Raw genomic sequence first — 50,582 nt, 5'->3', positions numbered from 1 at the left:
GCTCCCTCGCTCCCCTCTTTCCCTAGCCCCTAGCCCCTAGCCCCTTCTCATACGTGCTCGTCGAGCATTGCTGCTAACTTTTGCTTAGTAATAGCTCCCTCATAGACTGCAACCACCTCAGAGCCTTTAAAGAGCCTAAGAGCTGGCACTCCTTCAACCTTGTACTGCTTAACGGCAATGGGATTGGGGTCTATTTCCATCTTAACGACCTTGAGGCGATCGCTATACTCCGACGCTACCCACTCCACAGCAGGTGCAACCAACTTGCAAGGGCCGCACCAAGCAGCCCAAAAATATGCTAGAACAGGTTGCTCTGCTTTCAAAACTTCAGTTTCAAATTGCTCGTCGCTAATGACTAAAACGCTGCTGCTCATGGCTCTCCAATCTGACAGTACCGCTGGAAACACACTGATCTCGGACTGTATATTATATCACTTATGTCTCGATTCCCCAGTTTTTCCCGCCAATCCATAGTCAGCAGCAAAACTTAACACAAACTGAAGTAAACCCCAACGTTAACGAGATCCCCGCCTCTGATAGACTTTAACACTGGGAGTGCTAGAGAATACAGGCACGGACGACTTAATTGGGAGGATATACTTCGTGGATAATGTAATCGGTTTAGAGATTATTGAGGTAGTTGAGCTGGCTGCGATCGCGTCATCTCGCTTGATGGGTAAAGGCGACAAGAATGAAGCCGACCAAGTAGCGGTGACAGCCATGCGCGATCGCATGAACAAAATTCATATGCGCGGCCGCATCGTCATCGGCGAAGGCGAACGCGACGATGCTCCCATGCTTTATATCGGCGAACAAGTCGGCATTTGCACCCAGGAAAATGCCAAAGATTTTTGTAACCCCGATGAACTGATGGAAATTGACATCGCCGTTGACCCCTGCGAAGGCACTAACCTAGTGGCCTACGGTCAAAACGGGTCAATGGCAGTGCTGGCAATCTCCGAAAAAGGTGGTTTGTTTGCAGCGCCAGATTTCTACATGAAAAAGCTAGCAGCTCCAGCAGTTGCCCGCAATCATGTAGATATTAATAAGTCAGCTACCGAAAACCTGAAAATTATTTCAGATTGCATGAATCGCGCCATCTCCGACTTGGTGGTGGTGGTAATGGATCGCCCTCGGCACAAAGACTTAATCAATGAAATTCGCGAAGCAGGTGCAAGAGTGCGCTTGATCAGCGACGGCGACGTTTCTGCCGCAATTTCTTGTGCATTTTCCGGTACAAACATCCACGCACTGATGGGAATCGGTGCTGCACCTGAAGGCGTGATCTCAGCAGCGGCGATGCGCTGTTTGGGCGGTCACTTCCAAGGTCAGCTTATCTACGATCCAGACGTTGTAAAAACTGGCTTGATCGGTGAAAGTAAAGAGGGTAATCTTAAGCGGCTGAAAGAAATGGGTATCACAGACCCAGACAAGGTTTACAATGCCGAAGAGTTAGCATCTGGCGAAACAGTCTTGTTTGCAGCCTGCGGCATCACTCCTGGTACACTGATGGAAGGTGTACGCTTCTTTGCAGGCGGCGCACGCACCCAAAGCTTGGTAATTTCTTCTCAGTCAAAAACAGCTCGGTTTGTGGATACAATCCATATGTTTGATGAACCGAAGGCACTGCAATTGAAGTAATTGTTAGTTGTTAGTTGTCAGTTGTTAGTGGTTAATTGTTAATGGTTAGTTGTTAATAGTTGGTTGTTGATGTTTAGTTGTTGGTTGTTAGTTGTTGATGGTACGCTAGTAGTTGTTGGCTATTGCTGACCATCAATAATTAACAGTTAGCAATCATCAATAATTATTAATCAACAACATTCATCAATAATTAGCAGTCAACTAACAACCACGACTAACGACTAACAACTAACAACTAACAACCAACCATTAACAAATTAGCAATTAACCATTAGCAATTAACCATTAGCAAATGAATATTGCAGTCATAGGTCTTAGCCATAAAACAGCGCCAGTAGAAGTTCGGGAAAAACTGAGCATTCCTGAAACAAAAATAGAAAGCGCGATCGCACAACTTTGCGGTTATCCTCATGTTGAAGAAGTTGCCATTCTCAGCACTTGCAATCGGTTAGAGATTTATATAGTCACCAGCGACACAGAACCGGGAATTAGAGAAGTTACTCAATTTCTATCTGAGTCGAGCAAATTGCCTCTGGTTTCTTTACGACCTCACTTGTTCATGTTGCTGCACGAAGATGCAGTTATGCACTTGATGCGAGTTGCCGCAGGACTCGATAGTTTAGTGCTGGGAGAAGGGCAAATTTTAGCTCAGGTGAAACAAACTCATAAACTCGCACAGCAGTATAAAGGAATTGGTCGCATTCTAGAACGTTTGTTCAAGCAGGCGCTCACAGCAGGAAAGCGAGTTCGCACAGAAACTAGCATTGGTACTGGTGCTGTTTCTATTAGTTCTGCGGCGGCGGAACTAGCTCAAATGAAGGGCCAAAATTTAGCATCAAGTAAGATAGCGATTCTCGGTGCTGGCAAAATGTCCCGGCTTTTGGTGCAGCATTTGCTCTCAAAAGGTGCTAGCGAAATTTCGATTATCAACCGTTCTGTGCGGCGCTCGGAAGAGTTGGCGAGTCAATTTAAAGAAGCACCATTGCACCTTTATCCGCTGTCGGAAATGATGCAAGTTATTGCTGCGTCGGATTTGGTTTTTACCAGTACGGCCTCAACAGACCCGCTGTTAAATAAAGCTAAATTGGAAGCAGTTTTAGGTCTGAGTCAGTCTTTAATGTTGGTGGATATTTCTGTTCCGCGTAATGTTGATGCTGATGTTAATGACTTGCCGAACGTGAGAGCTTTTAATGTAGATGACCTGAAAGCTGTTGTAGCTCAAAATCATGAAACTCGCCGCAAGATGGCTCAGGAAGCTGAGGGTTTATTAGAAGAGGAAATAGCAGCGTTTGATGTCTGGTGGCGGAGTTTGGAGACGGTTCCAACTATTAGCTGCTTGCGGGATAAGATTGAATCGATTCGCGAACAAGAGTTAGAAAAGGCTTTATCTCGTTTGGGTTCTGAGTTTGCAGAAAAACATCAAGAAGTGATTGAGGCTTTGACTAGGGGGATTGTAAATAAGATTTTACACGATCCGATGGTGCAGTTGCGAGCACAGCAAGATATTGAGGTGCGCCGCCAAGCGATGCAGACTTTGCAAACGCTTTTCAATCTTGATGTGGGTAAGCAGTTCAGTTGAATTTAGGGTGGGCGCTTTTGCGCCCACTTTACTGTTGTATGTTTTAATCCCTGATAGGGATTTAGGTTAATTGTAACGATAACTACTGAAAGGTTCTATTCCAAATAGAGCTATGTTTCAATCCCTGATAGGGATTTAGGTTAATTGTAACCCTCGGACTGGACTAATTTTTATCGGGATACGGGTTTCAATCCCTGATAGGGATTTAGGTTAATTGTAACTGAAAGTAATGTTACTCGGCAGTTAGTTATTAGTTGGGGGTTAGTTTCAATCCCTGATAGGGATTTAGGTTAATTGTAACAGAAGATTTACAAGAAGCCCAAAAAACGCTTCTTTCTGGTTTCAATCCCTGATAGGGATTTAGGTTAATTGTAACGCGCGATCGCAGCATTGCTTCAGGCAGGGTTTCTTTTTCCCGTTTCAATCCCTGATAGGGATTTAGGTTAATTGTAACTTTTAAATGAAGAAGGGGAACCCGTCAAGGGTGCTGTTTCAATCCCTGATAGGGATTTAGGTTAATTGTAACGAAACTTGGATTGGCTATCAGTAAAGTAAGCGCTACGAGTTTCAATCCCTGATAGGGATTTAGGTTAATTGTAACGGTTTGTGTCTTGGTTTATCTTTCTTTTCTGTCTTTAAGTTTCAATCCCTGATAGGGATTTAGGTTAATTGTAACGCAAAATCTTTATTTTGCGTCGTGATGGCTACATGACCTGTTTCAATCCCTGATAGGGATTTAGGTTAATTGTAACGTAGAGGAAATTTACCAAGTAGAAGTCGATATGTTTCAATCCCTGATAGGGATTTAGGTTAATTGTAACGTACGCACCTACTCAAGATTGGATGGGGGAAGAGGAGTTAGAGTTTCAATCCCTGATAGGGATTTAGGTTAATTGTAACATTGATTGCCTAATAAAATGCCATTCATCGCGCAAGTTTCAATCCCTGATAGGGATTTAGGTTAATTGTAACAATGGGATAACCTTTCTTCCCCAATCAGCCTCAAGTTTCAATCCCTGATAGGGATTTAGGTTAATTGTAACGTTACCTTGGCTTTTCCTAAAGAAGATGGATATCATGTTTCAATCCCTGATAGGGATTTAGGTTAATTGTAACACTTATTCTTCAGGTGGGTATGCTCCCCCTGCAACGTTTCAATCCCTGATAGGGATTTAGGTTAATTGTAACGCTAGATATTTTCCTCAAAATGAGGGCAAATCCAACAGCAGGGTTTCAATCCCTGATAGGGATTTAGGTTAATTGTAACCGCTTGGTGTTGAAACCCTTACTATATTTAGTTTTCAAGGTACAGTTGCGCGTGACATTTCTAAAAGTACCATTCCAGACCTCAGCTTGTCAATAGGCAAATTACAAATTTTCCCTCAAACCCTTTAACATCAAGCATTTCCAAACTTGCGGGAATCAAAATTCACGCCAACAACCCTCAAATCCTTACCCATCAAGGCATCCAGCCGAAAAAAATCCAACCCTGATTTTTACACCCACCCTCTCCCGCAAAAAAGTCCGATCGCATTGCTAATTACCAATCGCCAACCAATCAGCAATTGTAGCAACCGCCACAACGGTTAGGACACTCGCTCATGGCCCAAACTATTGACTCTCTTCCCCTCTTCCTCTCTTCCCCTAGCCCCTAGCCCCTAGCCCCTAACCGCTGAAAGCGGTTGCTGTAGCAATCAACCAAACTAAGGCAAAGGTGCAACATCATCCCCAGGCGCGATCGCACCTGCCTCTGGCTTAGCTTGCTGTTCGAGTAACAGCCGTTGTTTTTCCCGAAACTCCGCCGCCGCATCATTTAAATTCTGCTGCTGTTCCGAGCTAAACTCATCCATATTACGGAGAGTGCCTAACCTGGATCTGTGAATTAAATCAAAAATTCCCATTCCATTGCCACGCCCGGAAAAAGGATCTGTACTATCCTGAGTTTGAAAGTCTTGTAGCGGTTGAGCGCTATTTTGAGCACCGCTATTTTGAGCATGACTTGGCTGAGGTAGAAAAACAACAGCCACTCCGATTGCACTCACGGCAGCCACGATCGCGCTGATACCAGACTTAGAGGTTTTGATTTGCATAATTTTCCGCTAAACGCTCCCTTAATCATGGTATCAAACTAATAATTTATTTGCTCTCGATTCACTGTCCATTTAAGATCGGGCGATTGAAATCGCGGCTACACGAACAAAGTCCGCCTACGCGGACTAAAGAAAATGGAATCTTCAACCCGCGCAGGCGGGTTTTGTGTGTGTAGACGCGGTTTCAACCGCCCAGTTTCTTAAGTTGACACTAAAAAGTAAACGTAGTTCTCACCACACCAATCAGCAAATCAGAATTGTCGTTATTATGATCGGGGGCCGTCAGCCAAATAATACCGGGCGTAATCGAGATATTATCATTCAGCTTAAACTGATAGAAAGCTTCAACGTGCAAGGAAGTATCTTTATCCTCCGGTAAATCATCACTAGAAGTGCTTGTTACCTTCGGTTCCATCCCCACCAGAATACCCGCCAAATTGCCTTCTTTCAACAAATCTGGGAAAGCCAAAGTTACTGCCCAATTCCAGATTTTCATATCTCCCCTGTCAATTCTCCCTCCCAATGTCGAGAGGGTGCGTTGTGCAGTGTAGCCTACCCAACCGCCGAGAGCAAATCGAGGGCTAATTTGCAAGGATGCTTCTATCCCATAGGAGTTATTAGAAACAGGAAGCCCTTCCTCGCTATCAATGCCAAAATAATCGAGTCGGCTAGGAAAATTAGCCGCATTACTGCCAGTACCAGTGGTTACTCCGTAGGAATTGATATAAGTTAGACCGAGGGCAAAGCGATCGCTAGGGGTAAAAGTTAATTGAGCGATCGCACCGTAAGGGCCATTAAACAAACCCGCACCCTGCTGTGGGCTAGCGGGATCGGAAGCTAAATATCCGAAACTGAATTCTAAGCGATCGCCAAACTGATGTCTAATCCCAATACCTGCGCCCCCAACTTGATAATAAATCGGATTGCGCGTCCCAAAGTTAGAAAGCGCCCCAGTAGCACCATCCCCATCAAAGAAAGGATTAACTGTATTGGTAAAATCATCAGGAGCTCCAGCATTTGCCTCTAGGAAAACTGTGGTACTATTCCCAATCGGGAAAGCATAAAGCAAAGCATCTAAAGCTACCGTATTACTAGCTTCCCCAAAAGGCCCCGCATTAAACCTCAATTCCCCTTCTGGTGTAAAGGTAGAATTAGTCGAGAAAGAACCAAAATTTGTCACTTGCAGCCTAGTTCTGAGCAAATCTTCACCGCTGAAGCTAGTATCAAAATTGAGCCGTACCCTACTCCCCAAAATAGTAGAACTATCTATTTCCCTACCATTAGCATCATCTCCCGCCGCAATTCCAGCTAACCCAAAAATAACTTCCCCATTAAGTTTAGTTGTAGTGGAAAATTGATTTGCCTCTAATTCTGCCGTGCGAGCTTCCAAGGCATCCACGCGCCCCCGCAAAGTAGCAAGTTCAGCCGCAAATTCTTCCTGCAATCTTTGCAAGGCGAGTAAATCTTCTCTACTGGCTAAATTACCTGTACCACCAGCAATTAACTCATTAACGCGCTCTAAACAGGCATTTAAACCTGCTGCAAATTCGTAGCGAGTCATCGCCCGGTTGCCCCGATAAGTGCCATCGGGATACCCAGCAATGCAGCCATAGCGCTCTACGAGCGATTGTAAGGCTTGAAAAGCCCAGTCTGTAGGCTGAACGTCGGAAAGTTGAGAAACCGATGTTACTTGGCCAGCAGGCTCGTTATTAGTATTATTTTCAGAGCTGTATTCGTTGACTTGTTCTAAAACTGTTGAATTTGTCGCGGGTTCGGGATTTGGGATTTGTGATAGCAACAAGGGGGTGGAGATTTCCGCCGACAGGCTATCGGCTGGAATTTTCTGCGCTTGCGGCTGTGGTGCGATCGCAGTTTTTACAGATGCAGTTATTGCTATTTGTTGCTGATTGGTATTTTCTAGAGCAAGATGAGCTTGAGGTGCGATCGCTAACTCTCCCCTCAATTCCCCTGTACCCAAAACTCCATCTACTTTATCGAAGTCAGTTTTAGCATTAAACTGTGCGATCGCTTGCCCATCCTGAGCCTGAGTTATAGATCCAATTTTTACATCCGACTCTGCTAGCGCCGCCGCAGACACAGCCAAACTTGCTCCCAATACTGCTGGGCTTACCAGCAAAGCTTTCCACAAAATTTTCGACATTTTTACCTCACACCTATTTAAGCCAAAACAGCTAAAGTTTCTCAAATAATCTACCTAAAGAAACCCCTTGTCAAGAATAAGATTCATTCTTATTTTCGGAGAGCAGTCCCAATCTCAGTAAAATTTACTTCAGTGATAGGATGGCTATTTTTGGATGTTACAAATATCAGACTTTAAATACATAAAATAAGTTATTTGTCAATATCTAAAAGCCAAAAATTTAAAATAGGTATCAAGTGGGGAATTTCAGTGAAGTCTGCTGTGGAACTAAAATATGCCCTCGTTCACGAATGGTTAACCCCAAAAGCAACTGGCGGTTCCGAACTCGTTGTCGAAGAAATTCTCAAACACATCAACGCTGATGTTTATGCACTAATTGACTTTGAATCGAGCAATCCTGAAAGTTATCTTTACAAGCGGGCGATCGGCAAAACATTTTTACAGCACCTTCCTTTTGCCCGCAACGGCGTACAAAAATATCTACCTCTATTGCCCCTAGCAATTGAACAGTTAGATTTACGCGAGTATGACATCATTCTCTCCTCTTCCCACGCCGTTGCTAAAGGCGTGCTGACAAGTCCCCAGCAACTCCACCTTTGCTACTGCCATACCCCCATGCGCTACGCCTGGGACTTAACCTTTGATTACCTTCGCAGTAGCAAAGCCGGACAAGGAATTCAGGGCTTACTAACCAGGTATTTGCTCCACAGAATTCGCCAGTGGGACGTAATTTCTGCCAATCGAGTAGATTACTTCATCGCCAACTCCCAACACACCGCACGACGCATCTGGCGGTGTTATCGGCGACCCGCAGAAGTGATTTACCCCCCAGTAAATATCGATCGCTTTCGCTTTGAACCAAAGAAACAAGATTTTTACCTGACAGTTTGCCGTTTAGTCAGTTACAAGAGAATATCCATAGTTGTCAAAGCCTTCAATCAACTCGGACTTCCCCTAGTAGTAATTGGCACCGGCCCTGAGTTAAACTTGCTCCAGCAAATAGCTCAACCCAACGTGCAAATCCTTGGTTGGCAGTCCCCAGAAGTAGTTGAGAAATATATGGCCGAGGCAAAAGCCTTCGTCTATGCAGCCTGCGAAGATTTCGGCATCGCCTTAGTCGAGGCCCAAGCTTGCGGGACACCAGCGATCGCTTATGGAGGCGGGGGTGCATTAGAAACAGTAATTGATATTCGGCAACACCCAGAATCTGGAACAGGATTATTTTTCCCATCCCAGACAGAAGGGGCCTTAATCGAAGCAGTAAAGGCCTTCGAGGCCATGAGTGGGGCTTTTAACCCAGAAATGGGGCGATCGCAAGCCGCTCAGTTCCACCCAAAAATTTTTCAGGAACGCTACCTAACTTTTTTGGAACGCTGCTGGCAAGAATTTCAACCTGTAAAATTTTAAGGGAAAATAGGCATCAACATCAATGGTAGAAAGGGATTTCGGGATTTCATAGCCCTCAGCAAGGGAGGGCCCACTAGGGGAAAACTACCACTTTTTACCGATTCGTTGTGATTGATTTCTACTACCTTGCGTCTTGAGGCTTTATGATCATGACTGTGTGTGGTGTGAATTGAAGGAGTAAGATGACTGCCGACAGCCAACTCATCTCCGGCAAGGTAATTCGAGCGATCGCTCGACGCGGTTTTCAGCCTGTCCTGCCTAGAGACGGACGCATAGGCCTGTCTGTACAGAGCCTAGACGGAGAGTTTTTCAAGCGCTGCTTCGATATCCTGTTTTCCCTATCAGTTCTGATACTGTTTGCCCCGGTTTACCTGCTTTTGGTTCTACTAATTGCTCTAAGCTCGCCAGGGCCAGTTTTTTATGTACAAGAAAGAGTCGGTAAAAACCGCCAGCTCTTTAACTGTCTTAAATTCAGAACAATGGTGGAAAATGCGGATGAAATATTAGTGGAGATTATGGAAACATCCCCCCATCTCCGCCAAGAATTTCAGGACAATTTCAAGCTGAAACAAGACCCTCGAATTACATGGATTGGGAGATTTTTACGAGTTACCAGTTTAGATGAATTCCCTCAGTTTTGGAACGTTTTAAAAGGAGATATGAGTGTCGTCGGGCCTAGACCATTAGTTGTTGAGGAACTGCCGAGATACGGCCGCCACATCAACAAAATCTTAACCATCAGACCTGGAATTACAGGACTGTGGCAAGTATCCGGGCGCAATGACATCCCCTATCCCCGCCGAGTCCAAATCGACCTTTACTATGTAAACGCCAAAAATCTTTGGATAGATCTCTGGATCGTCGTCAAAACTATTGGCGTAGTGATTTTCCCCAAAAATAACGGGGCTTACTAAAACCAGCTATCAGCATTCAGCTACTATCTATCAGCTATTAGTTCTTAACTTTTTGTCAGGGTCAATTAGCCAATAGATACTAGGTGAATGCTGCTCGGTAGGTTGGCGTATATAAACTCAACATCTTATTAGGGTGGGCAATGCTCACCCTAAAATTTAATTATGACTTCCTCCAATTTTTACAAAATTTAATTAAGTTAAATTAACTTTCGCTGCCTTTTAATAGATTTTTTGTATTCGGACACCTCTTAAATCCTCATAGTTATTGCAGTAGTCGCATAGCAAGCCATGTCAAATAGACGTTATAGGGGGGTAAAAATGAGCAAATCGCCCAAATCGTCCACTTATCAGAATTTGTGCCAAAGGCAACAACATATCTTCGCTTCAGCACAAGTAGCTAACGAATACCTCTCCTCTGGCTACCGCCAGCAAGCAAGGCGATCGCTTGCTCTTAAAATTGACCAAATGCCACAAAAACACTACACGCCCACTGAAATATCGCCTCCAACCAATACTACTGCCCCTGAACCGAATGCGATCGCCCTGCCGGACAATTGGGCGCAACCCGATTTCAAATTTGGGGATACGGTGAAAACCAACGACGAATCTTATATCGTTATGGGCCTAGTAATGGACACAGACTGGGACATTTGGAAATACCTGTGTCGCAGCCGTGATAACACAGAGCGATTCTTCTGGGAATACCAACTCAGAGTTGCTTAAACTTCCAGCACAAAATATTAAGCCTTTGTTGAGCGACGGCGATCGCAAAACTAGGAGCCGTCCTCAACAACAAACTACGATTGGCTGTAAACCAGACTCAGCAATGATGCAATTTACAGGCTTAAAACAAAAGCCACAAGCAATCCAGACAGCAGTCCAAGAACTAAGAGGGAAAATCAGAACAGAAGTTTTGAGCGAAACCCGCGAACAAACACCCAATCAAACAATCGCGCCACTAGCCAATAGTCATCTTTGACAATCTCAAGCCCTGCTGAAAGTTCAATATCGAACCTAACAATTGCATCAAATTTCCTCGTAGGAGGTGAGAAAAAATGGCAGCCAAACTCTCAACTAAGCCCAACTCCCAAAGACAATTTTCTGCCCCAAAACGTACTTGGTCTGTCCTAACAGCCACAGATCCCAAGCACGTCAAAAAACTAGAACACATTCAGGAAACCCTCGATGCTGCCATAGAAGCAATCCAAGAAGAAGGTGGCATTGAGGACTGGGAAGAGTTCAAAAACTTCGTTGAATCCTTCAACAAACGACCCGACAGAATCAATGAATCTGGCAAGCAGAAAGCTAGTGTCAGCATGGATTTAGTTACTGAAGGAAAAGAAGGTGAAGTGTCTGGCTTTGTTTTCTATTTAACTAAAGACCCCAGCCAGAGAACCAGCGGTGTCTATTTAGTAAAAAATCTGAAACAGGCTGACGTTGAAACCAAAGACAATAACAATTACTATACTCCATCCCAAATTATGGGCTTAATCGGGCTGGATGCCAGTGATGAATTAGAGGAGGACAGCATTTCCGAAGAATTTGATAAGGATCAGAAATTCCTCAAAAAGTTCAGCCTACAACTAACAGTATCGACGCAGAGGAAGGCGAACCAGAGGATCTTCTTAGCAAAATGGTAGCTCAAACAAAAGTACAACAACAGCGAGAAACTGTGGCAGATTGCTTAGTCAATTATGCTTTTGCTACGGGGCAATCTCCCCAATCGGGTATTGCTTTTGATGGTGGCGGTAGCTTGAATGTAACTGCTGAAAACAACGAAGTTAAAGTTGTCGTAAAAGGCAGCGATAATACCGAAATTTTTTCGGGAACCAAGAATGGCGATCGCTGGAAATTTGAGCCGGATCGGGACAAGCTAACTCCCGAAGAAAGAGAAGCCATTTTCAAATTGCCTCAGTCGGAAGCAGAGTATAACAAGCTAGCAACTGCCCAAGCTTTAGTTGAAAAGTTTCAAGACACCTTCCCCAAACGCTTCAGCGGGGAAAAAGATCCAGTGTTTCCTTGGAGAGAATCGCGTCACGAAGACGGCACTCCAGGAGCAGTCAAATACGAATTTGAAATACTGGATCTGCCGGACGGGTCAAAACAACTAATCGGAACTGACCCCCGCCAAGGTGATGCACAAGTGTTCGATGCCGTTCTGGTCAAAGGAAAGCCACCAGACGTTCGACAGTGCCACATTACTGTTGAAGAAATGGAGGCTGTAGTCGGCTCCCCAGAGCCACAAAAAACCCAATCTAGAGATTCTCAAGCATCTAAAGACTACAACTATACCTCGCCAGAACGCAAAGAACAATCGCGAGAAAACAGCAACGAATTGCAAGCTTAAACCACTTTGAGGACAAATCCCATGCAAAACGATTACTTACACAACAACTACCGCTCTCATGGCGATCGCACCAGCGTTGCTAACCAAAGCATTATCCACAAACGCCGCAGCAATTTTAGCAAATTCATGCGTAAATTCAAACTCAATAACGCCGATTTAGCCTTCATTGCAATTTGCCTAATTGCAGCCATTTATCTAACTCTTGTCCAACCCTTATTTGTCAGCGTATTTAGCTGTGCATCTCTAGTGTTCTTCGGACTATGGCAAATTGCCCGCAGCATTCCCATCCTCGAAAAACTGCTAGGCAGCAAAATTCGCTTCTGGCATTTAGCCGTTGCTGTCATCACAGTAACAATGTTCCTGAATAACTTTCAAACCCCAGCCCAAGCCATTTTTCTAAGCGGTCTCCAAGCATTTATGACCAATCTCGCAACCGAAGCTGGAGCCGCCGGAGGCGGAACAGCCATTGACGAATCAACCATCGCTTTAATTTTCAATGCCATTCGAGGCGTATTTCTCTTATTAGTAGCCGCCGCAGCTTTATTCGCTTACAACCAAGCGCAGCAAGGCAACGATTGGCGGCCAATTGTCACCCAAATTGCCCTCGCCTTCGGCATTGTGATTGCCATAGACGTTGTTACCTTCTTATTCGTCGGCGACGGTAGCGGTACAACAGCTCGTTTTGCCCCCAACCTGCCACCGCTGGGAGTAATTACAACTTTGACCTTTTAGAACTAAAAAAAAGGGCGTTGCTGAATCAGGGTATGAATTCTACTTAGACAGAAACGCTCTCCTCGCAGAGATTAAGAGCTTGAAATATCGAGTGCATCAAATTTCATACTTCAATTCAGCAACGCCCAAAAAAGGAGTCACTAATGGCTTTACGAGATCCCGAAAAAGACTTTATCAGAGTCAATAAAATCCTGGGCAAACAAGCAAGTATCGGGTTCATCCCTGCCAATCAAATTCTACCTTGGTGCTTCTTAACCGCCATTGCCTACACCTTAACAATGGGTCTATTTAGCCTGGGATTGGGTTGGTTCTTCACTGTCTCGCTTTGGCTAATTGTAAGCTGGTGGCTCCTCACAGGAAATCAACCCCACCTCTTTACTGACAAATTCCGCAAGCCCCCCGGAGATGAATGGTGTAGCGGCGACAGCTTCTATATTTCTCCCATCTCTTCCCTGCGCCCTCCTAGCATCCAAGGCAAACCTTACGATTCGCAAATCCGCATCAAATTGAAACCCAAAATTGTACCCAATCAATATGGGGGAAGGAGCAAATTTATGCCTTTCCAAAATGAAATTAACCTCTGTTGTTTGGTGGAAATTGAAAAAGATGGCAGACAAGTGTCTGGGATGCTTCTCAATAACGGGACTAGCTACCAACTGGTATTTGGATTCCGCCTCCGAGGACTTCACAACCTACTATTCAGGAACGAAGTATCAGCATTTGCAGCTTCTCTTGAAGAAGGAATGAAAGACATCCCACCCAGTGAAAAAATCACTTTCTGCACCGGTTGTTACAGTAGCGATGCTGCTCGGCAAAAAGAATTAGAACAACTAGCTGACACCGCTGAACTCCAACCCGTATCTGTACTGCTCCGAAACGAACAGTACCGCCTCCGCCAACAAACTCATCAAGGTACCAGGCAGGTATGGGAGCAAATTGCTTTCTGTACTTGGACAGCCGATAACGAAGGCGAAACCATCTCCAGAGATTTCATTGGCAAAGCCATTGATGGAGTCAAAAAATTGTGCGATTCCATTGTGGAAACCATTGCAGGCAACACCCGAATTTACAGAGAGCAATTTTACACCAAGCTGCTCCTCAACTCTTTTGAACAAGGATTCCTCCGCTGGGAAATTCTCCTGAACACCAAAATGGGGCTAGAAATCAGTCCCATGAATTCCTCAGAACTTTGGGAGTGGCTGTGGCTGCGATTTAACAGCAGTAAACCACCGCAAATCCCTCAAATTGTTAAACTTGAAGAAACCCATTCTGGCTATCAACTCAGCGAAATTAAGACAACTGACAAACACATTTGTACAGTTTTAATTGAAGGAACGAATGGCGTATCCTCCTGCCCGGAACACCGCAAGACCAACAACCGCGTCTATCTCACCGGCAAGGGAAAAGAATGCGCTGTCCTGACAATGTATGACGCGCCCGCAGGCTGGATTAATACCCGCCAGCAATTGAAATGGATTTGGGAGGTGATGTCCTCAAGCTACGTCCGCGATACAGAAGCTTGGATAGAAATTAGCGCCGGAAATTCCCTCGTAATTAATGATAACTTAGCCCGACAAGCTAAAGGAGCAAAAGCCGCTAGTAGCAGAGCGATAACTAAAGGGCAAGGGCGCGATATTGGCGCTGAAATTAAACAGGAGGAATCTTTCGATGCCCAGCGCCGACTTTACCAAGGAGCCGTACCTCTAAATGCAGCCGTTGCCTTTTTAGTGTACAGAAACACAGCGGAAGAATTGAGTCAAGCCTGCAACGTACTCTCTAATAGTTTTGGAACTGCGAAAGTCATTCGCGAGCGGAACGTTGCCTGGGATATTTGGCTGCAATGCCTGCCGATTACTTGGAAATGGTTGCTGCATAGCGGTTCATTTTTGAGCGAACGCCGCCTCACCCTCGACACTGAAACTGCCGCTGGAATTCTGCCGCTAACAGTTCCCCGCGACTTGGATAAAAAAGGAGTTGAATTTATCACCCATCGAGGCGGAAAGCCAATTTTTATCGACTTGTTCTACAACCAAATTAGCCGCGCTTTAATTACTGGCGAATCAGGTTCAGGCAAGAGCGTTTTGGGTTGGCGTTTTACTCTTGAAGCCTTAGCTAATAACATCCCTGTGGTCGGGATGGACATCAGCAGCGGTGGTAACAGTACCTTCAAAACCGCCATCGAACTTTTGGGCGACCAAGGCGCATATTACGACATCAGCCAAGGGTCTAGCAATTTAGTAGAACCGCCCGATCTCCGCAAGTTCGATAAAGCTGAAAGAGAGCGAAGAATGGAATCTTGGAAAGAATTTATCCGCAAAGCTGTGGTGGCGATCGCCATGGGCAAAATTCACAATCCCCACCTAGCCCAGCGGGTCGATTCAATTATCCTGCGAATGCTCGATATGTACCTCAGAGATCCCGAAATCATCGCTCGCTACAACAAGGCATTTGAAAGAGGGTGGCGATCTCCCGAATGGCAGCAAATGCCAACTCTCCAAGATTTGCTGAGGTTTTGCAGCAAAGAAAGGCTCAATCTTAAGTCCTTTGAAGAACTAGACAGACTAGCCATCAATCAAATCCTCAGCCAAGGAAATGCTTTGCTAACATCCCGCTTGGGAAAAGCGATCGGTCAGCCCAGCACATTTTCCCCAGAGCCGGCTGTTAAATTCTTCGCCCTATCGGGACTTTCTAACGAACAAGATGCCTATTTAATGGCAATTAACGCCCATGCTGCTTGCATCCCCAACGCTCTTTCTCACCCCAAAAGCTTATTTATTGGAGATGAATTGAGCGTCCTACTCAAAAAAGATGGTTTTGCATCAGTTGTCGGCGAACTCTGCGCCACTGGTAGAAAAGATGGCATAGCTGTCTTGCTATTAAGCCAAGATTTTGATGCCATCTGCGAATGTTCCGCAGGAGCACAAATTCTGCAAAATATGGTCTACCGAATTACCGGCAGAATCACCAATTCTGGAGTAGCAGCCGCTCACAAATATTTAGGGTACGACCCGCAAATTATCAGTTCCAATGCCACAGAATCTTTTCTACCCAGAGCTGCTGACCTCTACTCCTGCTGGCTAATTGAGAAAGGAGGAAGATTTTGGCGATCGCGATTCTACCCCGGAGAGATGATGTTGGCATCAATTGCTAACAATCAAAATGAAAAAGAAGCCCGCGATCGCATCATGGCTCAATATCCTCCTACCCTCAAAGGCCAGCTTCAAGGGCTAAAGCATTTCACCCAAGAATACATTGCAGCGGTGAAAGAAGGAAAAGGCTTCGATCGCATTGGTCAAAATTTAGAAATTGCCACCATAGCTGCCAATGCTCAGCCAAAAGTAGCATCCGACGTTCACAGCAACAAGTCTCAAATTTTTGCAAAAATACCAAAATAATTCCCATGAAATATCAACTTCAATTAATGCAGCAACCTGCTACAAAACTAGCAGCATTTTCCCTGTTAGTCAGCGTGGAATTAATCGTTCAACTCAGGCCAAGTTTAGCTCAAACAACTCCTCCTTTCGTACCCGGTACACAAGAAGCAACTGTAAAAACTCCAGCCCAAAACATTTCCCTGCCAAGTACACAAGAAATGACCGTGAAACCTCCAACCCCAACTGCGGGAAGTTTCTTAGCACCCATTCAAGATGTTTTCAAACAAGTCAACGATTTTATCGGCGACATCCAAGGTTTCGTGCAAAACGAGCTATTTGGCTCCTTAAACGAACTCCTTTCCTCCTCTCTCGGAGCTATCCAAATTCCCGATCTGAGCCAAGTTAGCAGCCAAATTATTAAAGCTCCAACATCCCAGACGGAAGGAACAAAACTGTCAGATTTACTCGAAACTAAGTCGAGTAAATTAGACGGCAAAGGTTCATATAACATTATGTCTGACTTAGATGCTCAAGCTCAGCGCAGCGCCGCTATCGGCATAGCTGACGGAGCAACCCTCAGCAAAGAAGCTCAAGAAAACAGCTTCCAAGTGTTAGAAGCCACTCGCCAAGATACCGAACAAAACATCCAATTGGGCGAAGAATCGCAGAGCCTCGACGTTACTCAACAAATTCTCCAAAACCTCTCGCAACAGACCGCATTGAGCGCACAAGTCCAGATGCGAAATTTACAGGAAGCTCAGCAAGCTCGCACAGATCGAGCCATTAATAACGTGCTGCTATCGCAAGCTGCTAAGGAAATATCCGCGTTCAACACGGGAGAGCGCCGAGGCAGCACTGCGTCTGGAAACCAAGCCAGCTATCAGGCGGGAATGCTGATGCTCCCCGGCGGTGGCTATTTGGGAAAACCGAATGACAGCAGCACAACCCCGATTTCAACTAACAGATTTGTCGCTCCCAATTAATGCTTCAAGCAGTTAACTTAAATCCGCGATAATCTGCCTAGTTTGTGTACTGAATAACCGCCTTATCAAATACAAAATTGAAGTTTTTTCCGAGGTGAAAATGAAAGACTTTTTAGCACAAATTACACCACCGACGAGTGGTGCAGAAGGGTCATCCTTGGACATCGTTAGCGAGTCAATTAACCTGGCTAAGACTACCTCAGAATCTTGGGACAAAGTTTGGATTAGCACGATTGACCCGATCGCTTCTGGGCTGTGGGTTGGTCTAGTATCACTCGGCATCACCCTAGCAGCCGTCAGCATCCTGTTCTTAACTCTAAGCAGCGGGAAAGACATTATCGAAAAGCAGTCATGGTCAGAACTGGCAGCACTGTTCGTCTGGCCGCTCGTCATCATGCTGTTCCTCGGCGCTAACGGCAAATTGCTAGCCAATACCGTCATTTTTACCAGGAGCTTTGCTTACAGGCAAGTTCAGAGTGTCCTAGAAGCGCAACTAGGAGAAATGACATTTAGGGACGCGATCGCCAACGTCACTATCAGTAACATCGGCCGCCAACAACTCGAAAATCTCTACGGTGAATATCGTCCGATTCATTCTTTATAGCATCCAGTGGGCGTTTGTCAACATTCTTGAAGCAGCCCTTTTACTAACAGCACTCTTTTCCCCAATCGCCATGGGGCTGTCGCTACTTCCCTTGCAGGGCAGGCCTATTTGGGCTTGGGCAACTGGATTTCTAAGCTTATTTGGTGTCCAACTTGGATACAACATCGTTGTCGGGCTAGCAGCCACCGTGCTAGTCAATTCTGGAGCCGAATTAGCCAGCGATGTCGCCTTCCTGTTTTTCATCAGCATTTTCGCACCCGGCTTAGCCCTATTAATCGCCGGCGGCGGCGGAATTGCCCTATACAACGGCATTGCTAGCAATGCTAAACAACTCGTCGATGTTTTGAGCAACGCCATAGGAGCAGCCGCTAATTTGGCGATGAACAAAGGATTTAAGTAATGTCACTAATTACCAAAAGATTTTATGAAGTTACAAAGATTTTCACAAACTGCATTGTTGCCAGAAGCTAAAAATCTACTGGCATTGTGCTTCCTCATCCTAACTGGAGTAAATATCCTCGCCCTAATTCTGCACCTCTTCGTCGCATACCGAATCAACTCGGTAGCTGCTATGAAGACAACGCAAGTCCAGCTAATCAACGGTCAAACTTACTACGTAGCGGACAGTTTTAATGGCAACAACTCCTCTAATGAAGCCAATAACTTTTCCCACAGTTCTAACAGTTTTCAGGCAGCTAACGCTCCTAATGGCGCTGGCAGCAATGGTAAAAAGACGTTCGGCGAGCGCTCAGTCGAGCCGTTGAGCCGTGAGGAGGAAAGAGAATTAGCCGGACATGACGGAGAAGCCGATGAATTATTGACCTCTGAATACAGAATTAAACAGGACAACGAAGGAGCAGAAACTCATCCTGTTTCTGAGAAGCCCGAAGTTCGGACGTTTTCAGTATTAATGGGTACTGGTACGAGCGCTGGGCCCAATTAGCTTCTCTGGGGCAAAGCAGAGGTCAAGAAATTAAAGAGCTAAATGGTCAAGGTATTGCTGCCAGTTCCGCAACTTTTCCGAACGCGATCGCGCCGGGGATGACAGCGGCAAATTACCCTACCGTGCGGTCAGTAATGCCAGTACCGACACCGCCCCCTAGCACAGTAGCAATTGCACCAGTTCCATTGCCCCAACAGCAATCAGTGCCGCCGATTTCTCAAAACCCGCAGCCAGTGCTAGTCAGTTCGCCAAAAAGCCCACAATCGGCTGCACCAATGCAAGAGATACCAGCGATCGCCATTGGAGTTACTGACCCCGCTGCAAACGCCAATAGAATGACCCCTGGAGAGGCTGGAATCCTCAACCGCACGACCGCCGAAAACAGCACAACAATGAAAGAGATAGCCATCGGCTCATCCGCTAAAGCCATAGTAATCGTACCGATGATTTGGGACGAAGCAGGTCAAAGCCCGACAGCCGGAAGGTTTGCCGTCCAATTGACCGAGGACATAATGGCAACTGACGGGGCGATGGCCTTACCATCTGGCACCGTCTTAATCACTCAAGTAGAAAATGTCACGCGCGGAAATCGACTGGTTTCTCAAAGCGTAGTAGCGCTTGTTTACCCCGATGCTGCTGGCCGCATCCAACAAGTACCCATTCCACCCGGAAACTTAATTGTTCGCGGAACCGATAACCAACCTCTCATTGCTGACAGTTTATTTGACAGAGGTTCTGAAATAGCCAAGGCTGATATTTTAGTAGGAATTCTTGGCAGCTTGGGGCGGGTAGGAGAAATAATCAATCGACCAGCCCAAGAAACTTTCAGCCAGCAAAGCGGCTTTTTGGGCAGTACGGCTGTTAAAACCACAACCTCGCCTAAACCTAACATCCTAGCCGCCGCTTTAGAGGGATTCTTTACACCTACTGCCCAACGGCTGCGAGAAAGATCGGATCGCAACGCCCAAGAACTTTTAAAGCAAGGAAACGTAGCGATCGTACCAGAAGGAACTCAAGTTTCAGTATTTGTCAATGCCTTTGTCACAGTGCAGAGATAACGGAGGTAAAATAACCATGAACAAACTCACTAGAAAAATTCGTTTGGCTTTACTTTCTCCTGCCTTAATAATTGCCACTGTATTCAGTACAGTTAATATTGGGCAAGCTCAAACATCGGCGCTAAGAATTGTCGGAAGAGATGCAGCAATCAATACAACTACCAACCTTCAAGTATGGTCTGGTCGTTCCAGCGTTATTGACTTTAGCCAGACTGGTGAAGTCATTATTTACATCCGGTTAGCAGATCCTTCCAGGGCCGTCTTTAACACTGATGCTGAATTAAAAACTAACCAAGCTAGAACCATATTTGTCCAACCGATTCAACCCTTACAATTCCCTGGCGCTACAACAGCCAACATTACTAACCTGTTCGTTAAAACTCGCTCTCCAGAAGGAATTGAGCGCCTTTATACCTTTAATGTCGTTCACCAGAATGGGCAACCTACTAATAATGGCATTGCCATCTCTACGATAGTGCCTGGGCAGGAACCCAGCGTAACTTTAGCAGACAATAGAACGGCGGCGCTCAGTGACATCGAACGGGGATTAGACATTGCCATCCTTCGAGGTTACACGCCTCCCAATGACCCCGTTGTTTTCAAAGTTCGAGAATTCATCGCTCTAGCTCGAAATGGCACAGCTATTGCTAAAGCTGCTGAGAGAACTAATCTATCAATGTCAGTTGTTATTTCACTAGGGCAGCTAGGGTTGAGCCGCGAACCTTTGTATGAAATTCCAAAAACGCCATCTCAAAAGCTCCCCCTTTAACTCGAACTCCAGGAAATCAAACCCGTTTACTCAACCAAAAATTCTAACTTCGTATCGAGAACGTTAGCTGTCATCGGTAACGTCTTCATGTGTAGAAACTGGTAATGGCTGCCCCAGAGACAACAAAGTGCTTTGCGGTAACTTATTTTCTATCTGCCTTAACTTCGATAACTTTGGTCATAGGAGCAGACTACACCTTTCACGAGCAACAGTGAGATATTCACCTGAGATATCAATTCCAATCGATCTGCGTCCTAGTTGAAATGCAACCTGATTTGTTGTACCTGTGCCTGCAAACGGGTCGAGAACAATACCAGCTTGCGGACAGGTAGCCAGAATGGGAATTTTACATAAGTCTTCGGGATAGGGTGAAAAGTGAAGGGTACGCTTCTGGGTATCCTCCGGCAAGATATCCCAAACGTCACTGGGTTTACTACCATTTGGGTGATATTTGAGAAAATAAAAACCGCGTTCAATAAGTTCGCGCGCTCGCCCCGAAACCCTTGCTGAGTCAGAGTGTGTTGTTCGTTGCTGACCGCGAATAATCATACGAAAGTCAGAGATTTTACCGATGCGTACTTCCTCCAAGACGAACTCAAGAGCTTTCAGAGCATTTATACGTTCAGAATCACTAAGTGCTGTGGACAATTCAATTTGTCGGCGGTAGCGCACGCCAGAAACACCCGTTGCAGAGACTACAGAACCATTGACAACTTTTGCTTGTCCTGGTTTTGAGCGAATTGCATCAACATCATAAAAATATCTATCTGCTTTGACAAAATGGAAAACGTGTTCGTAAATATTTCGGAGTTTGTCTTTTGCATTGTCAGGGTTGCCTTTTACTTTATTCCAAATCACACTATTGCGGAGAATCCAATTCTGTTGATCTATCATTGCAAGTGCAACTCGCCAAGGGAGACCTACCATTGATTTCTGCTGGTAAGCATCTCCAATATTCAGCCAAAAAGAACCTGTTGGCTTAATAATGCGCTTTACTTCATCAAATATTTCTAGTAAATTCTTAACGTACTCTTGCCACTTATCTTCAAGCCCTATTCCCCCATTGATGTAAACTCTATGCCCCCAATAAGGGGGAGATGTTATTACACAATCAATGGAATTAGGAGGGAACTGTTTTAAAAGTGCATAAGTCTCACCTTGTAAAAACAAAGGCTCACGTTCCAATGAAATCAGGTAGTCTTTTACTCTACCTATGCTTCTCAGAATTTCGCTTTCCTCACTTATTGAAATATCGGATAGCTTCATTATTTTAACCCAATCCCTACTTGACCTCGATTTAAGGGCATTATTACCAGCGATATTGATGAGATTTGATAACCTGATTCAATCCAGTTTACACCTACACAGGTTCCTTCTGTTCTACCTGGTAGGTTATTTCTGCCTTGCTAGAATAGCAACTTGGTTATTTTACTCTAAGTTTGACCTCAGTTTCTACTTTCCTATCTCAAATTAATCGGTCATTCTTTAGGAACTATCTCATTGAAGCTATAGCTATAAAAGGGGTCCAGCCACTTAAAGGCTCCCGATGTTCTTGGCTTGCGTATGAACTCATTCGGTAATGTCCGATTAATTTTTGATTAACTTCCGCGCCTACCGTCGCGGAGCGGCTAAAAAAGTCAGCTACTGAAACCACTTTCCGCAGAGAGTGCTAATTGTGCTGACTGAACGCTCACCCGCCAATATCCCGTTCGCATTGGCGGCAGTCCGTGTGAGCGATCGCACTATAGCGTGAAAACACAACTTTTCGCTCTCCTGAAACAGAGCGAACTCCTCGTACAGTCGGTGTAATCCCCTGAACTAATTCTCAAATCAGGTGTATTTCTCCTCAGTTAATCATCCAAAAGGATGAAGTTAATTATCCGTTTTTTCAGCCAATGTAGCCATGCTGCACCATGTTGTCAACTGTTGCAATCTAAAAAAGGTTAGCAATGCTTACCTCGAAAATTTGATCGGGAGTTTTCTGTTAATATGACTATCCAAACTATCAACGATGTACTATTTCCCCCTTTCCTTTTTACCACTCTCTTTTGCTTAACCTCAGTATTCCTGCACAAACCTGAAGCAGCCCAAGAAGAACTCACAGACAATCAAACCCAAGTAAATGTGGCAACAGCCGCAACACTATCCGGTGATAACGATAGCGAGGTAAATGGAGCAACAATTGAAATTGACAAACCAGCCAGCACCCATCGCGCTAGCCATCAGAACACAGGCAAAAGAACACCAAACAAACCAGCAAAACCAATTGATTTTGCCTCAGCAAGCACAACCTCAGTTCCTGCCGTTAATACTTCACTGATTTCACTGAGGCAAGCTCGCAAAATTGCTAGCGCCATCAAAGCTGCTGCACCAGAACTGGGGTTCAAGCAAAAAGTTAACGGTTCTGATTCCTCTGTTGAATGGTTGCAGGCTCAAATCAAAAATCGGCTAGAAAATTATCCCCTAATTGTGATGCCTATCATCCTCAAGCTTGCTCCCAAAGCAGTGATTGCAGATACCCTACCATTTGCTACTTCCGAACTCGGTGAAAGTGCGCGTTCAGTGTCCTAACAGCGAACGAAAAGTTTTTCAACCAACCAGCGTACTCGTTACCCTCCGAAAATTATAACAATGCCCAAGCCTTACGAAGCCTTGGGCATTTCTTTTGACCAGAATGAGCGATTTTCCAATAAAACCCTAATTTTTTATTAAGGAGGGACGAAACTAGCAAAACAACTTGCAAGGTAAATCAAAAAATAGTATAATCAAATTATTACAAGCGCCACTTCTATTTGAGGCTACTGTCATGGCGGCAATTAAACCTGTTACCTTCAGAGACATAATAGACGCGATCGCCACCTTGCCCATTATCAACTTTCCTGATAATTTAAGTCAGTTGAGTGGCAATAAAAGCTCATCTAAATGCAATAAAAGGCGCGGGCTGCGGCTGAGGAGGCACAGCGCTATAAAGCATCCCCTCAAGCAGTAACAGCTTTTCGACAGACTTGACAATACGTCCCTTTCGTCCAACAATAGGGGTGCTTTCATTTTGGAGGGCAAAGCCTGTGAAAGTTCAAGGTAACGGGCGTGCTAAGATTTTGACACCTGCTGAAATAACTCGGCTGTTTGACCGAGGGTTTCTTACAGCTAGGGATAGGCTTTTGTTTGCTGTGACTTTTTATTGTGCCTGTCGTATTTCTGAGGCGTTAGCTTTAACAACTCAGGATATTATTGGTGGTATAGTGACGCTGCGGAAAGCGACAACGAAGGGTAAGTCAGCAACGCGAACGCTGCCGCTACATCCGATGTTGGCTAAGTATTTAAAGGCTTACAATCCCGATGTGGGTTTTTTGTTTCCGGGGCGAGAGGGTACGAAGCCTTTGACGCGCTCTCAGGCAGATTTGATTTTTAAAGATGCTTGTAAGCGGGTAAGAATTAAGGGGGCTTCCACTCATTCGATGAGGCGGACGGCACTGACGAATTTGAGCAATGCTGGGGTGCCATTGCGGGTGATTATGGAGATATCAGGACATAAAAATTTGTCCTCTCTTCAGCGCTATTTGGAGGTGCAGCCCGAACAGCTCGTTAAGGCTATCGGCCTTTTGAAGTGAGACGATCGCTTTATGGTAGCTTGAACATTTGACCGCAGTCCCTACCCACAATCAAATATTATTTTTCCAATCCTGGCTAACATTTCATAGGTTTGAAAACCTAGGAGCAACTGATGGTAACTATTCACAGGTCAGGGCGTACAACAGCAGAACTCACCTGCGAGGGTGAAAAACCCCCAAATAGGTTGGGGTCAGATAACCTTGCCAGCGATAGCTGCGACAGTCAAGGGGGAACTTCTAACTCTGAACTTCCCGACACCCCCATTGAAACCGCAAGCACTAAGGATATGGGAACTGGAGTTACTCGGTTACTCAAGGCCAACCAGAACACAAACAGCTCTCCTCAATTCCAACAGCCACAGCCGGAAAACGATGCGAACAGTTCTGTCACTTTGCCTGAGCCAGAACTATTCTTTCAAGCCGTAGGATTAGTGCGTGGGCAATACCTCCCCAGTGCTGGGACTCCTGGACAGGGGATTCTGCTGCTAAATGACAATTTAATGACACCCACCAATTTATTAGCCTCTGCTGCCTACACGATAGATAAACATTCCGAACTGCTGGGGTCATCTCAAGTTTGGATTGTCTATCCACGCCCCATGCAAGAGTCTCCCAAACTCCACTTTGCCATCCGAGGAGTCAGAAATCCGCTCCCAGGGGAAGATGCAGAGGTTATTGAGCAAAGCGTAGATGGTTTTACAATCCGAGGAATAGTCTGTTACCACAAGGTCGATTCGGATGAGTTCGTTGTCAGAGTTTACCGAAATTTCCGACCCTGGCATGAACTGGATGGGACTAAATATAAACCTTACTCCTTCACCATTGCTGGAATGCTGCCCACCTCAAGTTCTGCCTATGGACAGTTTTGGAATTTGAAGGTCAAAAGAGTCTCTGACCAATTAGTTTTAGAAGAGGCTACGTTTGTTGCTCAAGTCTTGCCCCCGAAGGAGCCAAAGAAAAAACGCTCCAAGCATCGTCAAAAGCGTTAGTGTCTGAGCCTGTTTCCAAGCGTCTGACGTTTTGACACTCCCACCGCTAAAGGGGATGGGCTTCCGTTTGGGAAAAAATCTGCGATCGAGTACATCAGCCAGATTTTCGGCTACATCAGTGATATCAATGTCAGCCAGCTAGGTTATGCTAGTTAAATTAAATGCTAAGAGCCAGGTTTCATTAACAGGAGCCTGGCCGGACCAACGAAAAAACATACATAAACATTAGCATAGTTCCGAAGGAATTAGCACGCAAGGCGCATACGCTTGTCGGGTAGTTATGTAGCAATTGGTTCCGGCAACAGCATCCAGGAAAGGGCTCTAGCGTCATCAACATTAAGAGGAGTTCTATGCAGGGAAACGCATCCGGTACTAAACCCCCCGCTCGCTCGCCCGAATCCAATGACCTGCGCGACCATTGGGAAAATGATGTACTACCCAGACTGACACCAGAGATGGTGTATACAGACCCATCTCACCGCTTTCAGATTTCCAGCGATCGCTGGCGAGGGGGCAGCCCTTTCCGAGAGAGCAAGTCAGGTACTTCCTTCGCTGTCTGGCCATCTACACTGCGATTCTATGATTCCGGCATGGGATTTGCCGGAAATCCAATTTCCTATGTCCACAGCCTAAAAGTAGGGCGTTGGGAACACCCCAAAGGGAAAGATTGGGTGGAAGCTCTGCGGGCACTGTCTCACCTCGCGGGGGCCTTTGACAATTTCCCTACTCGCGAACCTTCAAGAGAGCAAATCGAGCGAGCACAAAAGTGGGAAGAGCGCCGGAGTATCTTTTCTGCTGTCTATATCACCTGCGCCCAGCATCTGTGGAGCGATTTAGGCTCTGATGCTCTAAACCATTTAATAGAAGAGCGGGGCTTTACGGAGTCGGAGTTGCGCGATTTGGGTGCGGGCTTGTATCCAACTCTCGAAATAGTACAGGGAGCGATAACCGAGCAGCAGTTCAACATTAGCTTAGCTGAGCAATGCGGGGTGTTAACTCGCAAATGGGAGGGATACGTTGTGTTTCCGTGGCACAACCCCTACGGCGAACCTTTGACGCTATACGGACATTGGCCTGCATCTAAAGGAGATATTCCCCTCAAGAAAAACCATGTCGGCTGGAAGAAAGAACACGACACCGCGCGCCGCGCATGGAATAAACTCTCGGAGGCTCAAAAAGTTGCACAGCCTTGGACTGATGCCCAAATTCCCAAAAAGTACGCCTGCTGGAATCCTAAAGATGAGTCGGGTTCCTGGCTAGCGACTAAAGAATCTCCTCTCTATTTTGATAAAGTTGTTAAAGCGAACCACCACGAAGCAGTGCTGGTCGAAGGTGTGACCGATGCAGCGATCGCTCAAGTTAAAGGAGACTCTCGTGTCATGGCTTGCGTAGCGGCAAGCTTGTCTGGAGAACAAGTCCAAACTCTCAAGCGGCATCGGGTGCAGCGGGTCAACGTTTGTCTCGATCCCGATAGTGCCGGAGAGAAGGGAATAATTAGCTGCATTAAGAGTTTACTTTCTGGAGGCATTGCTCCCTATGTAGCTCCGCTACTGCCTCTCGACGATCGCGGTGACGGGGACCCCGATCGGTTTATTATCTCTCGTGGCATTGAAGCGTGGAAGCAGCATACGAGTTTTGACAGTGCGACTCACGGCTTGCGGTGGATGGCTCGGTATATCGTTGCCGCTGGACGTAAGGGAGCAGAGGAATTATCCGATGCCGCGCGAGAGACAATTTGGCAGGAAGCAATCCGCTTTACTAATACTGTCGATCGGCAGTGGGAAGACGCGATCGCCACTTACTTTTGGTCAGAAATAAAGCTGGCTGTAGGGGCGGTGGAAATCCCAGAGGGGAAAGAATCCACTATTATAAAACGTGAATCGGTTAGAGAAACTGTCTCTCTCTTGCAGGGCAGCGATAGCGGCGACTCTCACCGCAGCAGCTCTGTTCATAGTAGCGGAGGCGATCGCGCCTTTAATCGTAGAAGTGACCGTGTCGGCGGTGGCGGGAGTGGTGGTGGGTTTAACGATAACTACGATGGCAATGGCTTTGAGTCCCGCAATGACTGGGAGGCTCCGATGACTTGTAACGGGGAAATAGGGAAGTGGTTTCGCGATCGAGAGGGTAATGAAAAATTTAGACCTCTTGCTGATTTTGATTTTATCATTACTGGGGAAATTGCGGCTCCAACAAGTTCTAATTTGGGTGGGGGGTATTCTCTTAAAATTAAGCGCTCTTTCGATCGGCGCGAAGTTGAAGTGGTGATTTTTTCCTTGGAAACAATTACGGTTAAAGAGTTTATTACTACTCTCCTGAGAAAAACAGGATTTCATTTGAATTGCCGTATGTCTCAGACTGATTTGGTGGCGCTTATTCACGCTCGCCTCGAAGAATATCACCGCAATCGGGCTGGGAGAGTTTATCGCTGCATTGATAGGTTCGGGCAGCAGTCGGACGGAACTTGGGTATTTGCTGACTGCCAATTTAAGGCAGACGGTACTCCGACTGATTCAAAAGAATCGGGGTGGATTTATAACCCTCAATTAGGAGCGGTTGACCATATTCTATGTCCTGAAATTCAGCCACCAAACCCTGCTGCTTTGCGAAAGTTGATTGAAGCTCAGCGCAAGTTTGCTGGTTCTTCTTTTATGTATTTCTTGCTGTGCGATGGTTATGTGGCAGCGTCGCTGCACTTTCAGGAAATTATGAGGGTGGAAAAATTCTTTCCCATTCTTAATCCTTATGGAGATCCGGGTAGTAAGAAAACTATTGCGGTTCTTTCTGCCATGTCTATGGCGGGCTGGGGAAATACGGAAAGAGGAGCTATAGCGCGATCCAGTGTCAGTATGGCTTACGAACGCCTGAAATGTCTGGGTTCGATTCCTAGTCTGTGGGATGACCCGCCGGGAAAGACGCGGATTGATAGAAATATTTTGGACGATTTTTTTCAGAGTCTTTATAATGGTTTGCCTCGGCAGGTGCGGGGTAATTCTCAGCAGCCTTTTTCGCCGATGATTCCGACTTCAAATCATAGTTTGGGGGAAACGAATCCGGCTACGAAAACTCGCATCATTCCGCTGTTTATGCCTGTGATTAATGATGGCGAACGCAGCGCTTGGGGGGAGCTATCTGAAGCTCGCGAGCAAGCTTCGGGGGCGTTTGGGCAGTTAGTGGCGATCGGGTATTCGCAAACTCTTGTGAAGGCTTTGCGCGATCGCTTGTCTCGGCATTTGCCGACTGCTCACGACCGAGTTGCTGATAATTTAGCTATTCTCGTGTTTTATACCCAGAAAGTTGCAGATTTGGCGGGGTTGGACATTGATGTGGAAAAGTGGACGATTGCCAATTTGTGCGAACCTCTGAATGAGAGTTTGACGGGACTCAACTGCGTTGCAGATTTCTTTGAGAAGTTGGAAGCGCTGGTTTCTTACGATTCTGTTGGTTCCTGGAATGTGGCAACGGTGGAAACTAGGGAGGAAGGTCGAGTTCTGGCGCTGCACTTGCCTTCGATTTGGCCGGAAGTTGAGCGGGAGTTTAATCCGGCTTACAACCGGCCGGTGCTGGAGCGGGTGTTGGTGTCTATTGGCGCGATTAAAAATAGAAGTGCTAAGTTGCACTCCAGCCGAGACTTGGTGCTGGCTTACAATCGGGCTAGGCTCACCGCACGGGAAGATGCTCAGGGGAATGCAATTCTTCCTACTCCGCCGGAACGGGTCAATAAGAAGTGCTTGCTCTTGCCTGAGAGCTTGTGCCACGCTCTCAACTTGCAGTGGCTGTTGGACTTGAACGGCCCCGACAGTGATAGTACCGGTGGCTTCGGGGGAGGGGATGACCCTGACGATCCAGATGGCTCGCCTCCCGGCTCTAAGACAGGGGGCGGTACTGATGTTGAGTCCGATGAGGAGTGCGAGGTTTCTCAAAAGTTTCACTGTTCGCCAGATTTAGGAGGTTCAAGTAACCAAGTTGGGAACTGTACTAATATGAGTCTCAATAGGGAGGTTACTCGCTATAGCTCAGAGGGGGTAAGGGTTTCGCACAGTGGAGAAACTGTAAGTAACCGATTTAATAAGGTGATGCCGAAAAATCAGGGAGTTGGGATAACAGTGGTAACATCTGGTTCAGAAATGTCTGAAAGTTATGGCAGAAGCCATATTGGGCCATCGGGTACTTCAAGTTACTTAGAAGTTACTCGACTCGAAAGCTTGGTAACATCTGGGGAAACTGCGGCTAACAGAAAGGATTTTGCAGAAAATAGACAAGAAAGCAAAAGTCGGGAGGCGATCTCGCGAGATAGAGCACCTGTTCGTTAGCTTGAGTAGTTGCTCGCGATCGCGTTGTGTACCGCATCGGGCAACTTCATACCCCGCTGGTAAATTTCTTGCAAAACAATGCGCTCAAATTCAGAATTGGGGTCAGGAAAGCGATCGCAGGCACTCGTATTGCTGTTCGGGGGAACCGCCAGGGGTGTGTCGGCTGACGCTACTACGGGTCATTTCCTCCAAGAGCGATAGAAGATATTGCTGGTGACAAATTCAATGAGTAAATCATCAACGAAGGCAGGAATCTGGGTATAAATTTTTATTACTTCATTTCCTTCGATGACCGTTTTCGATAATAAGGCTAGTTGATAGATAGGTAAATTAGTTTCCTATTCACTTCCTTTCTGATAGGTAGTAACTCCTTGATTTTTATTTGTTAAATAATCAAGAGTTTCATCGCCAAATATCTTCTCCTGATCACGTTGTAGGATTCTCTAAAATTTCTTTTTCTCTACCCTGGCAATAAATTTCTACTTGAATGTCTCACTGGAGAAGTCAAGGCGATAAACATTGCATAGTTTCTAGGTCAAATAGCGGCGAGCGCCGCTATGGGGAGTGACTTGCTCATTTTCTATTTTTCTTAACGGCAATTTTGGGAATTTTTATGAATGAACACAATTTTACTTTATTACCGATTACCTTACCACCGATGTTGCCCAAAATGGTAGGAGTTGTGGGTAATAGCCGATATTTTTCACTTGCTTATTGGGGCAGCAAGGCAACCTGGTTCGATGGTAGAGGATTGGGAACGTTTAGTTACTTTGGCGTATATTCACCGCTAATTGAACATCCAGCTTTAGCCATTCATTTAGAGTCATACCACCTGGGTTCTGATGATTTACCGCCCACTCATGCGATTTTATGCGATTGTCTGGAACAGAAAATGTACGTAGGTGACTATGCAGAAGTCGAAAAAGTTTTAGAGACTCAACACCCGCCAGTGCCCAATCTGTCACCTGAAGAATTCTCTCAATTATCAGAACAAATTGCTCTTGATATGGCAGATTTTGACCTCGAACAGTTTCAGCGGTTAGGAATGTTTGAACTATTTGCTGGACACAGCGAACAGCAAAAACTAGAACTGGTGGAATTAGTGCAGTGGCTCGATCGACTCGTCACAGAAGACTTACTGCAACAGTATGTAGAAGCTGCTAAAAAGGGCAATTGGACAGCCATTTCAGTGCTGCAAAAATTGTCCCAGCGTCTCCAAAAATCTTAGTTTCTGATATAATGCGCCAGCTTCAAAGAAAGCGTCAGGATAGCAAAACTAAGCGAAGTCAGATTAAAAAAATGCGAGGAAAAATTAATGATGAGTAACAATATTTTCTGGAACTATTAACTTCAATGTTGACTCAAATCGACTTGTTAAAGTAGTGGAAATCCAAGCTGTTGCAACATTTCTTTCAATCGCTCGCGCCCATTTAAAGCTTGTGCTGTTGCCACTCGTTTTACTGAATGCTCAACCCAATCGCCTGCGACGTTCATATGCTGAGATTCGTAAAACTTTTGCATAATTTCATTGTACTGGGCGATCGCTTCTTCTTGTTGAGCGAGATTATATGTTTCCCGATGTAAAACAGCAGCCTGGGGTAAACGAGGTTTCACGGCGGCTGGTTTTGCTGGATCGGGATAGCCCACGCACAAACCAAAGACGGCAAATAAGTGAGGCGGTAATTGGAGAGTTTCGGCAACACTTTGGGGATGGTTTCGCATTCCACCAATGTAAACCGTGCCTAACCCTAATGACTCTGCTGCGATCGTTGCATTCTGAGCTGCCAATGCTGCATCGATGGTTGCTGTAACAAACATTTCCAGATAATCTAATCCTTGGGCAGGTAGCCCCCTTTGCATAGCCAGATGATGCAGCCGTGCTAGATCTGCCAACCATACCAAAAACAATGGGCATTGGCGGATATGGGCTTGATTTCCTGCCAGTTGAGCCAGGGTTTCTTTCCTGCTAGGATCTTCAACCGCTACTACACTCCAGGTTTGGAGATTGGAGGAGGTAGCGGCAGACTGGGCGGCAGCGACCATAAGTTCTAGGGTTTGCGGCAGTAAGGGGTTAGGTAGATAGGCACGAACCGAACGATGGGATAGCAGGGTTGCCAATGTCTCATTCCAGAGACTATTGGGATTGAACGTATCTACGCCGTAGCGATCGCGAATTAAATCAGTTACGTTGGGAGTGTTCATAAAGTAAGGCAAATTGGCTCAACATGGGTATGGTAAAACAATCCTGACTCAAAACTTAAAACTCTCAAGATGGGGAGACGGGAATTCCTAACTCAAAACTCAAAACCGCGAAGCGTTGCGAGGAACGAAGCAATCTCTCAAGATGGAACGCCATGTTTGAATTAAATAGAATCCAATCTATTGCCCAATCTTATACTCCGCAAGAGCTATTTGCTGCTTTGGTTTGGCAGCGCCAATTCAATCAATTTAATGGTATCGAAGTTATTACTGACCTTGCTAACCACCCTTCTTTATGGGCAAGCTTCATATTTTCAAAACCCATCTTTGCACCCGATGAAAACGGTTTAAGCTTTAATGGCGTACTCGACACGCTGTTAGCAATGGCAAATTATCGCCCGATGCCTGAAACTAGCATCATCCATTTTATTCCCTACCCAGCCGACACACTTTACTTGCTAACAGAAAACCAAGATACAACGGTGTCTCAGCTTTTAGACTTTGGCAAAAAGTGGCGGGCTGACTCGGTTGAAGTATGTGATGGAACAAGTGAGGAGTATGGCTGGCAACTTAAACGCCGACTGATTGCTAGGCTCGAAGGAGCACTTTGGGGTGATAGTCCTCAAAAAGCTCAGGATGCAGTCGTTATTTCTTACTGGTGGGATTGACTTAAAAAACCTCTCAGATTGATAACAAATTTAGCTTAAACAAACTTTTCTTACCTCTGTAACACAGATTCCGAAGCGATCGCAAGAAGTCTACTGTCAAACTCTCAAGCTTCGCGATCGCGAATAATTCGACTTTTGACCTCGTTGGGAAGCCTGCTATCGTTCAAAATTTCGTCGAGCAGCGGTGAGTTTTTGCCGGAATCGTTTGCGATCGCCACAGCAACAGCGCACTGATTGGCTACTGGCATCATAGAATTGTTAATGATGAAGTCTTCTCGGACAATAGCAGCCAAAAACTCGGAGTCAAATTTAGCAATTTTAGTCAGCAGCCCTGTAACAACTAATTTATCTACTTTCCGGCTAATATCTGTAATTCTCAGTAACGTGCGGGTACAAGTACCAACTTGGGGCATAAATTCTCTCTGTTCTAAGAGAGCTATTTGATTAAAAGTAATCAGCGCTGAAGCTGCTCCCATGTTAATTGTATCTTGATGGGAACTTTTAATAATTCTATGAGTTAAATCAAAAGTAGCTTTTGCTAAATCGGAGTCAAGTGTTTTTACCCCTGAAGGATGGTTCCAAATCGCTGTTTCTATTAATACGTACAAAAGTTGTATTACTTCTGGAGCTAAATCATTTTCTAAGGTTGCAAAAACAGCCAGTATTTCTGATGGGGCCACTGTTTGGGAATTGACTTTGGCGATGAAAGCTTTCAAACAGTTCTGACGCACGCCAACGAAGGACGACTGAGCGAAAATTGGGAGTAATTGTTGTAGTTCAATGGGTTTTTTCTGTTCGGCAAGAGCCAGTACAAATGCCGAGGCATCGAGGGCGACATCTCGTGACGAATCTAAACAGAGTTTTGCTAGTTCAGAGATAGCTGTCGCCGAGTTATTTGTTGCTTGCTGGTCGTATAATTTTGCTAAAGCAGAACGCGCTTCTTTTGAGTTAACATTTTGTTGTAAATAAGCTTCTAGTTGAGGAGGAACGTTATTAAGTTTTTTAAGGATCTGAGCTTTTTGTTGAGCTGGCAATGTCGGGAGCAATTGTTCAAGAATTTCTCCCAAAAGTTGCTGTACTGATAAATTACTCGCCAGAGTATCGATCGCTCGAATGAATTCTACGGGAGATTGAGCAATCGCTGGGACAATCCACTCAACTAAGGCTAATTCTAGTTCGCTGCTGAGAGGATACGAACTGTTAGCAGCACTTGCCAACTCTCTGAATAATAAAGTAAGAGTTGATGCCCGATTTGCAGGGATAGTTTCTATGGGTATTTTTAGTAAAATTGCCGCAGTTTTAGAGGCAGCACCGCTACGAATTGCTGCTAAAATAGCAGCCAGGTTGCGCCGTGTTAAATCTCCCATATCACTAGGCCAACTTTCACTCAATGTACTTCTTAAAATTGCTTCTAACAACGTTGAATCTGATGCAGCAGCGCGACCGACAGCACTAGCAGCTACAGCCGTCCAGTATTTATCTAGTGGGGCGTAGAGTGCTTCCAGCCAAGTGGTTCCGAAACAAGTGTCTCCCGCAGTCAGCAAGTTGGGCAACAAACGACTGAGCAGTTCTGTCGCGTTTTCTTGTTCTTTGAATTGTTCTGAAATAGGTTGAGAGATAATTGTTAGTAAAAGTTCTCGCTGTATAGTAGTGGGTACGCCTGGTGTTAAGTAAAGTTCAATGACAGTAGACCGCACATTTCCGCCGAACAAAAAGTAATATTTTTTCAGGCTTTCTAAGATTTCTAATTCAATACTTTTCCGTTTTTTAACATAATTTTCATAAAAAGCACCGATAAACTTGCCCCAAATGTGATAGCGTTCTTGTCGGTTATTTTCTCCTGTTGGCGACGATCGATTAGCGATCGCTTCTAGGGAACGCTCAAACCGGTAACTCCCAGCGGGTAAGCGCCCTAATAATTCCGCTGCTGTTTCTGCTGCTTTGTTAATTAATTCTGAACCAACGCTTCCTAGCAGTTGAACTGCTATTTCCCAGGCTACATCGCCGTGTCGCTGTGGCGATCCTCTGGCTGCTGCTAGGAGGGTTTCTTGAAAGGTGTAGTCTTTGGCGATTGCGATCGCTAGTAGAGACAGCAAAACGGCTGAGGATTCCGGTTCGGTTCGGGAAACACTAGCAAATGTGACAGCGCGAAAAGGTAAAATTTTGGTTGTGTCTAATTCCTGAGAAAATTGGTTGAATTCTGATAGACTCAAAAGAGTTAAAAGTTGGCGAAATATTGACCAAATATAATACCTAGAATCCGCAATTTTAGAGACAATTAAATCATTTTTTAGTTGAGTTTTAGCTCGTTCGCCTGTTTCAGTTGCATTCATCCAACGGGCAATTGTATACTCTAAAAATGTCTGATGAAAAAATCCTCCGCGCTTACCTCCCAAGTCTTTAAAAATTCCATCACTTTTGAGGGAATTGTAAGCTAAAAATTCAGTTTCGCTAAGTTCTAAATCGCTCTCATAAACAAAGTCGCGCAATCTTTCTCCTGAACTTTCATACATCAGCCGCGACAGTTTTAAACACAGTTTTTCTTTGGCGAGGCCCAGATGTCCTGACTGCAAGTTATGACGGACTTTAGCAATTTTCCACTCCCAATATTTTTCGTAGAGTTGGCTCACTGTTAAATCTTCGGGGACAGTTTCTTCAGCGGCAAACAAGTCGCAAAGTAAAGCCAGTAGTAAGGGGTGGCGGACGATTTCTTGGAGGGATACACTATCAGCAGAAAGGGCAATAATGCGCTCGGCAAAAGATTGCTGGCTGGCTAAAGTGCTGAAACCCGGTTGAGTTTTAATGAATTCTTGCGCTGCTGTTCTGACTTCTTCGGTGGTGAAGGGAGTAATCTTGCAGTTGTCAGTGACGCTTTCTCGGAATCCGGCAAAACTTTCGTGGTAGGGTTCAAAAAAGTTACTGTAATCGGTATCGCGACAGGTAAAGGCGACAGTTGTACCAATTTCTAAGAGTTGGTATAAAATACTACGCAACACTGAAACGAGCGGTTTAGTGAGTACAATATCTAAGGTATCAATTAGGAGAATACCTCGATTTTGTTGGGCTGTTAGTTGTTGGGCAATTTCTACAATTGATTGTCGTTTCCCACTAATTTTTTCACCGAGTTCTAGGGCAAAGTTTTCAGCAGATTCGATTAAATCGTCGCAGCGTGCTAATGCTAGCCAACCGTTGCTGGATTCAATTTTTTCGCTGTCTAATTCATCGTAGATACTACCCAAAATAGTGCTTTTGCCGTATCCGGCAGCTCCTAAAATGGGGACGACGCGGCGCTTATTTTCTTGGAATCCCGCACGAATTTCTTTCAGACACTTTTCTAGCAGGGTTTGACGGTGAATGGGAGGGAGAATATAGGGATTGAGGGCAGTTCGAGCTCTAGCGGCGCTACGTTCTACTGCGACTAGCAGTTCGTCAATTAGTGGGTCAATTAGTGAATCAATTATTTCCGGTTCTGATTTTGGTTCTAAGCCAACTATTTCCTGCCAATCCAAGTCAAGATGATGGCAAATCTCCATAAAAATCCGGCGATAAATTGACTTGCCTGTAAAAAATCCGTTGGCAGTTGAGTAAGCAATTTCAAGCTCCAAAGCCAAGTCACTCTGCGTTAACTTGTTGCGCTCCAAAGCTTTTCTGGCGATTTCTGTTCCTGTGGCTGTTGCTTGCAGAGTACGGTTTGACATAAAGAGTCGGAGCGGAAGAGTCGCTATTTCAACTCATACACGAACTCATATAAGTTTGTCAATTACTCAAATCTGAACTCAAATACTCTCCTGCCAGAATCAAATTGTTAGGTCAAAAGCTCAATCTGGGGGAGTAGATGGAATTTACACCAGAACCTCTGCACGCCGCTTGGCTGCAAGTCCGCAAAGGCAGTCGCAGTGCTGGTATTGACAACATTACTGTTGATTTATTCGCTGGTGTTGCTCGATACCAGTTGCAGGTTTTGTTGTGGCAATTACAACAGGAAAATTATTTTCCCCGTCCCGCTAAGGGGTTTTATCTGCGTAAAGCCAGTGGTGGTAAGCGTTTGATTGGCATTCCCACGGTGAGGGACAGAATTGTACAGCGCTTTTTGCTAGACGAACTGTATTGGCCGCTGGAGGATGTTTTTCTCGATTGCAGCTATGCTTACCGTCCCGGTAGGGGAATACAAATGGCTGTTAAACATCTGTATTCCTATTATCAATTCGGGCAGGCTTGGGTCATCAAAGCTGATATTGAGAAGTTTTTTGACAATCTTTGCTGGCCGCTGCTGTTGACTGATTTGGAGAAGCTGCAATTTGAGCCGACTTTGCGGCAGTTAATTGAGCAGCATCTTGCGTCAGGAATTGTTGTTAAAGGTCAGCATTTTCATCCCAATCAGGGGGTTTTGCAGGGAGGAATTCTTTCGGGTGCTTTGGCGAATTTGTACTTAAACGAGTTTGACAGACTTTGTTTGAGTCACGGTTTCAATTTAGTGCGTTTTGGTGATGACTTTGCGGTGGCTTGTGCAGATTCTATTCAAGCTAATCGTTGTTTGGAGCAAATTAATTCTTGGCTAGGAAGTTTTTATCTAAAGCTTCAGCCAGAAAAGACGCGGATTTTTGCACCGGATGAGGAGTTTACTTTTCTCGGCTATCTGTTTCGCAATGGACAGGTTTTTGCACCGGAAAGAACTCAACCCACGACTAAAGTTGTACGGGCTTCGGGAACCTCTTTCTCTCGCTCGGTAACTCGCAAAGTACCTGTATTTTCTGGAAAGCCTTTGGCTTGCAGTATTTCTGTGAAGCCGATTGTTTTTCCCCGTGCTAATTCTGAACATTTTTGGAGGGAACCTATGAGTACGCTGTATGTTACGGATCAAGGCTCTTATCTGAGCATCTACAACCAGCAGTTTCAGGTGTTTTATCAACGGGAGCTGCGGATTAAGGTGCCAGCTTCTCGCGTGAGTCATATCATTTTGTTTGGCTGTTGCAATTTATCTCATGGTGCGGTAAGTTTGGCTCTGCACGGTCGAATTCCAATTATGTACTTATCTCAACGGGGTCGCTATTTCGGGCGCTTGCAAGCGGAGGGAATGGCAAAGGTTGAATATTTGGAACGGCAAGTGATTGGCTCACAAAGCTCCAAGTTTGTTCGCCAACAAGCTGAGGTAATTGTATGGACAAAGCTACATAATTCTCGTGCATTACTGATGAAGTTAAATCGACGCAGACCGTCAAAAATTGCAGCAATAGCAATTGAGGCAATCTTGCAATTAATGGAAGATTTACATCAAGCTGCCTCAATGGATGCACTACGAGGATATGAGGGTCAAGCAGCTAGTCTCTACTTTCAGGGGTTGGGTTCTTTATTTACTGGGTCGTTTGTATTTGAAAAGCGGACAAAGCGGCCACCGACTGACCCCATTAATAGCCTGTTGAGTTTGGGTTATACACTTTTGAGCCAAAATGTTCACTCGTTTGTTCAGGCAGTAGGGCTGCACACGCATTTCGGTAATTTACACACTCCCCGTGATTACCATCCAGCGTTGGTAAGCGATTTGATGGAGGAATTTCGCGCCCAAGTTGTTGATTCTTTGGTGGCTTATTTGGTGAATTCTAAGATTTTTGTACTAGAGGATTTTACACCGCCAGATGAGCGGGGTGGTGTCTATCTTCAACCTTATGCCCTAAAGAAGTACCTGAAGCATTGGGAGGAAAAATTACTTTCTGAGGTGACTCATCCCCATACAGGGTATCAAGTCAGTTTGAGACGGTGTATGGAACTACAGGTGCGAGAGTATATTGCTTGTTTGATGGGGGAAGTTGAAGTGTACCGCCCTATGCTGTGGAAGCTCTAGTGTTTGCTAACTGTTCATTGATTTGTTTAGTTTATCAATGAACTGCCACTGATAAGCATCTGAGGGGGTCTGCTAGGGTTTGAAATCCTTATTCTTTCGTTGACCCTCTCGGATAAAGCTCTGGAAGAGGTTTTCAAGCTTGTGTTTGGCAGACTTATTGAGAAGTAGACTCATTTATTGCAGAAGAAACTTGACCCCTTCAGATCAATGGGTGTATGATGCTCTCATACTCAGGCTTCTACAAGCTGATGGTTTGACCCTTACTAAAGGGAAAAGGTGCTGAAACAAGAAACTGCTTTCCACCCCTGCTCAGTGGGAAAGAAATGTTTGACCCTTACTAAAGGGAAAAGGTGCTGAAACTGGAGTGAAAATCGGAGGAGTAGGAGCAGCGCCACCAGGTTTGACCCTTACTAAAGGGAAAAGGTGCTGAAACTTTCAACTACACCATCCTCCCCATCGGGTCCCGTCATGGTTTGACCCTTACTAAAGGGAAAAGGTGCTGAAACAAATGAGAGCTAAATGTCTTAAAAAGATAATGGAAAAGTTTGACCCTTACTAAAGGGAAAAGGTGCTGAAACTCGTCTTCTTCACCTTCAAAAGAAAGAGTGCCGTCGTTTGACCCTTACTAAAGGGAAAAGGTGCTGAAACCTAATCAGGCATTAGAGAAATTCAAAAGCAAAAGCTAGTTTGACCCTTACTAAAGGGAAAAGGTGCTGAAACATTAGCCGGGTTGATTGCGAGCTGCAACACCACGTGTTTGACCCTTACTAAAGGGAAAAGGTGCTGAAACATCACTATATTAATAATGATAAGAGAAAAAGTTTTGCCAGTTTGACCCTTACTAAAGGGAAAAGGTGCTGAAACCAGTCGTTGTTGTAGATGTAATGATAGCGCCGTATTGTTGCGACCTTCGTAAGAAGGAAAAGGTGCTGAAACAAACCTGTATCATCTCTACTCATCTGTTCTTTCATTTGAGTGTTGCGACCTTCGTAAGAAGGAAAAGGCGTTGAAACGGTAGGCATCAGAATGTTGCGAAGCTAAAAGTTATACTCCCCTGTTGCGACCTTTTCATTAAAGTTTAAGTCGTCACTTTTTAAAACGGAGAAGAAGATGGCAATGTTACCAACAGAACTACCCAATTGGTATAAGGTTCAAGGAATAGGCAATGAAGAGAAAGGCTGGGTGCCAAAAACTGAAGACATTGTTGAAGGCAGTCAACGGGAAAAGAAAGAAGTAACAGAAGCGTGGAAAGGGACAAATGACTTAAAAGCTTCCAATAGCTATACTCTTCGCATTGATGACTTGCAAGTTATTAGTCCCCTACAAATTGGTGGCGGCAGTTTCCCTGAAGGTCATATTTTACCAGCACGAATTGCTGGAATCCCCTGCATCCCAGGTTCAACGCTGCGGGGAGCTTTACTGAGCTGGATAGAAAAAATCTTAAAGGTATCGCCTGAGAATTTGTCGCCAGAGGAGAGAGAGGAGAGAAAGTTTTGGGAAAGCTTAATTGATGGTCGCGGAGGATGGCAACCTCGAAAAATTCGCTTTGAAAATATTAGTTTGAAAGATAGCATCCAGCCTTTTCCCCTAAACCCCCAACAAGAATGGCAGCTTTTTTACGACGAAAACAGCAGAAAAAAATTAGGCGTTCAGTGGCAAGTTTCGCCTCAATTTCCCCCACCATCACAGAACAGGGCGATAGTTACAACTTCTTCTAAGGCACTGGCTAGGGGGACAGACCCCTCTAATTCTACCTCTAATTCTATCTGCATTCAAGTAGAACTCAAAGATAATTCTCCCAAGGGAAAACACTGGCTAAAACAGCGTATCAAAGAGATGCTGAAAGAACAAGGAATTGGTAGAGGAACTGCATCGGGTTTTGGGCGTTTAGCGACATCAATCCCTGAAGAAGGAACATGGACAATTCATTTAACAGGGATGAAACCTTGCATCCAACAGCATAAAACAGAAAACTCTCAAGTAACTCAAGAGGGAAAATATCGTTGGACTCCCCAAGTCTTGCGGGCCTGCTTGCGAGGATATTTTACAAGGATAGCTTTACTGGTCTTATCAGATAGTGATGCCAGAAAGTTAACTGACAAAATTTTTGGTGCTACTAATTGTCTAGGACAGTTACATTTAACCAGTTACCTCTCAAAAATCATTGCCGGCAATCCGAGAAGCTATAGAAATATCAAGGCAGGGGTTGCCGATGAAACGTGGGAGATTGTCGTCGATGCCGCATGGCGGAACCCTGCCAAATATGAAAATGTAGAAGTGGAGGAATTAGTTCGCACGCTTCTGGAACTTGCTAGTTATTTAGGAGGGCTTGGACCTGGATGGCGACGACCGCCCCATACTTTCAGAGGTAATATCTATCGCGGTAGCCAATTTACTGTAACCCCAAGCAAGTACAACAAGCCCTTGACTTATGAAAATTCAGAAGTGCGTATCGGGAAAAGCATTCAGTGCATTTATAACTTAATTCGGGAGTTGGCTAGAACTGAAAGTATGACTCCCCATGAAAAACCGCGACCAAAACCCGGTAGTATTTATAGTATCTGGCGAGGGGAGGTGGAGCAATGGCGAGACATTGTGCATCAAGTTTGCAGCACGAGTGCAAATCCTCGCCCTGATTGGTGTGGCAGCTCTAAAACTCATCCCTCTGGGTATGCTGTCCGAAAACATCAAAACTTTTCTCTAATCTCAGTCTTTGACAAAGAGATGATTACTGTATCTAACTCAGGTGAAGAAACTGAGCTGCAAAAGAATGGATATGAGAAAATTTGGGGACTCAATGCAATAGTACGCCCTCAAGCTCCCTAAGTTGTTAGCTATCAACATCAATACCTATGATATCAGATCCAGTCAATAGTCAATAATTGCGATAGCGGAGTCTGCTACTATCAAGCCTCTGTGATTGCTAAAAGCTAACGCTTACGCTGCGCGAACGTTCCACTCGCAATGACGATTGCGAGTCATTGACCGAACCTGATATGAGGTAGCGAGGTGCTGCAAGAATGGCTGAATGGTACAACAGCCTCAATGTAATTGCTACCTTGCAAGGTCAGGGTTTCAGGCGTTGATGGAGGGGAAATAAGGAGAGTTGTATGGACTCTGAACAGGGAGAGATTTCTTTAATCCTCCTTCTTAGTATTACTGTCTTTTTTAGCCTCTTCCTTATTTTTTCTTCCTCTTCTTTCTTCTTGGCTTCCTCTTCCTTATTCTTTGCTTCCTCAAGATCGTGTACTTCTTTTAATCGCACCGCCCAAAACTGCACTGTATCTGCTATTTCAAGGAGCAAATCAGTCAAGAGTATTTGTTGATTCATGTCAAGCTTATCATTATCAAACTTTGCCCGAAAAGTTTCTGTGGAATCATCTTCTTTAATTCCCAACTCACTGCCAACAATGTGGCACAAGACTTTCCGCCCCACATCCCAGGCAGCATATTTTTTGCCATCTAACGAGTTTTCTCCACCCTTACTTTTAGTTGATTTTGAGAGCGCCCAGAAGCGCAAAACCCCCCAAGTAGCTACATAGTCAGCAATCGTGCTGGCTTCCGCATACCAATCTTTAATATCGTCTTTTATGTTATTTAATTCTTCAAAAACTTTGCTATCTAATTCATAAAAGCTAACAGCAGTTGGCTCGTTAGACATAAATTCACTCCTATTTGGGATTGGCTAAAGATTGCTTCAAGGATGGAAAGCCACTCAACACTAGGAAGTCCTGCACGATTGCATTAACCCTCACTTTTAGACTGGCTATTTTCTGGTATTTCTTCAGTAGGTGCTGTTAAAGTTTCCGATGATTCAGTATTTGCCGCCGTTTCTTCAGCAGAGGTTGCTGGCAACTTCCCAGCAAATTGAATGGAAATACGACCGTAACCCACACTCCACAAACCGCCCAAATAATGCTCTTGTCGAAGAAATTTTTGCCACTGTTCCAAATTCAATTCTTTATTGCCGCGAGTTGTCCAAGCCATCATAAACAATGCCCCAGGCGGTAGCCCTTCAACAGCAAACAAATTTTTTACTAAGCTTCCCTTTTCATCAGGAGTATCATTGAGGCTGACTCTCGGCTGCCGTACCAATCCCATATCTACAATTAAATTAATAGTATCGTCCGGTACGACAATCAGCCGATTTTTATCAGGTAAATTCTCGCCATTAATTGGTAAAGGCAAGCTTTCTGGTTCGTGCTGGTGGATATTTTTCAATTTTAACCAGCGCAGGTAAAGGTTTTTTGCGTTCGCGAGAGATGGTTCTGTAATGTAAACGTTATCTCGACCGAAGGGGAGAGAAGATTGGTGAGAGAACTGCTGAAATCGGTTCAGCCAAGCAGGACAGCTTACCCACCAATTGCCATATCCTAAGACATGGACGGGCCACCACACCGGCCAGCACCAACTGAGGGCGACGCAGCCAGGAGACATTTTGTTGCTTTCCTGTCTGGTGGAGTCTTGATTTTCACCAGCGCTCGGCTGCGGAGTTGGATCGGTCACTGTTTGGTTTTCGCTTTCCTGTCTGGTGGAGTCTTGATTTTCGCTGCCAAACCAATCTCTAACGTATTGGTTGTAAGCATCATCAGTTTGAGCGTGCTCTCGCAGGGCACCCCGGATAGAACTGCCGGGAATCACGGGAGTGCGATCGGGTAAGCGATATACGGGATTGTTGTTGCCCCGGCTGCTGCTATCTGCACCACCAATGTGGACGGGTTCCCTGCAAATTAACCATTCAAGTCCTGTTTGATTTTCTGCCATTTTTGTCTGTTCCTCAGAGTCTTTAGCCTTCAAATTCTTTGTCCTTAAAAAGCCACAAATGACCGTAGCCTAAAAGGTAGCGGTTGTCTTGGTGATTGTAAGGATTCGGTAAAGGCTGCGATCGCAGCCCTTCCGGCGCTTTTCCCTCCCACAAGTAAACAGCACCAGCGGGAGTCATCCACTCCCCAGGCGTCAACGTGGCTACTTTTCTCTCTGTGTCCTTACTGTGCTTGACCTTTTTCCAAGATTGCCAGGGAACTCCTAACTCAGCAGCATAGGCTTTAATCCTATCTGTATAAGGGTAGGGAATTGACTCTTTGCGCTGTTTGTTTTGCCACAGTGCGCCCGTGAGTAAAATAGCGCCGGTAGCGTCGTTGTAGTCAGCCTTGCCATCCTCATACCCCCCATCGAGCCACTCGTCCATCAAACCCTCAACAGGCTCAATTACCACTGGGGTTGAGCCGGCTCCCAAAAAGCTGTAAGGTGGCGGTTCCCAATCGCCAATCACCTTAACTAAAATTGACCATCCCGGCGCGAGCAGCGTGGTCATTTCTGCAAAGAATCCACCCTCATCTTTGACTAAAAAATCCTGGCGACTATTGTGGCTTAAAGTCAGAGTTTCCCAAGGTAGCTTTTGCAGAGTAGCAGATGTAGATTCCTGTCTCATCCAGAAATCCTGCAAGCTATTGCCACCGATTAAATACCTACCACCGACAATCTCAACAGTTCCATCTTCTTGGCTTCTCTCATGTTCGGCCTGCACTTGCCAATGTTCCTGCCCTGGATTTCCGCGCCACTGCAAGCGGTAAATTTCCTCTGGAACCTGACCGTTTTCTATCGCGCTTCTATCTGTTGTATAAACCGGCAGAGGCAGAATAACATAGGGATCTCTGCCGTCATACCAAAAAGGTCCCCACAACGTGCAGCCAGGTTTGCAGTTAAGTTCGTATTTAGGCGTGGGCAAGTTCAAACAAGCTGCAAGCTGATGACCGTTGGGAGGCCAACGACAGCCAACTTGACCGCTATTTTGACCCACTGGAGTCAAATTACCGATCGCCACTGGTCCTAGCGGCGTAATTGCATACCATCCCGTCACGGCTGTATCCTCCCCAAGTTTTCTAAGCTTTGTAACCAATTTTGGCGATCGCGCTCTTGTCGCGCTAAAAAAGCCCTCAAGCTAATCCAATTAATCCACCATTGCCAATTACCAATTTCTTGTTCTTCATGCTGGCGATCGCTGTTCTGTTCTATCTCATCCCAAGTCAAACTATCAAGACCCACTGATTTCCAGAGGATAGTCAATAACTCTTGAACTGCATAAATATTCTGCTGTCGCAAGCGGACGCTTTCAAAATAAAACAGCAACTTTTCCCAGCGGTTCAACTCTGTTTCACCTTGAGTTCTGAGTTCGGCAGCCATCAGCAAATTCCAGAGCGGCCAAGGGCAGACCCACTCCAGAGATTGCCCACTATTGAATAAGACCCGCACACAGACGCGATTTTTTCCTCTTTCCTTCGCTTTCTTGTAAGCTTCATTCAATCCCACCGTCCACTCAATGGTACTTCCCCAAGTTTGAGGAACGTTTTTTTCCCACTCTTGGAGAAAGTTGTCTTCAACATTCCGCCGCTCCAATAGGTGAGGGTGCCGAAACTTCTCGCGATCTGCTAGTTTCATGCCCCATTTCGACTTGCTCGGTAACTTAAATTGGTCTTCTAACTTAGCGCTAAGTTTTTGATTCCAGATGTCTCTGGCTTGGGGATAACTACATACCCAAGTTGCTGCTACAGCAGTACGGTCAGGAAAAGTCCCCCAAGGGCAGGGAGGTGGTGCTTTGCGCCACAATTTGTGGAGGGCGGATTCAATTATTTCAGGAATTGAAGCCAAACGTTTAACCAATTCGATGCTATTGAGGCGATCGCTCTTAGAAAAAAGGGCCGATAAATCACTTTCCTCTGTTAAAGAATTCCACCACTGCTGAATTTGATCGTCCCGCATCCCCCAAGTTCCATTGCAATAAATTAATCGCAAACCGGGATGCCAAATAGACAGACAACCATCGCTAGGACTGCTACGCCCTCCCCACCACGTCCCTTTCCACTGCCGACTAACTTTTCGCTTTTCTATCAGTTCGTGCAAATTCTTAATATCTTGGTTAGCCGATTCAATGTTTAATTTAACCTCCTCAGCATAAACATACCAGAGATACTGGCAATCATTGTGGATGACGCGCCATCCTTGACCGTTAAACAAATTTCTATACTGAGGATGATTGATAACAGCTTGCTCCAAGGCTTTTACAAATCGCAGCCATTTATCTAACATTCTATCAATTCGATCGCCCATTAAGCTGTGATAAAGTTGGTTTCTGACTGCTATATATCCCAAGATTTTTTCAGGTTTTTCTTCTAGCTTCCAATTGTCTATATAAAACTTTTTAAAATTAGCCCACTCCGAGCCTGTAATCTGGTTAGCTTTTAAGGGGATAGGAGAACCTGAATAAGAAGGATCGTATTCATACTTTCCATTAGCCAGCAGTGAAGAGACAATTTGAGAAATATCACAACGAATGTGTACTTTCTGTTTAGTATCGGTAAACATCAGCTTATGTTCCTCCCATTGATAATTACCATTGCCCTGCTTTTCTAATAGCAGAAATAAAGCTAGTTCTAATGCACCTGCTATTCTTAAATTCCAGTGCATCCATTGGCTGCGCTCGCGAAAAGCTTTTTCGCTCCAGTAAGCAATGCTCACCCGTTCGATAATCATATCTCGACCCGGTTTAATCCGCCAATCGTCGGGGGTAGCCGTTGCATCGCGATCGCTCAAGTTCAAAGACACTGCCTTATCTAAATTTACAAGGCTCGTTTCAAGGTCTTTATAATTCGGATGGTTTCTATCTAATAACTTCATTCTTGTCTTTTGAGGAATCTAACTCTTCATCTTTTTCTCGTGGAGGAGGAGAGAATTTTATGGCACTGTCTTGAAAACAAATCTTTTCATTGAGCCAGGGTCTTCAAATAGTAAAAGTCCCCAGGCGTTACAGCGAGTCGATCGCCCCCTGCAACCTCGCCTTATAATCCTTCTCACCTCGGTTTGTTTGATTTCGCATACTGTCCTTTTGTAACTCAAGCAACTTCTCATAAATCCGCGATCGCCCCGGAACCTGACACCAATTGCCAATCGCCTCAGCCAAACCCTCCACCTTTTCAGGCCAATGGCTCGCCTCCTCCTGCAAGTTCTTTGAGTCTTCAGAACTCAACAAATCCCGACAGCCCACCAATTGAATAAAAGCTTCCACCTTCTTCTCTGAAGGTGTTGGAGGCTTAATCTCTTTGAGCAGTTCTTCTTGATAGTTCTCCGGCTGGCAGCTATCCACAAACAAGAATAACGGATAACGCAACCACTGACCGAGGGACTTCGCCCACTGTTTAGCTGTCGATAGCAGTGGAGGCTTGGATTGTATCCAGAGAATCTGTGAAGATGCAGGATGAGAAGGGTTCTGCCGCTGCCAATCTGCGATCGCCCCCCACAGTTGGCAAACCCCGTCCGGCTGAGCTTTCACCAGTTCGCCCAAACTTTCGCGATCGTCCGGTGAAAACAGCTCTTGATTTTGAGAAAGCAACTGCTTAAACTTCTCCAGCTTTTGCTGGAAAGCGCGATCGCTCATCCGCAGCCGCGCCTTTCTCCAAGCCCAAACTCCCCCCCCTACACCCGCAGCAGCCAGCAAGCTCAAAATAACGGCTACCCCAAATGGGTGTAGCGAACCCCCCAGCAACAAGCGTACTGTAATGGGACTGCTTGCAGTAATCAAACCTGCACTAGAGGCAACAATTGCTCCAGTTCCCAACCCGGCACTGGCGATATAGACGGCATTTTGTAGCTGGCGATCGCGCTCTTGCTCTGCCTCTTCTTTCGCCCGCAATTGCTGCGAGTAAATACGCTGCCACTCCTTGTCTGCCTCTTCCTTCTCTCGCAGGGCGAGGACGGAGATGCGATCGCGCTCTCGATCCGCTTCTTCCTTTTCCCTTAAGGCTAGTAAGTACAAACGTTCTCGTTCTTTGGCAGTTTCATCCTGACGGCGCATTTCCTCTTGGCGTTGGCGATCGCGTTCTTTGGCAGCTTCGTCTTGTTGTCGTATTTCTTCTAGACGCTGGCGATCGCGCTCTCTCTGAGCAGCTTCCTGCCGCTGCAAATACTGCAACTGCGAATATTCCTGCATTTCCCGCACTTCGTCGTTCACTTCCCGATAAAGCTGCTCTAGCAGAAATACCTCTTGCCACTTGCGGTAGCAGCGGTGGTGGTGCTCACGCTGCATTGCTTGGGTGAAGTAACCCCATGCTGTAAACGCCAGCAGTCGGTTGCGGATCTCCTTAAACACTGCCGTGTTGTTCTAGCTTCTTGAGAGAGTTGAGGGAAAAAGGGTTCCCAGGTTTTTTGCCTTGTCGCTTCATTCCATATTTGCTGCTCTGCCTCCAGTCGCACGTTTCTCTGGGTTTTAATAAAGCGAAAAAAGTGAAGAAAATCTAGCCAATCATTAACCTTATTGGTATCTTTGACCTTACTGGTATCTTTTGGTTGGGTCTGCACAACGGCAAATCCAACTCCTACCTGAAACAGGATTAGTTGCACTGCTTCAGTTCCTTCACCTTTTTCGCCAAAGGTAAAGGGTATTTCTCCTTTAGTTTCCCACCGAAGTTTCCAGTTAAATTTGCTCGTAAAGCCGAGTGTATTCAGCGCAGCGTAGTTGAGTTTCCAGTAGCGGACTGTTGGAGGATTCCTGTTGGTATCAAGGTAGTTAGCGATGTGAGCTAGTAAGTCATCCGTTGGAAAAGTATGGGGTTCCCACAGGGGGATATCTCGTTTTGCCCCCGACACTGTAGCGCCATCAATCGCTTTAACTCGCGCTTCAAACTCGGACGCTTCAAATAGGAATGGGTAGACAAAATAGATAAATGAAGTTTTCTGATCGACAACTGCTGTTTCAAACATCATTTTTTCTCTCTGTATCCATTCTAAAATTTTGGTCAGCAAAAATATTAGCGTCTAGTTCAACTATAGATGAAGTTGCAGAGAATAAAGATACTATAGTTACAAAAGTATTTTCAAGGAGAAGTATCCTAATTTTTGGCATCCAAGCAGGCGATTGCCCCCACATTGGCAGGCAGCACCCCAATTTTAGGGTTGAATGACAGCCAACTCTCCACCGCCACGATTATACCCCTCTTCTGTCGCTTAGTGACAGAAGAGAAGTATCCCTCCCAGCAAAGCAGAGGTTATCAGCCTTGAGCCAAATTGTTACAGTTTTCAATCGAGCGATCGCACTTTACCAGAGAAGGCGATCGCCAGTACAGCACTTTGCGAGACCAAGAGGTACAGTAAAAACCGCTCAGATATTTACTGGTGCTAATGTGAATCAATCTCCTCAATTGAAATGGTTTGCTCTCCCTCATATTCCCAATAGAATCTCAGAGCCATCGAAGCCGCAGAACCCCAAACTTCACCTTTTTTATATCTGTATCGGTGGGTTCTCAAGCTTCTGTATTCAGGCCCTTCTGATGCTATTCATCGCCAATTCATCCATTAATAGGTTGAAAAAAGCGCGGTAAACTTCAGACTCGAATTCAGACTCACTGACTTGCAATTGCTGGAGCAAAACGCTTTGGTTGTGCATTTTTGCCCAGGTAATACTCTCGGCAAAAGCGCGGACAAATTCGTGTTCTTGCTGGCGTTTTAGTTGCTTAGAGCGATATTTGGCTGGTCGTTTTGAGTCGGGTTCGCAGTAGCCCAATTCTTGCCCTTGGCGGCTGATATAATAGATGGGAATTTTGCGAGATAATACTAGGTTGACGGCTTGGCGCGACAGTTGGCAAAGGTCAAACAGAGTAATGAGAGTGACTTGTTTTACTGGTACGCTTACACACAAGTTATCTTTGTGAGTAATTTGGAAATGCTGCTGTTGGACGCTGAGAATTGAACCGGGTTCAGTGATGTAGACTGCGGTCATATTTTCCCTCTGATGAAAGTTGATGTAGGGGCAAAGCGGTCGTTTGAGAGATGTTTGTTTAACTCTCTCGCTTTCTTTGGGGCCTATATTTTTATGTTCTCAGAGGGGTATATGAGTTCGGATTCGAGCTGTTAACTTTGATGTATGAGTTCGTGTATGAGTTGCAGTAAGGTGTCTTGCAGTGATACAAGATCGAAAATTAATAAATGAGCATATTGAAGCTCTTTGTCACTGGCTAGTTATTGAACAGTTAGTAGAACAACCTTTAGCTCTTAGTTTGTAGCAGCATCCTTTTTGGCATGAAAATGGCGAGCGCTTTTTAGGGATGAGAAGGCAATCGCCTTTATTTTATAATTATAAATGCTAGCTTTCCTTTACCAAAAGTTGTGTTTTTATTCCACATAATCTATTATATAGTTAACAAAAAAACTCCCGGTCTCAGCATCTTTGTATGACTCATTTCTCCAAACAGTTCAAACAAGGCCAATTCTGCTCAAGCCATTAACACTGGTCGTTTTGTAGGCTCGGCAAAGAAATTTGTAACTAATCGGTAACATATATCGTCAAATTCAACCAGTTCAAATCTCGCCTCCAAATTAGCCCAGACATTCTTGTTTAACCCAGCCTGATACCGATAGTTAAAACGACCTTCTTGAGTTAATTGCTGCTTTAAATTTGCTAGGTCTCCTGGCAACCAAAAATCAGCCATTATCCTTTTTGTAGCTTCGACTGGCGAGGTTTCCAGCAATTGCACCATTGGGGCATTGATCCAAAGTTGGGCATCATCCCTCATCCTGACAAGGCTCATCGGGCGCGAGCTTTCAATCATTCCCTGCAAAATTTTTAACAACTGCAAATCAATTTGGGGGTTTTCACAGCCGTAAACAGCCTGCTTAGTTTGAGCAAACAGATCCGAATTGATGGTTTGAGATGAGACAACGAGGGACTTTTTTTTCTGCTGAGAATTAGCCCAAATAGCTGGAATTTCATAGGGTTCGGATTCCCCTGGAACAAATACACGACACCACTGGCGCTTACAAGCTGCTGCACTTGCTGCTAATGCACTGGCTGAACCGACTAGCGTATTAACGATTTCATTTAAGTCTGGATGAGGTTCCAGCCGTAGCACAAGCGCATCCTTGGTAAAAGCTGTCTTAGCCAAAGCCAGCGCTTGATCGTAAGTATAGTTACCCACAGCTTGCTCCTTCATGTTCATGGCAATGCGGCGATTCTGGTAATTCTGAGGGAGTGGGGAAAGACCTATCTCTAATTTCGCTTAAAACTTTTGAGTTCAAACCTACCTGTTTTAAAACTCTTGCCAATTTTACAATTTCAGCGTTATTAGGAAATTCTCCCACAGCTAAATCAAACATTCGATCTCGATCAATGTTAGCTTTCACGCTCAGAGATACAGGATCTAATAAATCGATAATTTCTGCAATCGTCAACTTGTATAACCGAGCAAACAGAGCTTCTTTGATCAGTTGGCTACCAAAAGCCGAAAGTGAAGCGCCGCCCGCCAACGCTTCTAGCACATCCCGCACTCCTTCGAGATCGACGTTAACTCTATCTGCCATCTGTAAATTGAACTAATCT

General features: G+C 45.2%; 42 protein-coding genes and 2 CRISPR repeat arrays. Of the genes, 26 read left to right on the top strand and 16 right to left on the bottom strand.

Features of this window, described 5'->3' with window-relative positions; all coding sequences use genetic code 11:
• Positions 1–47 precede the first annotated feature (47 nt).
• On the bottom strand, positions 48–374 hold the full coding sequence (locus tag OSCI_RS14025) for a thioredoxin family protein (protein WP_007355649.1): 327 nt from the start codon (positions 372–374) through the stop codon (positions 48–50).
• 229 nt (positions 375–603) lie between these two features.
• On the opposite strand from OSCI_RS14025, the gene glpX reads away from it, so the two are divergent.
• Positions 604–1,641 (top strand): class II fructose-bisphosphatase, encoded by a 1,038-nt coding sequence (gene glpX, locus OSCI_RS14020; RefSeq protein ID WP_007355648.1) that lies wholly within the window; start codon positions 604–606, stop codon positions 1,639–1,641.
• 292 nt (positions 1,642–1,933) lie between these two features.
• Positions 1,934–3,220, top strand: coding sequence for a glutamyl-tRNA reductase (locus tag OSCI_RS14015; protein WP_007355647.1), 1,287 nt, complete (start codon positions 1,934–1,936; stop codon positions 3,218–3,220).
• A gap of 40 nt (positions 3,221–3,260) precedes the next feature.
• Positions 3,261–4,487: a CRISPR direct-repeat array (repeat unit 37 nt; unit sequence GTTTCAATCCCTGATAGGGATTTAGGTTAATTGTAAC).
• 436 nt (positions 4,488–4,923) lie between these two features.
• Here OSCI_RS14015 and OSCI_RS14010 read toward each other — a convergent pair.
• Together OSCI_RS14010 and OSCI_RS14005 are read right to left on the bottom strand one after the other, a co-directional pair.
• The gene (locus OSCI_RS14010) at positions 4,924–5,310 is read right to left on the bottom strand and encodes a hypothetical protein (RefSeq protein WP_007355645.1); all 387 of its coding nucleotides are present in this window, start codon (positions 5,308–5,310) and stop codon (positions 4,924–4,926) included.
• Between the two features lie 211 nt (positions 5,311–5,521).
• Positions 5,522–7,471, bottom strand: coding sequence for an iron uptake porin (locus OSCI_RS14005; protein WP_007355644.1), 1,950 nt, complete (start codon positions 7,469–7,471; stop codon positions 5,522–5,524).
• Positions 7,472–7,720: 249 nt separating this feature from the next.
• Here OSCI_RS14005 and OSCI_RS14000 point away from each other — a divergent pair, with 249 nt between their 5' ends.
• From OSCI_RS14000 to OSCI_RS13945, 14 genes are all read left to right on the top strand, one after another.
• Positions 7,721–8,878, top strand: coding sequence for a glycosyltransferase (locus OSCI_RS14000; RefSeq protein ID WP_007355643.1), 1,158 nt, complete (start codon positions 7,721–7,723; stop codon positions 8,876–8,878).
• 182 nt (positions 8,879–9,060) lie between these two features.
• Complete coding sequence (locus OSCI_RS13995) at positions 9,061–9,792, top strand: sugar transferase (protein ID WP_007355642.1); 732 nt, start codon at positions 9,061–9,063, stop codon at positions 9,790–9,792.
• A gap of 318 nt (positions 9,793–10,110) precedes the next feature.
• A complete protein-coding gene (locus OSCI_RS13990; protein ID WP_007355641.1) occupies positions 10,111–10,515 on the top strand; it encodes a hypothetical protein in 405 nt (134 codons plus the stop codon).
• The gene (locus OSCI_RS13985; protein ID WP_007355640.1) at positions 10,508–10,771 is read left to right on the top strand and encodes a hypothetical protein; all 264 of its coding nucleotides are present in this window, start codon (positions 10,508–10,510) and stop codon (positions 10,769–10,771) included. Before OSCI_RS13990 ends, OSCI_RS13985 begins: the two co-directional genes overlap by 8 nt.
• Before the next feature lie 76 nt (positions 10,772–10,847).
• On the top strand, positions 10,848–11,432 hold the full coding sequence (locus OSCI_RS31535) for a hypothetical protein (RefSeq protein ID WP_007355639.1): 585 nt from the start codon (positions 10,848–10,850) through the stop codon (positions 11,430–11,432).
• The gene (locus OSCI_RS31530) at positions 11,426–12,139 is read left to right on the top strand and encodes a hypothetical protein (protein ID WP_007355638.1); all 714 of its coding nucleotides are present in this window, start codon (positions 11,426–11,428) and stop codon (positions 12,137–12,139) included. The genes OSCI_RS31535 and OSCI_RS31530 overlap by 7 nt, the downstream gene beginning before the upstream one ends.
• A 21-nt stretch (positions 12,140–12,160) precedes the next feature.
• Entirely contained in the window at positions 12,161–12,871 is a 711-nt protein-coding gene (locus OSCI_RS13975) for a hypothetical protein (RefSeq protein ID WP_007355637.1), read from the top strand.
• Positions 12,872–13,014: 143 nt separating this feature from the next.
• Positions 13,015–16,266 (top strand): hypothetical protein, encoded by a 3,252-nt coding sequence (locus tag OSCI_RS13970; protein ID WP_007355636.1) that lies wholly within the window; start codon positions 13,015–13,017, stop codon positions 16,264–16,266.
• A 5-nt stretch (positions 16,267–16,271) separates the two neighbouring features.
• The gene (locus OSCI_RS13965) at positions 16,272–17,228 is read left to right on the top strand and encodes a hypothetical protein (protein ID WP_007355635.1); all 957 of its coding nucleotides are present in this window, start codon (positions 16,272–16,274) and stop codon (positions 17,226–17,228) included.
• Positions 17,229–17,328: 100 nt separating this feature from the next.
• On the top strand, positions 17,329–17,832 hold the full coding sequence (locus tag OSCI_RS31525) for a hypothetical protein (protein WP_007355634.1): 504 nt from the start codon (positions 17,329–17,331) through the stop codon (positions 17,830–17,832).
• Between the two features lie 70 nt (positions 17,833–17,902).
• Positions 17,903–18,232 (top strand): hypothetical protein, encoded by a 330-nt coding sequence (locus OSCI_RS31520; RefSeq protein WP_007355633.1) that lies wholly within the window; start codon positions 17,903–17,905, stop codon positions 18,230–18,232.
• A gap of 24 nt (positions 18,233–18,256) precedes the next feature.
• Complete coding sequence (locus tag OSCI_RS31515; RefSeq protein ID WP_007355632.1) at positions 18,257–18,775, top strand: hypothetical protein; 519 nt, start codon at positions 18,257–18,259, stop codon at positions 18,773–18,775.
• A 98-nt stretch (positions 18,776–18,873) separates the two neighbouring features.
• Entirely contained in the window at positions 18,874–19,833 is a 960-nt protein-coding gene (locus tag OSCI_RS13950; RefSeq protein ID WP_007355631.1) for a TrbI/VirB10 family protein, read from the top strand.
• 16 nt (positions 19,834–19,849) lie between these two features.
• A complete protein-coding gene (locus OSCI_RS13945) occupies positions 19,850–20,602 on the top strand; it encodes a hypothetical protein (RefSeq protein WP_007355630.1) in 753 nt (250 codons plus the stop codon).
• A 177-nt stretch (positions 20,603–20,779) separates the two neighbouring features.
• Here OSCI_RS13945 and OSCI_RS13940 read toward each other — a convergent pair whose 3' ends face one another.
• Positions 20,780–21,868, bottom strand: a complete 1,089-nt coding sequence (locus tag OSCI_RS13940) for a DNA-methyltransferase (protein WP_007355629.1) — start codon at positions 21,866–21,868, stop codon at positions 20,780–20,782.
• 723 nt (positions 21,869–22,591) lie between these two features.
• Between OSCI_RS13940 and OSCI_RS13935 the strand changes: the two genes are divergently transcribed.
• The 6 genes from OSCI_RS13935 (at position 22,592) to OSCI_RS13910 (ending at position 30,740) form a co-directional block, all read left to right on the top strand.
• Positions 22,592–23,173, top strand: coding sequence for a hypothetical protein (locus OSCI_RS13935; RefSeq protein ID WP_007355627.1), 582 nt, complete (start codon positions 22,592–22,594; stop codon positions 23,171–23,173).
• A 494-nt stretch (positions 23,174–23,667) separates the two neighbouring features.
• A complete protein-coding gene (locus OSCI_RS13925; protein WP_007355626.1) occupies positions 23,668–24,213 on the top strand; it encodes a tyrosine-type recombinase/integrase in 546 nt (181 codons plus the stop codon).
• Positions 24,214–24,326: 113 nt separating this feature from the next.
• Positions 24,327–25,202, top strand: coding sequence for a hypothetical protein (locus OSCI_RS13920; protein WP_007355625.1), 876 nt, complete (start codon positions 24,327–24,329; stop codon positions 25,200–25,202).
• 350 nt (positions 25,203–25,552) lie between these two features.
• Complete coding sequence (locus OSCI_RS13915) at positions 25,553–29,512, top strand: toprim domain-containing protein (protein ID WP_007355624.1); 3,960 nt, start codon at positions 25,553–25,555, stop codon at positions 29,510–29,512.
• Positions 29,513–29,590: 78 nt separating this feature from the next.
• On the top strand, positions 29,591–29,713 hold the full coding sequence (locus OSCI_RS31990; protein WP_267879576.1) for a hypothetical protein: 123 nt from the start codon (positions 29,591–29,593) through the stop codon (positions 29,711–29,713).
• A gap of 412 nt (positions 29,714–30,125) precedes the next feature.
• On the top strand, positions 30,126–30,740 hold the full coding sequence (locus OSCI_RS13910; protein ID WP_007355623.1) for a hypothetical protein: 615 nt from the start codon (positions 30,126–30,128) through the stop codon (positions 30,738–30,740).
• A gap of 146 nt (positions 30,741–30,886) precedes the next feature.
• Here the strand turns inward: OSCI_RS13910 and OSCI_RS13905 are convergent, their stop codons facing one another.
• Positions 30,887–31,714 carry an NADPH-dependent oxidoreductase gene (locus OSCI_RS13905; RefSeq protein ID WP_007355622.1) on the bottom strand — a complete coding sequence of 276 codons (828 nt, stop codon included), beginning with the start codon at positions 31,712–31,714 and terminating at the stop codon, positions 30,887–30,889.
• A 152-nt stretch (positions 31,715–31,866) separates the two neighbouring features.
• Here OSCI_RS13905 and OSCI_RS13900 point away from each other — a divergent pair, with 152 nt between their 5' ends.
• Positions 31,867–32,379 (top strand): hypothetical protein, encoded by a 513-nt coding sequence (locus tag OSCI_RS13900; protein ID WP_007355621.1) that lies wholly within the window; start codon positions 31,867–31,869, stop codon positions 32,377–32,379.
• Positions 32,380–32,483: 104 nt separating this feature from the next.
• On the opposite strand, the gene OSCI_RS13895 is transcribed toward OSCI_RS13900, so the two are convergent.
• Positions 32,484–36,077: an NACHT domain-containing protein gene (locus tag OSCI_RS13895; protein WP_007355620.1), complete on the bottom strand. Its 3,594-nt coding sequence runs from the start codon at positions 36,075–36,077 to the stop codon at positions 32,484–32,486.
• A gap of 137 nt (positions 36,078–36,214) precedes the next feature.
• On the opposite strand from OSCI_RS13895, the gene cas1 (OSCI_RS13890) reads away from it, so the two are divergent.
• On the top strand, positions 36,215–38,218 hold the full coding sequence (gene cas1, locus OSCI_RS13890; RefSeq protein WP_007355619.1) for a CRISPR-associated endonuclease Cas1: 2,004 nt from the start codon (positions 36,215–36,217) through the stop codon (positions 38,216–38,218).
• Between the two features lie 251 nt (positions 38,219–38,469).
• Positions 38,470–39,082: direct repeats of the CRISPR family, unit length 35 nt; unit sequence GTTTGACCCTTACTAAAGGGAAAAGGTGCTGAAAC.
• A gap of 246 nt (positions 39,083–39,328) precedes the next feature.
• Positions 39,329–41,044, top strand: coding sequence for an RAMP superfamily CRISPR-associated protein (locus tag OSCI_RS13885; RefSeq protein WP_234708753.1), 1,716 nt, complete (start codon positions 39,329–39,331; stop codon positions 41,042–41,044).
• 241 nt (positions 41,045–41,285) lie between these two features.
• On the opposite strand, the gene OSCI_RS13880 is transcribed toward OSCI_RS13885, so the two are convergent.
• The 6 genes from OSCI_RS13880 to OSCI_RS13855 form a co-directional block, all read right to left on the bottom strand.
• Positions 41,286–41,879 (bottom strand): hypothetical protein, encoded by a 594-nt coding sequence (locus OSCI_RS13880; RefSeq protein WP_007355617.1) that lies wholly within the window; start codon positions 41,877–41,879, stop codon positions 41,286–41,288.
• Positions 41,880–41,962: 83 nt separating this feature from the next.
• Entirely contained in the window at positions 41,963–42,982 is a 1,020-nt protein-coding gene (locus OSCI_RS13875) for an RAMP superfamily CRISPR-associated protein (RefSeq protein ID WP_007355616.1), read from the bottom strand.
• Between the two features lie 22 nt (positions 42,983–43,004).
• The gene (locus OSCI_RS13870; protein ID WP_007355615.1) at positions 43,005–44,078 is read right to left on the bottom strand and encodes a type III-B CRISPR module-associated Cmr3 family protein; all 1,074 of its coding nucleotides are present in this window, start codon (positions 44,076–44,078) and stop codon (positions 43,005–43,007) included.
• Positions 44,075–45,892 carry a hypothetical protein gene (locus OSCI_RS13865; RefSeq protein ID WP_007355614.1) on the bottom strand — a complete coding sequence of 606 codons (1,818 nt, stop codon included), beginning with the start codon at positions 45,890–45,892 and terminating at the stop codon, positions 44,075–44,077. Before OSCI_RS13865 ends, OSCI_RS13870 begins: the two co-directional genes overlap by 4 nt.
• Positions 45,893–46,019: 127 nt before the next feature.
• Positions 46,020–47,297 carry a hypothetical protein gene (locus OSCI_RS13860; RefSeq protein ID WP_157135567.1) on the bottom strand — a complete coding sequence of 426 codons (1,278 nt, stop codon included), beginning with the start codon at positions 47,295–47,297 and terminating at the stop codon, positions 46,020–46,022.
• Positions 47,240–47,974 carry a hypothetical protein gene (locus OSCI_RS13855; protein ID WP_157135566.1) on the bottom strand — a complete coding sequence of 245 codons (735 nt, stop codon included), beginning with the start codon at positions 47,972–47,974 and terminating at the stop codon, positions 47,240–47,242. The genes OSCI_RS13860 and OSCI_RS13855 overlap by 58 nt, the downstream gene beginning before the upstream one ends.
• Before the next feature lie 132 nt (positions 47,975–48,106).
• Between OSCI_RS13855 and OSCI_RS29985 the strand changes: the two genes are divergently transcribed.
• A complete protein-coding gene (locus tag OSCI_RS29985) occupies positions 48,107–48,268 on the top strand; it encodes a hypothetical protein (RefSeq protein ID WP_007355611.1) in 162 nt (53 codons plus the stop codon).
• Here the strand turns inward: OSCI_RS29985 and OSCI_RS29980 are convergent.
• From OSCI_RS29980 to OSCI_RS13840, 4 genes are all read right to left on the bottom strand, one after another.
• A complete protein-coding gene (locus tag OSCI_RS29980) occupies positions 48,259–48,432 on the bottom strand; it encodes a hypothetical protein (RefSeq protein WP_157135565.1) in 174 nt (57 codons plus the stop codon). The two genes, OSCI_RS29985 and OSCI_RS29980, sit on opposite strands and share 10 nt — an antisense overlap.
• A gap of 92 nt (positions 48,433–48,524) precedes the next feature.
• A complete protein-coding gene (gene cas1, locus OSCI_RS13850) occupies positions 48,525–48,986 on the bottom strand; it encodes a CRISPR-associated endonuclease Cas1 (protein WP_007355610.1) in 462 nt (153 codons plus the stop codon).
• A gap of 493 nt (positions 48,987–49,479) precedes the next feature.
• On the bottom strand, positions 49,480–50,202 hold the full coding sequence (locus tag OSCI_RS27905; RefSeq protein WP_007355609.1) for a hypothetical protein: 723 nt from the start codon (positions 50,200–50,202) through the stop codon (positions 49,480–49,482).
• Complete coding sequence (locus OSCI_RS13840) at positions 50,174–50,563, bottom strand: hypothetical protein (protein WP_007355608.1); 390 nt, start codon at positions 50,561–50,563, stop codon at positions 50,174–50,176. Before OSCI_RS13840 ends, OSCI_RS27905 begins: the two co-directional genes overlap by 29 nt.
• Positions 50,564–50,582: the final 19 nt, after the last annotated feature.

The sequence above is a fragment of the Kamptonema sp. PCC 6506 genome (assembly GCF_000180455.1).
GTDB classification, from domain to species: Bacteria; Cyanobacteriota; Cyanobacteriia; order Cyanobacteriales; family Microcoleaceae; genus Kamptonema; species Kamptonema formosum.
This window is presented reverse-complemented; position numbering and strand designations above follow the sequence as displayed.

Bases quoted from the DNA above. Each gene is read 5' to 3' on its own strand.
- OSCI_RS31990 (WP_267879576.1), top strand. From the start codon at position 29,591: ATGCGCTCAAATTCAGAATTGGGGTCAGGAAAGCGATCGCAGGCACTC.
- OSCI_RS13875 (WP_007355616.1), bottom strand. From the start codon at position 42,982: ATGGCAGAAAATCAAACAGGACTTGAATGGTTAATTTGCAGGGAACCC.
- OSCI_RS13990 (WP_007355641.1), top strand. From the start codon at position 10,111: ATGAGCAAATCGCCCAAATCGTCCACTTATCAGAATTTGTGCCAAAGG.
- OSCI_RS13855 (WP_157135566.1), bottom strand. From the start codon at position 47,974: ATGATGTTTGAAACAGCAGTTGTCGATCAGAAAACTTCATTTATCTAT.
- OSCI_RS13950 (WP_007355631.1), top strand. From the start codon at position 18,874: ATGACAGCGGCAAATTACCCTACCGTGCGGTCAGTAATGCCAGTACCG.
- OSCI_RS14015 (WP_007355647.1), top strand. From the start codon at position 1,934: ATGAATATTGCAGTCATAGGTCTTAGCCATAAAACAGCGCCAGTAGAA.
- OSCI_RS31515 (WP_007355632.1), top strand. From the start codon at position 18,257: ATGAAGTTACAAAGATTTTCACAAACTGCATTGTTGCCAGAAGCTAAA.
- OSCI_RS27905 (WP_007355609.1), bottom strand. From the start codon at position 50,202: ATGAACATGAAGGAGCAAGCTGTGGGTAACTATACTTACGATCAAGCG.
- OSCI_RS31535 (WP_007355639.1), top strand. From the start codon at position 10,848: ATGGCAGCCAAACTCTCAACTAAGCCCAACTCCCAAAGACAATTTTCT.
- OSCI_RS13940 (WP_007355629.1), bottom strand. From the start codon at position 21,868: ATGAAGCTATCCGATATTTCAATAAGTGAGGAAAGCGAAATTCTGAGA.
- cas1 (WP_007355610.1), bottom strand. From the start codon at position 48,986: ATGACCGCAGTCTACATCACTGAACCCGGTTCAATTCTCAGCGTCCAA.
- OSCI_RS13995 (WP_007355642.1), top strand. From the start codon at position 9,061: ATGACTGCCGACAGCCAACTCATCTCCGGCAAGGTAATTCGAGCGATC.
- OSCI_RS13970 (WP_007355636.1), top strand. From the start codon at position 13,015: ATGGCTTTACGAGATCCCGAAAAAGACTTTATCAGAGTCAATAAAATC.
- OSCI_RS13905 (WP_007355622.1), bottom strand. From the start codon at position 31,714: ATGAACACTCCCAACGTAACTGATTTAATTCGCGATCGCTACGGCGTA.
- OSCI_RS13885 (WP_234708753.1), top strand. From the start codon at position 39,329: ATGGCAATGTTACCAACAGAACTACCCAATTGGTATAAGGTTCAAGGA.
- OSCI_RS13920 (WP_007355625.1), top strand. From the start codon at position 24,327: ATGGTAACTATTCACAGGTCAGGGCGTACAACAGCAGAACTCACCTGC.
- OSCI_RS13975 (WP_007355637.1), top strand. From the start codon at position 12,161: ATGCAAAACGATTACTTACACAACAACTACCGCTCTCATGGCGATCGC.
- OSCI_RS29980 (WP_157135565.1), bottom strand. From the start codon at position 48,432: ATGAGGGAGAGCAAACCATTTCAATTGAGGAGATTGATTCACATTAGC.
- OSCI_RS13895 (WP_007355620.1), bottom strand. From the start codon at position 36,077: ATGTCAAACCGTACTCTGCAAGCAACAGCCACAGGAACAGAAATCGCC.
- OSCI_RS13840 (WP_007355608.1), bottom strand. From the start codon at position 50,563: ATGGCAGATAGAGTTAACGTCGATCTCGAAGGAGTGCGGGATGTGCTA.
- OSCI_RS13860 (WP_157135567.1), bottom strand. From the start codon at position 47,297: ATGCAGCGTGAGCACCACCACCGCTGCTACCGCAAGTGGCAAGAGGTA.
- OSCI_RS13915 (WP_007355624.1), top strand. From the start codon at position 25,553: ATGCAGGGAAACGCATCCGGTACTAAACCCCCCGCTCGCTCGCCCGAA.
- OSCI_RS13865 (WP_007355614.1), bottom strand. From the start codon at position 45,892: ATGAAGTTATTAGATAGAAACCATCCGAATTATAAAGACCTTGAAACG.
- OSCI_RS31520 (WP_007355633.1), top strand. From the start codon at position 17,903: ATGGGGCTGTCGCTACTTCCCTTGCAGGGCAGGCCTATTTGGGCTTGG.
- OSCI_RS13935 (WP_007355627.1), top strand. From the start codon at position 22,592: ATGACTATCCAAACTATCAACGATGTACTATTTCCCCCTTTCCTTTTT.
- OSCI_RS13900 (WP_007355621.1), top strand. From the start codon at position 31,867: ATGTTTGAATTAAATAGAATCCAATCTATTGCCCAATCTTATACTCCG.
- OSCI_RS13945 (WP_007355630.1), top strand. From the start codon at position 19,850: ATGAACAAACTCACTAGAAAAATTCGTTTGGCTTTACTTTCTCCTGCC.
- OSCI_RS31525 (WP_007355634.1), top strand. From the start codon at position 17,329: ATGAAAGACTTTTTAGCACAAATTACACCACCGACGAGTGGTGCAGAA.
- OSCI_RS13880 (WP_007355617.1), bottom strand. From the start codon at position 41,879: ATGTCTAACGAGCCAACTGCTGTTAGCTTTTATGAATTAGATAGCAAA.
- OSCI_RS13910 (WP_007355623.1), top strand. From the start codon at position 30,126: ATGAATGAACACAATTTTACTTTATTACCGATTACCTTACCACCGATG.
- OSCI_RS13965 (WP_007355635.1), top strand. From the start codon at position 16,272: ATGAAATATCAACTTCAATTAATGCAGCAACCTGCTACAAAACTAGCA.
- OSCI_RS14005 (WP_007355644.1), bottom strand. From the start codon at position 7,471: ATGTCGAAAATTTTGTGGAAAGCTTTGCTGGTAAGCCCAGCAGTATTG.
- OSCI_RS14010 (WP_007355645.1), bottom strand. From the start codon at position 5,310: ATGCAAATCAAAACCTCTAAGTCTGGTATCAGCGCGATCGTGGCTGCC.
- OSCI_RS31530 (WP_007355638.1), top strand. From the start codon at position 11,426: ATGGTAGCTCAAACAAAAGTACAACAACAGCGAGAAACTGTGGCAGAT.
- cas1 (WP_007355619.1), top strand. From the start codon at position 36,215: ATGGAATTTACACCAGAACCTCTGCACGCCGCTTGGCTGCAAGTCCGC.
- OSCI_RS14025 (WP_007355649.1), bottom strand. From the start codon at position 374: ATGAGCAGCAGCGTTTTAGTCATTAGCGACGAGCAATTTGAAACTGAA.